We start from the raw sequence: 53,708 nt of genomic DNA, 5'->3' as shown, positions 1-53,708 counted from the left end.
CCCGTTCGTCGTCATGCTCAACAGCCACGACGGCCAGTCCCCGGCCCAGGCCCTGGTCACGCCCTGGAGGGTGGTGTGTGCCAACACCGAGCGGTTCGCCATGCGCGACGCCTCCAGCTCCTGGAAGGTCCGCCACACCGCCAGCGCCCTCGACCGCATCCACGAGGCCCGCCGCACCCTCGGCCTGACCGTCGCCTACTACGAGGAGTGGGCAGCCGAGGAGACCGCCCTCGCCCAGACCGACATCACCATCCGCGCCTTCCGCCTGCTGGTCGACGACCTGTGGAAGCCGGTCGACGAGGACGCCCCGGTCCGCACCCGCAACACCGCCGAGCGGCGCCGCCAGCGCCTCGACGCGATGTTCCGCGACGAGTCCGAGCGGCTCGGCAAGACGGCTTACGCCGCGGAGCGGGTCATCACCGACTACCTCGACCACGTCGCGCCGCGCCGCCCCGGCCGCTCCATGACCGAGGAGATCGCCCGCGCCACCGCCCTGCTAGAGGGTTCGGACGACGAGCTCAAGGCCAAGGCCCACAAGCGGCTCATGCTGATGGTCCGCCGCTGAACCACCACCGGGGGAACCTAATGATCCTCTCAGACGTGACCGTGGCCACCTTCCTCGACGCGTGGAACGGCTACCTGGCCAGCGACATCGGCCCCAGGCTGGCCTGCTCCGAAGTCGAAGCCCTGGCCGACCTCATCGCAGAGATGGGACGGCCCGACCTCGCCGCCGCCTGGATCGAGCACCACGCCGAGAACGACGAGCCCGACGACCAGCACTACCGCCGCTCGACCTGAGCCCACCAAGCCCCTGAGGGCCGGAGACGCGACCGGGACATCGTCCCACCGACTCGCTTCCGGCCCTCAGGCATGTCTGGAGGCTACGCCGTGAACAGGACCACTGGTACGAGAGACGCTGGCCGCAGCCATAATCCTTGTATGGCTGACGTTGACACCGACTACTGGACCATGGCAGATATCGCCGAGCACCTCGGCATCAAGCTCCGCAGCGTGCACACCTACCGAACCCGCGGAGACCTGCCACCCGAAGACCACATGATCGGACGCACGCCCGTCTGGCGGCCCGCCACCATCACCAGCTGGAAACGTCCCGGCCAAGGCGCCGGCGGCGGCCGACCACGCAAGGACGCATCCGAGCCCTGAGCTGGCAGCACCTCAGCAACCAGATCGACGACCGCGACAGCAAGCCCTGCGGCTACTCCTGCATCACGATGACTCTGATCACGAGGAGACTTCCGGTGTGCTCTTCTCATGGATTCGGAGGATCTCGCCGCAGACCAAGTAGGCGTTGAGGGCGCACCATTCCGCTTCCTCCAGCGCCAGTTCGGCGTGGACACCCCTGCTGGAGAGCCTGTCGAGCGCTGCGAACCGGTCGTAGACTCCTGCGATCATGGCGCCGATGGTTGCAGCGAAGCTGTCGCTCTCAACAGCCTGCTTGATGAACTCCCTCAGCCGGTTGCGATACGCGGGATCGTCCAGCTTCGCTCCCTGCTCGTTCAGCGCGCCGGCCTCGGGTGGATAGACGTGGTCAGCGACGGCCTTGAAGATCCTTCGGCAGGAGGTGACGGCCTGAGAGAGCTCCTCGGTGACCACGACGCCGGCCTGTCCATCTGCCGCCTCCGCGAGCCGCCTGAACGCCGCGTTGAACATATCGACGAGGTGAGGAGCGCTCTCGGCCAGCAGTTGATCAACTCTGGCTCGCTGCACCGAGAAGATCCGCTCGTGGACGCCCTGGTAGCTCAGCTGACGCTCCCAGCCGCACAGGGCCATGAAGGCGCGATACCGGATTGTGCCGCGGATCTCGTTGAGCCTGCTCTGCATGTGGAACTGCTCCGACCACTCACGGTTCCCCATGTTGGCGTCGCCGATGTTCTCGAAGACCCGGTCGAGATAGTCCATATGTTCGACTGAGTGGGCGTAGATCTTGTCATCCTCGGTGCCGGGAGCTCGACGTCGATCGGCCATGAACCCATCCAGCGCCATGCTGGCGGGCCCGGAGGGATCAGCCCAGGTGCTGGGATCCGTCATGAGGCGCTGTACGTCCCGCTTGTTGCTCGCCCTGTCGGCTCCGATGTTCCTGAGCTCGTGGGAGAAACGGATCGCCGTCTGCACGTCGCCCATCAGGCTGGCGATGCGGACGACTCGCCTGATGGTCGCTCCCAGGGGACGCTCCTCGAACTCGTCCAGGGCCTTGGCGATGAGAGCGCGAATGTGGTCGGTTGAGGTCACGATGAGGAGCGTAAGCCCACGAAACGCATCACTGCTTCCGCGGTGTGGCCCCGAACCTCTTGATCGGGGGCACATTAGAGACATGAGCGCAGGCACCGGCCCAACCCCATGACCAGCCCAACACGAGACGGCAACGGCCGCTTCGACCGCGACCCTGAGACGGCCAAGCGGGATGCCGAGGCGTGCCGCCTGCGCGCCCAGAACCTGACCTACAGGGAGATCGCGGCCGAGCTCGGCGTGGACGTCCACACCGCGTACGACGCCGTCCAGCGAGGCCTGCGTGACACGCTGCAGGAGCCGGCCGACGATGTGCGCCGGCTGGAGCTGGAGCGCCTCGACGAGCTGGCGCAGAAGGCGCGTGAGGTCATGAACGGCACCCACTACGTCATCGCTCAGGGCAACGTCGTCCGGCTCACTCGGCGCGGTGCTCCGCTGGAGGATGACGGGCCGGTGCTGCAGGCCATCGACCGCCTTCTGAAGATCCAGGAGCGCCGGGCCCGGCTGCTCGGCCTCGACTCCCCGCAGCGCGTCAGCATCGATGCGCAGAACCTGGGGGAGGAGATCCGGGACCTGATCACCGCGCTCGTCACCGGCGACGAGGATGAGGACCTGCACGACGAGGAGGGCCAGGACGACGGGCCCGGCCCGGACGGCCGCGGTGACGAGCCCGCCTGACCTGGCGCGCATCGCCGCCAGCGTCGACGAGCTGGTGCGCGCCGGCGACACCCGCCGGCTGCGCGCCGTGCAGCGTCAGCTCAAGTCCGCGGTGGACCGCAAGCGGCTCGCCGAGCGGGCCCGGAAGTACGCCCGTGACCCGGTCGGGTGGGTGCGGCGGCGGCTCAAGCAGATCGTCTGGTCCAAGCAGCGCGAGGTCCTGGAGTCCGTCCGGGACAACCGGCGCACCGCAGTGCAGTCCGGCCACGGCGTCGGGAAGTCCCACACGGCGTCGCTGGCGGCTTCGTGGTGGCTGGACACGCACCCGCCCGGGCAGGCGTTCGTCGTCACCACGGCGCCGACGTACGCGCAGGTGCGGGCGATCCTGTGGCGCTACATCCGGCGTATCCACAAGTCGGCCGGCCTGCCGGGCCGGGTCAACCAGACCGAGTGGTGGCTGGACGACGAGATCGTGGCGTTCGGCCGCAAGCCGTCCGATCACGACGAGTCCGCATTCCAGGGGATTCACGCCCGCTACGTGCTGGTGATCCTGGACGAGGCGTGCGGGGTGCCGGCGCAGCTGTGGGTGGCGGCCGACGCACTGACGACGAACGAGGACTGCCGGATGCTGGCGATCGGCAACCCGGACAACCCGGCGTCGGAGTTCCGGCGGGTGTGCCGGCCGGGGTCCGGGTGGCACGTCATCAAGATCTCCGCGTACGACTCGCCGAACCTCACCGGCGAGCCGATCCCGCGCGAGGTGGCCAAGGCGCTGGTGGGGCGGGAGTGGGTCGAGGAGAAGCGGCGGGAGTGGGGCGAGGACAACCCCCTGTACAAGGCCAAGGTCGAGGGGGAGTTCAGCGAGGACAGTGAGTGGCAGGTCGTCCGCAGCAGCGACGTGGCCGCGTGCCGCATCGGCCGCGACGAACCGCACCCGGCCGAGCAGCTGCAGCCGGTGGAGCTGGGCGTGGACGTCGGCGGCGGCAGCGACGAGACAGTGGTCCGGGAGCGGCGCGGCATGGTGGCCGGCAGGGAGTGGCGCAAGCACACCGATCGGCCGGAGGAGATCGCCCCGCTGATCAAGCTGGCGATCAAGGAGAGCGGCGCTACCCGCGTCAAGATCGACTCGATCGGCGTCGGGTTCGGCGTGATCGGCGAGCTCAGGAACGACAAGACCCTGCGCGGCGTGCAGATCATCGGCGTCAACGTCGGGGAGAAGGCGAGCAGGCCGGACCGGTTCGCCAACCTCAGGGCCGAAATCTGGTGGGAGGTCGGCCGCATGCTGTCCGAGCGGCGCGGCTGGGACCTCTCCTCGATGGCCAACGCCGACACCACCGTGGCCCAGCTGCTGGAACCGCAGTGGGACACGGACCCGACGGGGCGGATCCGGGTGGAGAAGAAGGAGGAAGTGATCAAAAGGCTCGGCCGGAGCCCGGACAACGCGGACGCCCTCCTCCTCGCGTTCTACGCCGGCGGGCCGAAGGGGCGCGTCCGCTTTACCTGACAGGAAATCTTTCGCTCGATCGGCATGTCTGCCGAAAATATTCCTGCCCGCGCTACCATCCGAAGTATGGCGACCCCGGCCCGCGTCACCACGTTCCGCACGGCGTTCCGAAACGAGCGCCAGGCCGCCGCCGCGCGCCCGCCCCGCACGCCCCTCACTGTCCGCGCCGCCCGTCGCCTCGCGCGCATCCTGCCCCGCTGGTCCACCATCCGCACCGCCGTCCTCAGCGTCTCCGGGTTCGGCCTCATCACCGCCGCAGCATGGCACCTGCACACCGTGGCCGGCCTGGCCACCGCAGGCGTCAGCCTCCTCATCCTGGAGGCCCTGAGCGGCGGTGACCGCCGGTGAGATCCCCGCTGCGTACCCTGACCGGCCGCATCATCGCGCCGGCGAACAAGGCGCCCGTGCCGTACGAGGGCAGGGCCCGCACCTGGGGCGGACGCCTGTTCGGGAGCCGCACCGACGCCGAAGCCCAGATGCGCACCATGGGCTCGATCGGCACGGTGTTCGGCATCGTCCACCGCACCAGCAACGCGTTCTCCCAGGTCGAGTGGGGACTGTGGGAGAAGGCCGAGTCCGGCCTGGACGAGGACCGCAAGCCCGTCACCCGCCACCTCGCACTGGACATCTGGAACCGCCCGAACCCCTTCTACACAGGGCAGTTGTTCAGGGAGTCGTTCCAGCAGCACCTCGACCTGGTCGGCGAGGCCGTGTGGGTCGTCGCCCGCAACCCGCGCATGCGGCAGATCCCTCTCGAACTCTGGCCGGTCAGGCCGGACCGGATCGAGCCCGTCCCGTCGCGGGAGAACTTCCTCGCCGGCTACGTCTACATCGGCCCGGACGGCGAGCAGGTCCCGCTGCGCCTAGACGAGGTCATCCGGCTGATGATGCCCAACCCGTTGGACCCGTACAGGGGGATGGGGCCTATCCAGTCGGTGCTGTCCGACATCGACGCGGCGAAGTACTCGGCGCAGTGGAACCGGTCGTTCTTCATCAACTCCGCGCTGCCCGGCGGCATCATCGAGGTGCCCGGTGAGTGGTCGGACGGCGAGTTCGAGCAGTTCCGCGACCGGTGGGAGGAGCAGCACCGCGGCGTCGCCGCCGCGCACCGTGTGGCCCTGCTGGAGAACGGCGCCAAGTGGGTGGAACGCAAGTTCACGATGAAGGACATGCAGTTCACGGAGATGCGTGGACTGTCCCGGGAGATCATCCGTGAGGCGTACACGATCCCCAAGTTCGCGCTGGGGATCATCGACGACGTCAACCGCGCTACGGCCGAGGCGAGCAAAGCCTGGTTCGCCGAGATGCTCACCGTGCCCCGCCTGGAGCGGGCCAAGGGCGCCCTGAACAGCTTCTTCCTCCCCCTCTTCGGGGACGCGGCCAGGAACCTGGAGTTCGACTACTGCGACCCCGTCCCCGCCGACGCCGAGGCCCGCGACCGGGAGCGGCTGAGCAAGGCCGAGGCCGCCCAACGGCTCGTCATCGCAGGGTGGGCGCCGGACGACGTCGCCGACGCGGTTGGCCTGCCCCGCATGACCTACGTCGGCCCGCCGGCGGGAGCGAAGCCGCCGGCGCTGTCGAACCAGAAGTCCGGCGAGCAGCTGCTGGCCGGACTGCGCGGTGAGCTTCCGGCGGCGCCGGTGGCCCAGGACGAGGACGAGGTGGAGCGTCTCGTCGAGCAGGCCATGGAAGCCATTCGAACACTGTTCGAAAATGCGTTGGATGCGCTCCTCGCCGCCTGGGACACGATCAACGCGGCCTGGCGGCGCGACCTCGTCGACCAGGTCCGCCAGGCCGTCGAAGACGACGACGTCGCCCAGCTCGCCAGCCTGGCCCCCGACACCGACCAGGCGAAGACCGAACTGGCCGACGCGCTGATCGCTCTGGCCCGCGCAGCTGCACAGCAGCTCGCCGACGAGGCCGCAGCCCAAGGCGTCACCGTCGAGCCCGCCGATCCCGACGAGAGCGGTCTGGGTGCCACGGCCGTCGTGGTTGTGGCGCTGCTCGCCGCTGGACTCGCCGCGGCGGCCGCGCGGGAGGCGCTGCGCGTGTGGGGGCCGGACGCCCAGCCCAACGAGGTGGCCCACCAGGTGGACGAGCACCTGCGCGGTCTGTCCGACCGCACGTTGCGCGACGAGCTCGGCGGCGCCCTGCACCACGCCCAGCAGGAAGGCCGCATGGCCACGCTGGAGGACGCCCCCGATCCCGAGGTGTGGATCGCCAGCGAGCGCAACGACGCCAACAGCTGCGCGAACTGCCGCGAGGTGGACGACAAGCGGTTCACCGACTACGCGAGCGCGCGGGCCGCCTACCCGGTCGGGGCGTACCGGGACTGCCTCGGACGAACCCGCTGCCGGGGCACGATCGTGCCCATCTGGGAGGAGCAGTAAATGACGTGGATCCACCTCCCCGCCGAGTACCGCAACCTACGGACACCACCGGCCGCACAGAAGCAGGACACACCCCGCTGGTACGAGTTCCGCAACGCCAGCGAGGACGACGCCGAACTGCTCATCTTCAGCGAGATCGGCGGCTGGTTCGGCGTCTGGGCCGACGAGTTCGTCGAGGAACTCAACCAGGTGAGCGCGACACGGCTCACCCTGCGCCTCAACTCGCCCGGTGGCTCCGTCTGGCACGGGGTGGCGATCGCCAACGCTCTGCGCGCGCACCCCGCGAGCGTGACGGTCCGCGTCGAGGGCCTGGCCGCGTCGATCGCGTCGATCATCGCGCTCGCCGGCGACACGCTGGTGATGGCGCCGAACAGCATGATGATGATCCACGACGCGTCCACGTACACCTGGGGCGACTCGGCCGAGCTGCGCAAGACCGCCGACGTCCTGGACAAGATCTCGGACAACCTGGCCGATGCCTACGCCGCCAAGGCCGGCGGATCCCGCGCCGAGTGGCGCGGCCGGATGCTCGCGGAGACCTGGTACACCGCGGCCGAGGCAGTCGAGGCGGGCCTGGCCGACGAGCTGATGGTCCCGCCGAAGACCGACGACCCGGAGGAGCCCGAAGGCCCGGACGACGCTGTCAAGCTCATGGCCGCCTGCTGGGACCTGTCCGTCTTCCGGTACGCCGGGCGTGCCGCCGCGCCCGCGCCCATCCCTGCACCCGCTGACGCCGCGCCCCAGACCGGCACGCTGGCCGACACGGGGCGGGCAGGTGCGCACGACGGCCGCCTGCCGTACCCGCTGTCCACGACGGCAGCACCCCAGGACCAGGCGCCGGCTGCGACTCCGTCGCGTTCCCCCGACGCGACGCCGCATACCCCTCATGCGGAGCCCGTCCCGCAGCCGGCGTCTGCACGTGCTGAGCCCGCGCTACCGGAAACGCCCGGCACCAGCCCGGCCGCCGAGCCGGTCGCCGGGCCGGTCGTGGACCCGTGGGCGGACCTCGTCGCCCACCTACTGACCCCCGCGGACCCCTCCGCGGAGGACCTGCTAGCCCATCTGAGGGAGGCAATGTGACCACCCCCGTCCTGCCTAAGGACATCCCCATCCCGGCCTCCTCGGAGGAGCTGGCCGAGTTCATGGGCGACCCGGGCAAGTACCGCCCGGTGCTCGCCGACGTCGGCACGCTGACCAAGTTCATCCAGGCGTACGGACAGAAGCTCCAGGGCGAAGGCACCGACCTGCACCGCGCGGTCGCTGCCGAGACGCAGCGCCAGCTCGCCGGCTACCTGCAGGACAAGGATGTCGACCCGGACAACGCGGACCGGATCAAGCGGCTCAACCTCGACCCGCAGGCGGCCCGCGGCGGCAAGCGCGCGAGCATGCTCACCAGCTACGGCCAGGGCGCCGCGCACAACCCCCACGCCCCCGGTGCCGTGCTGGACCACATGTTCAACACGAGCGTGGAGTACCTGGAGGCGATCTGGCACCTGAGCCCTGGGGAGGGCTCGGCGTCGAAGAAGGCCGCGATCCGCAACGCCGCCAGCTCGGTGTCGCCGGCGGACGGCGGTTTCCTCGTCCCGGAGAACCTCCGCTCGCAGCTGCTGGAGATCGCGCTGGAGATGGCGGTCGTCCGCTCCCGCGCCACGGTGGTGCCGATGGACTCGGCGAGGGTCCCGTTCCCGACGATCGACGTCACCAGCAACGCATCATCGCTGTTCGGCGGCATGATCGCGTACTGGGGCGAGGAGTCTGCGGCGCTCACCGAGAGCGACCCGAAGTTCGGCCGCGTCGTCCTGGACGCCAAGAAGCTGACCGGGCTCAGCGTGGTGCCGAACGAGCTGCTGCAGGACAGCATCATCTCGTTCTCCGCGCTGATCGAGCGGCTGTGGCCGATGGTCCTGGCGTTCGAAGAGGACGCCGCGTTCATGACAGGCCCGGGCGTCGGCGAGCCGCTCGGGTTCCTCGGCGCGGGCAACTCCGCTGGCATCGCGGTCGCCGCAGAGGGCGGCCAGCCCGCGGACTCCATCGTGTACGAGAACGTCGTCAAGATGTACGCCCGCATGCTGCCCAGCTCGATCGGCCGGGCGGCGTGGATCATCAGCCCAGATGTGATCCCTGAGCTGTTCACCATGGCGCTCTCGGTGGGCACGGGCGGCAACAGCGTGTTCGTGGTCAACGCGGCCGGGCCCGGTCCGATGACGCTGTTCGGCCGGCCGATCATCGTCAGCGAGAAGGCCGGACGCCTGGGCGACCGCGGCGACATTGCGTTCTGCGACCTGGGCTACTACCTGATCGGCGACAGGCAGTCGATGACCGCCGCGTCGAGCACGGACTACCGGTTCGGGCACGACCAGACGGCGTACCGGATCATCCAGCGGGTCGACGGCAGGCCGTGGATCCAGTCGGCGATCACCCCCCGCAACGGCGGCAACAGCCTCAGCCCGTTCGTCGAGCTCGCGGCCCGCTGAGCCAGGAAGGACCTACTGATCATGGCCGTAGAGGCATACGCGCTCGGCAAGAACTTCAACATCGGCGCCGTCACCGTCCCCACCGACGCCGTGGCCGGCGCCATCACCGGCCTGCGGACACGGATGAAGGACGCCGCCGTCTGCTCGTTCGTGGTGGTCACCACGGGCGGCAGCACCGACATCACCGACATCGACCTGCAGGAGCACAACGCCGCCACCGGCGGCACCTCCCAGGACCTCGACATCATCACCACGTACTACTACCGGTCCGAGGCCAGCCTCGACGGCGACGAGCAATGGACCAAGGGTACGCAGGCCGCAGCCTCCGAGATCACGAACGTGGGCGCCGCCAGCGAGGAACTGCTCCTGGTGGTCGAGGTCCGCGCCGAGCAGCTCAGCGACGGGTTCGAGTGGGTCTCCCTCAACGTGCCCGACCTCGGCACCAACGGCACCCGCTACGTCGCCGTGATCCCCATCCTGTCCGGGCTGAAGGTGCAGCGAGCGCCTGAGAAGCTCGCCGCGCCGCAGTAAGGAGCTGCCGACATGACGACGATGATCCAAGGCGACCAGCTCCGCACGCTGCTGCTCGGCACGAAGGTCGACCGCGCCGCGGCGAACCTGCCGCAGACCGCGACCGGGGCGCTGTTCAACGTGACCGGCGGCCGGGTGCTCGTCACGAGCATCACCGGCCGCGTCACCACGTCGATTCAGGCGCAGGCCAACGCGGTCAAGCTCGTGGCCACGCCGAGCGGGAGCGGCACGGTCAACGACCTGTCGGCCACGGTCGACGTCAACGGCCTGGCCGCGGGCGGGCTACTCGGCGCGACCGGTCTGGCCGGCGACGCCCTGGTGAAGTCGACCGGGGGCGGCGTGTCCAACCTGCGTAACCCGATCGTGGTCGCGCCGGGCGCCATCGGCCTCAACACCGCCGCGAGCAACACCGGCCAGGTCGAGTGGTCGCTGACGTACGTCGCGCTGGACAACGGCGCGACCGTGGCGGCGGCCTGATGGCCATGCTGGTGTGCTCCGGCTGCTCGACGCGGTACGCGCAGGACCTGGAGACCTGCCCGCACTGCGGCGGGCGTGAGCGCGTCGAGGAAGGCAGCACGCAGGGGTCGCGGCTGCCCTTCCTCGACGTCACCTGCCCCACCCCAGGGTGCCGGGCGGAGGGCACCGTACGGCGCGTGCACCTGCGTGCGGCCGCCCTTGGCGTGGTCGAGATGCCGCATCTGCTGCTGTGCGCCTGCTGCGGCGCGGCCATGCCCGCCATCCGGTCATGGATCGACGAAGGGACTGACGTGCCGAAGATCACCCGCCATGGCGGGCCCACCAACGCGGCGGCCGACCGCGAAGAGGAGAACGCCGGCCGGCCGCCGGCCAACGACCCGGCCACCGAGCCGCCCGAGCGCGAGCACCAGCTCGGCGGCCCGAGTGAGGGGATCGAGATGCCGGCCGACGGCACCGAATCGCCCGAGATCACCGGCGACGAGTCCGGCGAGACCCTACCGCCGGCCGAGCAGGAGGGGGACGAGTCATCTCCTTGGAACAGCTCCTCGACATCCTCCGAGACGCCGCCGGCGAGCGAGCCGACGAGCGGTCCCGCCCCCCGCAAGCGTGCCCGCACGACGGCGAGCCGCTCGAAAGCGGCCCCAACGGAGAGCTCCACTGCCGATTCGACGGATGGCAGTGGCCCCGAGACGCCTGATGAGGGCAAGGACGACTGAGGATGGCGATCACCCGGGTCTGCTACTGCACGCGGGAAGACGTCCAGCGGGCGCTGGACGTCAAAGAGACCGCGCGCTCGGCCCGGCAGATCGACCGGGCGATCGAGTCCGCGAGCGACACGCTCGACGGCGGGGCGACCGGCGCCAACCGAGGCGCGGGCCTGCTCAAGCGCCGGTTCTTCCCGGAGGTCGAGACCCGCTACTTCGACTGGCCGAACTCGCAGCGCGCCCGGTCGTGGCGGCTGTGGCTCGATCAGCACGAGCTGGCGGCGGCCACGCAGGTGATGGCCGGCGGGGTCGTCATCGACCCGGGCCACTACTTCCTGCGCCCGGACGACGGCCCGCCGTACACGCACGTGGAGATCAACCTCGCCGGCCCGGCCGCGTTCGGGTCGGGGGACACGCATCAGCGGGCCATCTCCATCGCCGGCACCTGGTGCGGCTGCGACCTCGCCACCGCGGCGGCCGGAGCGCTCGCCGAGGCCCTCGACGCCTCCGAGACGGGCGTCGATGTGACCGACTCGTCGGCGGTCGGGGTCGGTGACCTGATCCAGGTCGGGACGGAGCGCATGCTCGTCACCTCCAAGAGCATGCTCGACACCGGCGTGGACATCCACGCGAGCGACTCGCTGACCGCCGCGGCGTCGGACGTGTCGATCACCCTGTCCACCACCACCGGCGCGCCCACCGTGGACGAGGTGATCCTGATCGACTCGGAGCGGATGCTGGTGGTGGACGTCGCCGGGTCAACGCTCACCGTGCGCCGGGCGTGGGACGGGTCTGTGCTGGCCGCTCACGCCGCCGGGAGCAGCATCTACGCCCCGCGCACCCTCAACGTGGTGAGGGGCGCGTATGGCACTACCGCGGCCACGCACAACACCGCCGCGGCGGTCGCCCGGCATCTCGTGCCCGGCCTCGTCCGCGACTACTCGCTCGGCCTGGCGCTCGTGCAGCTGCTCGGCGAGCAGGCCGGGTACGCGCGCACCGCCGGCACCGGCGACAACCAGCGTGAGGTGACCGGGCGCGGCCTGGCCCAGCTCCGCAAGGACTGCATCACCGCCTACGGGCGCAAGGCCAGGATTCGGGGGGTGTAGATGGAGTTCGTCTTCGACGTCAACACCTCGGGCCCGATCTTCCGGCGCGGGTACGCCGAGCAGGTCATCCGCGCATACCGGGACGAGGCCACGCTGAAGGTCGCCGGCGTCGGCAAGGGCATCCTGCACGGGTACCTGCATCAGTTCCTTCAGCACCCCACGGGCTACTACGAGTCGCAGATCGCCGTCCGGCAGCTCTTCGGGGCCGCCGTGATCTACGACCAGCGCGTGATCTACGGGCGCTGGCTGGCCGGGGTGGGCAGCAGGAACTTCCCCGTCACCCGGTTCAGGGGCTACAAGCACTGGCCGCTGACCCGCGCCGATCTCACGGCCAAGGCCAGCGAGGTCGCCGAACACGTGCTGCACCAGTACGTGAGGAGGCTCAACTGATGGCGCTCAACATCGCCGGCATCCTCGACGCCACGGTGTCGCACGCCCAGGGCCTCGGCCTGTTCGAGCGGGTGAACACGCACGAGCCGGAGAACGCGCCCGGCAACGGCCTGTCCGCGGCCGTCACCGTGGCCGAGGTCACGCCCATCCCGGGGGCGTCCGGGCTCGCAGGGACAACCGGCCGCCTCACCCTCAACGTCATGATCTTCGCGCCGCTCCCGCAGGAGCCGGCCGACGACATCGAGCCGGTGCTCATCGCGGCCGTGGACGCGCTCTTCACCGCCTACAGCGGGGACTTCGAGCTCGGCGACCAGGTGCGCAACGTGGACCTGCTCGGCGCGCACGGCACCCCGCTGTCCACGACCACCGGCTACGTGACGATCGACGCCCAGACCTACCGGGTCGCGATCGTCACCCTCCCCCTCGTCGTCAACGATCTCTGGGGGCAGACGCCATGACCGCGCTGGAGCTGGCCCAGGTGGGCTACGAGGCGTACGGCGACCACGTCGACTGGGTCAACCACGCCGGCAACGTCATACCGCGCTGGCGCGAGCTGCCGAAGCCACAACGCGAGGCGTGGACGGCGGCGGCTGAAGCGATCGAGCGGGCAGCGCTCAAGCAGAGGGGGAACGCGTGATCGTCACCGTCACCAAGGCTGCTCGGGACGGCAGTGTCGTGCGCTGGCACACCTGCCTCGCCGCAGCCGAGACCTTCCGGCCGGTGATGACGGCCGATCGGCACGGCGTTCGGGTGAATGCGTACCTGCACGAGATCCCGGCCGAGGCGCTACGGGCCGCTGAGCAGGCGTACGAGACGCTGCGCCGGGACCGGGAGGCCGACGTCTCCCACCTGGCCACCCACGTCCACCGCGGGCCCTCCAACGGGCCGCTCGTCCCCGTCGAGGAGGCCGACCGTGGCTAAGCAGAGCGGGCTCGGCGACGCGTTCTGGCTGGACGGCTACGACCTCAGCGGCGACGTCGGCTCGCTGGGCCGGATCGGCGGCGGCCTGGCCGGCACCCAGGACACCACCGGGATCAACAAGTACGCCATGGAGCGGACGGGGCTCGCGAGGGACGGCTCGCTGGAGTGGACGGCGTTCTTCAACCCGGCCGTAGGGGCGGCGCACGAGGTGCTGTCCACTCTGCCGCTCACCAACAGGATCGCCACCTACGGGCGCGGCACGGGCCTCGGGTCGCCGGCGGCGTGCTTGGTCGGGCGGCAGATCAACTACGACCCATCCCGCGCGGCCGACGGCTCGCTGACCATCTCGGTCCAGGCCCTGGCCGATGGCCACGGCCTGGAGTGGGGCGTCCAGGCCACCCCGGGGGTGCGGACGGACACGGGCGCGACCAACGGTGCATCGCTGGACGGCGGCGCGTCCAGCGCGTTCGGGCTGCAGGCGTGGCTCCAGGTGATCAGCTTCACTGGCACGGACGCCACCGTGAAGCTGCAGGAGAGCAGCGACAACGGCGGCGCCGACGCCTGGGCGGACGTGACCGGCGGCGGCTTCGCCCAGATCACCAGCGCACCCGGTGCGCAGCGCATCCAGACGGGCCGGTCCCTGACGGTCGAGCGCTACCTGAGGGTGGCCACGGTGACCTCGGGCGGCTTCTCGGCGCTGTCCTTCGTGGTGGTCGTGACCCGCAACCTGACGGCGGTGACCTTCTGATGGCGCTCATCCCGTGCACGACCGGAACCGTCGCGCTCTACAAGGTCGAGGGCGACGACGAGACGGTGATCGCGGTCCCGGTCGAGGCGTGGGGCAGCGAGGACCCGTTCACGGCTTTCGTGGCCACGCGTGATGGGCACCTGGCGGCGGCGCACTCCCGCGCCGGGTTCGTGGGCCTGGAGCAGGCGAGCGCGCCGCTGCCACGGCCGGGTGCTCCGGTGCGTGAGCCGGTCAAGGTCGGGCCTGGAGAGCCGCGCGGGCCGCGTGGCCCTCGGGATCCGGTGGATCCGCGTGGGCCGCGTCCGGAAACGCCGAGAGGGAGGCAGGCATGAGGCCACTGAACAGGATCGTCCCGGCCGCTCCGGTGGGGGCGTTCCAGACATACCGGATCGTGTCGCCGCCGGACCGCGCGGTGCGCAGCGCGTGCGAGGACGTCGGCTGTCCAGCCTGGCAGTACGGCTGGGAGACGCAGGTAGACGAGAGCACCGACCTTGGGCGGGCGCAGGCCGCGTACATCCGGCAGCAGGCAGGCCGGACCTACCGGGAGCGCCGCACAGGCGAGGGGCTGACCGTCTTCCAGTTCATGTCGGGGCAACGCTGTTTCGCCGAGCACCACACGCGGCCGGAGCACTACCTGGTGCGGGGCGGGGACTGGCGGCGGGACCTCGGCCTCATCCGCCAGCACTCCCGAGGCGCGGACTGGGTCGAGGACTTCAGCCTCCATCAGGATCGGCTCGCCGACCAGCAGAGAAAGGGATAAGTCGTGGCAAAAGAGACAGGTCTCGCGTGGTCTGCGCTGTCGATCGACGACAGCGGCGGCACGCTGAGGGACATCCGCAACGACATCACGAACTTCGAGTTCGCCAGCCCCAGGGCGGTTCAGGACGTGACCGGCGTGGACAAATCGGCGATGGAGCGCTTGCTGCTGCTGGCCGACATGTCCATGAGCCTCAACGGGGTGTTCAACGACGCCAGCAACGCCTCACACGACGTGTTCAAGACCGTGCCGTCCACGAGCGTGGCCCGCGAGTTCACGCTCACGGTCAGCGGCCAGACGCTCGGCACCACCCCGCTGTGCACCCTCCTGCCGACGGACTACGCGCTCACCCGCGCGGCCGACGGCAGCCTCACCTGGCAGGTGCCCCTCGTACTCGCCAACGGCGCAGTCCCCACGTGGACGTCGGCGTGACCGGCTACGTGCGGCCGCGCACGCTCCTCCTGCGGTGGGAAGACGGAGAGTTCGCCGGCCTGGAGATCCGTGCCCGCCGGGCCAGCTTGGAGACCTTCTTCAGGTTCGCTCCGATCCTGGACGGCGGCATCGACGTGTCCAACCCGAAGGGCCGCGAGGAGTTCCTGGGCCTGGCCTTGGAGTTCGGCACGTACTTGGTGTCCTGGAACGTGCAGGAGGAGGACGGGCACGGCAACAAGACGCCGGTCCCGTGCACGCCCGAGGAGTTCGTCGCCTCGGACCCGCGGTTCTTCCGCGAGGTGCTGGACCAGTGGGCCGAGGCCATCGCTGGAGTGCCCGTCCCTTTGGACAGCAGATCGCCCGGTGGCGAGCCGTTCCCGGAGGCATCTCTGCCTGTGGAACCCCTGTCACCGAGCCTCGCGAGCTGAGGGACGCGCGCTGGATTCTCGCGCAGTGCACCCGCTTCGGGTGCCTGCCCAGCGCGCTGATGGAGGAAGACGCAGGACTGATCCGCCTGCTGCGCCTGGAGGAGATGGCCGGACCGAACACGGGGGAGGGGGCGAGCTGGATTGAGCAATGAAGTCGAGATCGTCGTCTCCTCGAGGGACCGGACCGGGCCCGGCCTGGCCGCCGCCCGCGGCAAGGCCAGCGCGTTCGCCGCCAGCACCAAGGCCACCTTGGGCAAGGCCGGCGTCGAAGCCGGGCAGGCGCTCGGCGACGGGATCGTACGTGGCGCCGGCGCCCGTCTGCGAGACAGCCGCGGCCGGTTCGTGCGGGGCGGCCAGGACCTGGGCGACGGCATCGCCGAAGGCATCGAGTCCGGCACCCGCCGTGGCGACCAGATCGTGGGCGGCTTCACGTCCTCCGTGCTGTCCAGCTTCCGAAAGCTGGGGCCCGGCATGGGGGCCGCGGTCACAGCCGGCCTGTACGGGGCGGCGGCTAGTGCGGGCACCGCGGCGGGCGCGGTCACGCTGGCGGTCGGCGGCGCGCTCACGGCCATCGGGGCCGTCTCGGCTGCCCAGTCGGTGAAGGTGCGGCAAGAGTGGTCCGCCGTCGGCCAGGAGGTCAAGGCCGATCTCGCGGATGCTGCCCAGCCGATGGAACGCTCCGCCCTGCGGGCGGCCACGGTCACGAGGGCCACCTTCTCGCGGCTCAAGCCGTACTTGAGCAGCTTTTTCTCGGACAGCGCCCCCGCTGTTGATCGTTTCGTCCGGTCGATCGGTGACGGGGTAGCCTCCCTGGGCCCGGCGCTGGTCCCTCTGGAGCGCGGCTACAGCGCGGTCCTGGACCGGCTCTCCGCCCGGAGCCCGGCGATCTTCGGGGCGTTGCAGCGGTCGATCGAAAACGTAGCCGAGACCGCCGAAGAGCACGCCGACGACATCGCGGGCGCGTTCGAATTTGCGGCCAGGGCCGTCGAGTTCACGACCGAGGCCGTCGATGCCCTCGCCGACTCGTGGTCCGACTTCACTGGCGACGTCAGCGATTTCACCTCCGGGAACACCGACTTCGGCAAGGGGTTCGCCGATGGCCTGTACGACCTGTACGAGAGCCTCGGCATCAACACCGAGCACATGCAGAAGATGCGGGAAGAGTGGGCCAAGACCGACGCCGCGGCGGCCAACAACGGCGGGGTGAAGGGCGCCTCGTCCGCCGCCTCCGATCTCGGCGGCGCGGCCGACGACGCCGCGGCGGGGCTTCGGGATCTCAAGGCCGAGTTCGAGCGGCTGACCGGGCCGGCTCTCGACGCGGCGGAGGCTCAACTCCGGGTGGAGGAGGCGATCGACCGGGCCGCGGAAGCCGTCCGGGAGAACGGTCGCACCCTCGACATCCATTCGGAGAAGGGCCGGGCCAACAAGGACGCCCTGATCGACCTGGCGCGTGCGTCTCAGGAACACCTCGTGGCCATGCAGAACGAGGAGGCGTCTGCAGGCGCTATCGCCGAGAAGTACAGCCAGTACCGTGGCCAGCTAGTGCAGGCGGCGCGGCAGGCCGGGGCGACGAAGGCGGAGGCTGAGTCGCTCGCTGCGGCGTGGCTGGCTGTGCCGGAGTCGGTGACGACTGCTGTGCGAGGCAATATCGGCGACCTGGAATCGAAGATCGCAGCAGCGAAGGCACGGTTGCGTGACCCGAAGCTGACCCGGCCGGAACGGGCGCAGATCCGTGCTGAGATTTCCGACCTGCAGCGGAAGGTGGCGGCGGCGAAGGCGGCGCTGGCGTCGGTCAACGGCAGTCGTGCGACGACGTTCATCGACACCATCTACCGGTACAGCGGTAAGCCGCGGGTCGGCAGCGGCACCGTGTTGGCGCCCGGTTTGGCTCGCGGCGGCATCGTCGGCGGGCTGGGCGGTGTGAAGCGGTTCGCGCAGGGCGGTGTGTCCGGCAGTGGTTCCAGCCTCGCCATGGTGGGCGAGCAGGGGCCGGAGCTGGTGCGGCTGCCCGTCGGGTCGTCAGTGACCGGGGCCGGCCAGACGCGCGCCGTGCTCGGCGGCGGGGGCGGCTTCGGGTCCATCAGCATGGCGTTCCGCTCGGGGGGCGGCGGAAGCGAGTCTGGCGGCCTGGCCAGCAGCATGCGGGACCTGACGAAGGCGTTGCGCGAGGTCGTCTCGCTGAGGGACGGCATGTCGCGCTTCACCGACAGCGTGTTCGGCCAGGGCCGCGCGCTGATGGCGTACGAAGAGGCGTGGGACGCCGTGCGCCGGTCGATGAAGGAGAACGGCAAGTCCCTCAACATCACGAAGGAAAAGGGGCGGGAGAACCGGACCGCGTTGATGGGTCTGGCCGACGCGGCGCACCAGGTGGCGTTCGCGATGCGGGACATGGGCAAGCCGACGTCCGAAATCGTGGCGAAGATGCGTGAGCAGCGCGCCGAGTTCATCAAGATGGCCCGCGCCTTCGGCCTCACGAAGAAGGAAGCCACAGCGCTGGCGGACAAGTGGGGGCTCATCCCGTCCAAGGTCAAGAGCGTCCTCACCAAGGAGTCCGCGGACCTCGCCTACAACAAGCAGGCGGAGGCATTCAACGCCCGCCTCGACGGCAAGGCGACGGGCGGGCCAGCCGGCGGGTGGACGATGGTCGGCGAGCGCGGCGCCGAGCTCGTGAAACTCCCCTTCGGTAGTCAGGTCACCTCGGCGAATCAGACCGCGGCCATGCTCGCAAGCGGCGCGGCGCCGGCCCCGACCGTCATCGAGCTGCGGTCCTCCGGCAGTGCGATCGACGACATGCTCCTGCAGATCCTCCGCAAGGCCATCCGCGTCCGTGGTGGCAATGTCCAGCTCGTGCTCGGGAGGACCTGATGTTCCCTCAGGCCGTCCTGCCGCTGGCCGTCGAGCTGTATCTCGACGGCGCGTGGGTGGACGTCACCTCGCACGTGTACCGCCGAGACATGGTGAGCATCCGGCGCGGCCGGGCGGACGAGGCCGGGCAGGTCGATCGGTCCTCCTGCTCGCTGACCATGAACAACCGGGACGGCCGCTACAGCCCCAGGAACCCCGTCGGTCCGTACTACGGGCAGCTCACCCGCAACACTCCCGTCCGGATCGCCATCGAGGACGGCGACACCTACCTCGCGCTCGACGGCGCGACCGGCGACCGGGCCACCACTCTCGACCACGCGAGCCTGGACATCACCGGCGACATCGACATCCGCATCGACATCACCGCCGCGTCGTGGCGGACCGTGATGGACATGGCAGCCAAGTACGAGACCACCGGCAACCAACGCTCGTGGGCGTTCTACCTGCACGGTAACGGCTCCGGGGTGCCGTGTTTCACCTGGTCCGCCAACGGCACTGCGACCACCGACGTGGTCGCCACCGAGCCGTGCCCCGCCCCCGCCGACGGCCGCCAGGCGCTCAGGGTGACGTTCGACGTCAACAACGGCGCGGGCGGCAACACGGCCACGTTCTACTATGCGGAGACGATCGCGGGCCCGTGGACGCAGCTCGGGGACCCGGTGGTAACCGCTGGCACAACCTCGATCTTCTCCAGCTCGGCCGAGCTGGAGGTCGGCGACGTCACCGACTTCACCGGGTTCCCGGTGGTCGGGGCGGTGCACGCGTTCGAGCTGCGCAACGGCATCGCCGGGTCGATCGTGGCTAACCCCGACTTCACCGCGCAGACACCCGGCGCGGCCAGCTTCGCCGACTCCTCTGGCCGGACGTGGACGGTGCAGGGGGGCGCCGCCATCAGCAACCGGTGCTGGCGCTTCCACGGTGAGGTGAGCAGCTGGCCGCCGCGGTGGGACATCACCGGCGAGGACGCCTACGTCCCGATCGAGGCGTCCGGCGTGCTCCAGCGGCTGAGCCGGGGTGGCGATTCCCGGGACCCCAGCGGTGCTCAGGGAGGCGTTCTCGGCTCAGCTATGTACCGGGGCCGCATCTTCGACACGGCGGGCCTGGTGGCGTACTGGCCGCTCCAAGATGCCGAAGGCAGCACGTCGCTGGCGCCGGCGCTCGACCATGGACCGCTGACGATCATCGGCACGCCGACGCTCGCGGGGTTCGAGGGGTTCACCGCCTCGAACCCGATCCTGGTGCTGGCCAACGCCGAGCTGCGCGGCGGCGCGCCCACCTACACCGACACCGGGCAGACACAGATCCGCTTCCTGATGGCGGTCCCGTCCGGCGGCGACGCTGACAACCAGGCCATCTTGACGTTCTACACGACCGGCTCCGTGCGCAGGTGGGAGTTGCACTACGGCACCGGCGGCACCTTGGGCCTGCGCAGCTTCGACGCCGGCGGCACGCAGCTGTTCGACACCGGCGACATGGCCTATGCCGTGAACGGCGAACTCCTGCTCGTATCGGTGGAGCTGACCCAGAACGGCGCGAACATCGACTACACGGTGAGCACGCTCGAACCGGGCGCCTCCTCGGGGCTGGCCACCTCAGCCACGCTGAACGCGAACACCGTGGGCCGCGTCGGCTCGGTGATCCTCAACCCGGCCGGTGGGCTCATCACCACAGCAATCGGCCACCTCAGCATCCAGAACGCCGTCACGACCCTCTTCGACCTCGGCTCCCAGCTCGACGCCTGGCGGGGCGAGCGGGCCGGCCGCCGCATCGAGCGGCTCTGCGCGGAGGAGGGCGTCGCGTTCCGGGCGCTCGGTGACCTCGACGACAGCGCCCGGCTCGGCGCGCAGCGCCCCGACACCCTGATGAACCTGATCCGGGCAGCGGCCGACGCCGACGCGGGGATGCTGTTCGAGCCGCGCGATGTGCTCGGGCTCGGCTACCGGACCCGCACGTCGCTGTACAACCAGGACGCCCGGCTCGCCCTCGACTACGAGCAGCACGAGCTCGCCGACGCCGTGTCCCCGGTGGACGACGACCAGGCGATCACGAACGACGTGACCGTCACCCGCACCGGAGGATCCAGCGCGCGGGCGGTCCAGGAGACCGGCACTCTGTCGGTACTGCCGCCCCCAGCCGGGGTGGGCCGCTACCCGGGCGAGGTGACTCTCGCGGTGGAGTACGACCTCGACCTGTTCGAACAGGCCGGGTGGCGGCTCCATCTGGGCACGGTGGACGAGGCGAGGTATCCGCAGCTCTCCCTCAACCTCGCGCATGCCTCCTTCGCCGGCGACGCCGCGCAGATGGCCGACGCTCGGGGGCTGGAGGTGGGGGACCGGGTCACGGTGGCCAACCCGCCTGACGAGATGCCGCCCGAGACGATCAGCCAGCTCGTGCAGGGCCACAGCGAGGAGCTCGGCAACTACGAGCACACGATCACGCTCAACTGCTCGCCGGAGTCGCCCTACCAGGTGGCCACCTACGACGGCGCCGCCCGCTACATGCCGGTCGACACCGTGCTGAACGAGGCGCTCGACACGACGGAGACCGGCGTCGACATCACCACACCGACCGGGCCGCTCTGGTCGACGTCCGCCAGCGGGTTCGACGTGATGATCGGCGGCGAGCGGATGACCGTGTCGGCGGTCGGCGCTGCGGCGGGCACCGTGCAGACCCTGACCGTCACCCGCTCCGTCAACGGCGTCGTCAAGTCCCACGCCAGCGGCGCGACCGTATCCATGTTCCAGCCCGCCATCTACGCGCTCTAAGGAGGTGCGATGCCGAACATCCTGGTCGGAGCGCCCATCTCAGCTACCGACCGCCCTGCGTCAGCGTGGGCGTCGGACACGACGGCCAACACCGACATCAGCTCCACGAGCTTTATCGCGGGCACGCCGCAGGTGTCGCTCACCTTCGTCGCGCCGACCAGCGGTGCCGTGCTCCTCTCGGTCGGCGTCGCCGGCGCGGACAACGGCGGCACCAACCGCATCCACCTCGCGCCCGAAGTGCGCGTCGGCAGTGTGGCAGGCGCCGTGGTGCTGGCCGCCGACGTGACCAGCCGCGGCGTGGGTCTGCCTGGCGAGTCGTCGGCCAACGTGCACAGGTCGAGGACGACTCTGCTGACCGGGTTGACCGCGGGGACGACCTACTTCGCGCGCACCATGCATAAGGTGTCCGGCGGGCTGACGGCTGACATCGCGGTGCGGGAAATCACCGTCATCCCCACGCCGCTTGGGTCCAGCTTCGCGGGGCGGCCGGTGCGGGCGCTCGACTACCCGCCGGCGGTGTGGGCGCAGGACGTCACGCAGATCAACAACCCGACCAACAGCGGCTACATCGCCGGCACGCCCGCAGTCGAGGTGACGTTCACGGCGCCGACGTCGGGGCGGGTGCTGCTCATCGTCGGCGGCGGGCTCGGCAACGGCGCGGCGGGCGACAGGATCTTCCTGTCGCCGGAGGTACGGGAGACCAACAGCAGCGGCGCCGTGGTGCTGACCCCGAGCGTGACGAACAGGGGTTTCGGCAGCGACATCGCCGCCGCGGCGTTCGCCTACGGCTCCAGGGAGAGCGTCCTCGACGGGCTCACCCCCGGCCAGCTCTACTACGCCCGCGTCATGTACGCCGTCCAGACGGGCGACCCGGGCGGCTCGACGCAGGACATTGCGGCCCGCGACATCGCGGTGGTGCCGATCTCATGACGATCAAAGCCGGTGATCTCGTCCGCACGCTGTCGCCGACGGCGTTCTTCCACGACGACACGATCCTGACGGAGATCTCCAACACCAGCTACGCGACGGGCAGCCCCGAGATCGGTGTCTACTTCGTAGCCCCGCCTTCGGGCAAGGTGCGGTTGACGGTCGGCGGCGGGTTCAGGGACAACGGCGCGGCCCCCTTGGACCGCATCTTCTTGAGCCCGCAGTTGTTCCGGGACTCCGCCGACGGTACCGAGGTCCTCGCCCCCAGCGTCACCCTGCGCGGCTACCTCAGCCTGTCGAACAACACCGCGTTCCAGTACGGGTGCCGCGTCTCCCTCATCGAGAACTTGACGCCGGGCCAGCTCTACTACATCCGCACCATGCACCTGGTCACGCCCGGAACCGATCCCGACAACGCCGACATCGCCGCCCGCGACCTGATCGTGATCCCGCTGCCATGAGGAGCAGCCCATGACCTTGAACAGGAAGGACCGCCTGCGGCTCAACCCGTTCGGTTCGGCGGCCGCCGCGGCGGCCGTGGCCTTGGGCCTGCTCGGCCTGGTCGTCGGCCAGGACATTTCTCAGGGCATGACCAACAGCTTGCGCGGGGTCGCCGGCCCTGTCGCCCACCTCTGGGGTGCCGAGCTCGCCGCCGGCGGGCTGCTCAAACTCGTGGGGTTGTACTGGCAGCACAGCGAGCTGGAGACGCCGGGCCTGTGGATGCTCGCCGGCGGCTACGCCTTCTACTCCATCACCGTCATGGTCGGCCTGGGCGTGCACGGCCTGGCTGCTGGCATCATCTCCGGCGCCCTGGCCGTCGGCTGCCTCGTCAAGGTTCGCGTGATCATGCGCAGCGCCCGCACCGCGGCGCGAGAGAGCCGGGAGAGGGGGGAGGCGTGACGTGGACCGAGGTTCTGGTCTCCATCGCTCAGGTCGCCGCGGGCGGCGGCATCGTCCAGGCGATCATGGCCATCACCCGTCGCCGCCGGGACCTACGCCAGCTGGACCGGCAGACCGACTCTGTCGCTGTGGAGACGGCGGACAAGGTCGTCAACATGCTGCGCACCGAGTTGGACACGGCCAAGGCCGAGATCGCCGAGCTGCGGCAGGAGCGCGCCGACCAGCAACGGCAGATCCAGCAGCTCGCCGAGCAGGTGTCGGTCCTGAGAGCCGAACTCGCGGTGGCCAAGGCAGAGATCTTCCGTCTCAGCGGAGCGTAAGCAAGGAGGTAGGAACGTGCCCGAGATGAGCGAGGCCGAACTGGTGGCCGAGCAGGTTAACCAGCACCCCACGGGGCCGACCGAACCGGACGAGGAGGAGCTTCTCCGTCGGCTGTACGGGGAGGCCGACTCCGGCGGGATCTACCGCGGCGAGCCGCAGTCGTGAGCGGCGCCAAGGCGATGCTCGCCGAAGCCCGCCAGGACCTCGGCCTGAGCGGCCGCCCCAACCGGATCACGCGCTGGTACGCCGAGCGCAACGGCAGCGAGTTCCTGGAGGCGCCATGGTGCGATCAGGCGATCTCGCACTGGGCCCACCTGTCCGGCACCGCGGACGCCGTGCTGCCGGCCGGGGACAGGGCCTACACCGTGTGGCACGCCGAGGACGGGCAGCGGCTCGGCCGGTGGTTTGCCGGCACCGCCGCCAACGTCCGGGCACACGCCGTGCCCGGATCGGTGATCTTCTTCGACTGGGGCGGCACTAACGAGACAGGCGCGATCGACCACGTGGGCCTGGTCGAGGTCAATTTGCAGGACGGTCGCGTGCAGACGATCGAGGCGAACACGGGCGACGCGGTGAAGCGCCGCGTCAGAGGGCCCGAGGTCATCGCGGGGTTCTGGAATCCCGACTACAACAAGGAGGACAACGTGACCGGAGACACCATCTACAAGGCGACCTGGGAGACGGACGCCATGCCGGTCCCGTACGGCTCGGAGACGAACAAGGAGTGGAAGCCCCGCAGCGTGCTGGTCGACCACGGGGTGCAGCTCCGGAAGATCCTGGCGGAGCTCGCCGCGCAGGGGGCGACGATCACCGCGATGGCCGAAGCGCTCGCCAAGCAGGACGGCGAGATCGACGTGGAGGCGCTGGTCGCCCGGATCCGGTCGGAGATCGAGAGGGTCACGGTACGGCTCGACGTCGACGACCAGCCGCAGGCCCCGCAGCCTTAACGATCTTCCTGTTCTCCGCCCTCATCCGAGGGCGGTCCATCCCCTGTGAGGTGATCATGAAAAGACGACTCATGACCGGCCAGTTCTGGGGTGACACCATCGAGCGTATGGTGCGCGCCGGCGCCAGCTCGGCGCTGGCCACGATCGGCACCGACAGGATCGGCATCCTCGACATCGCCTGGCCTGGGGTGGGCTCGATCGCCGCCGGCGCGGCTGCCGTGAGCCTGCTCATGTCCATCGTGGCGGGCACGAGCGGCGATCCCACGACGGCCGGGTTCACCACGAGCAGCCGCGGATAGCCTGGCCATTTGAGAGCTTCGGCCCGTGGGGAAGCGGGACCTACAGCCAGGAGCTCGGCGAGCAGAACCGCGGTCCCTTTCCGTTCGGGGGATACATCACGTTCGAGCCGGTCGTATCGGCCGAGCGGACCGTGACCGTCTACGTCAGCCCGGCGGAAGCCGGCTGACCACCGACACGACGACGCCCCACCACCCGGCGAGGGAGGTGGGGCGTCCTGCTGTGCTGCCGCTCTCTACGTGCTCACGCCTCCTGGCGGCGCAGAACGTTATCCGGCGTATCCAGCCAGATCGACTGCCCGTCCGGCGCGACGGTGACGCCGTAGCGCTCCCAGCTCGGCTCGCCCCAGCTCACCCACCGCGCGTACGCGTGCAGGACCTCGTCCCACACCGGCCGGTCGCCGACCTGCTGCACGGCATGCCGAGTGCGGCCTGGCCGCCAGGTGGCGACCGCGTACGATCCCGGATCACCCGCAGGCGCGACGACCATCCGCCAGTACTCGCCGTCGTCGTCAACGCCGGAGCTGACCGACGACTCCAGACCGGTCAGCGCGGAGATCGCCAGATCCGCACCGTTGCACAGGTCGCCGAGCGCTCTCGGATCGAGCGCGGTCCAGTACCAGCGGGTCGTCTCAGCCGTCTCCTGGGAGCCCGGCCTCTGGGCCCGCATCCACATGTAGGAGGCGAAGCCGACCACCCGGCCTGCAGCGGTGCCGTCGTCCTGGACTTCTAGTCGCAGGACAACGCCGTCGCCGTAACCCGGGTGCCAGGGCAGCACGATGACCGCGCCCGGCCGGCACTGCTCGACCCATGCGTACGGGACCTCGCGGATGCCGCACGTTACGTGCACCCGGTCGTACGGCTCCCCGTCCATGCAGCCGAGCGCGCCGTCGCCGACGAGCAGCCGCGGATGGAACCCGGCGTAGCTCAGGTTCTTCGCCGCCTGCTCGGCCACCTGCGGGTCCACCTCGATCGAGGTCACCTCCCCGTGACCTCCGACGAGGTGGGACAGCAGCGCGGCCGTCCACCCGGTCCCGGTCCCGATCTCCAGCACCCGGTGCCCCGGCTCGGGGCCGAGCTGGTTGAGCAGGTCGGCGACGGTGGCAGGCTCGGACGCCGATGACGTGAAGTCGCCCTTCAACGCGGTCAGCGGCGTGGCGCCGTCGTCGAGTTGCGTGACGATGCCGTTGGGGCCGTAAACGGCTCGATACCAGGCGTCGGGGTCGGCTTGCCGGTCGATCAGGTACCGTTCGCCGTCGTCATCGCGGACCAGGCCCACGTCGGGAATGAAGTGGTGGCGGGGTACCGCGCGGACGGCGTCCACGATGGACTCGCTGATGTGGCCTCGCTCTTCGGGATCGAGGGAGGCGATCAGCCGGTCCATGTAGGGGACTATGTCCACTACCTGCTTCCGCCCTTCTTGCCGTCGCCGCTGTGGCCGCCGCCCCTGGCCTGTCCGTGATTGTCCTCGGTGCTTTGGCTCCCCTTGTCCTTGTCCTTGTCGAACGGCCGATCGGTCGGCTCGCCACCGTGCTTGTTGCCCATGCTGTCTTCCTTCCGTGGTTGTGTGCTGTTGAGGTGAGCCACGGTCTAGATGGGATCCTGTCTGCGGACTGTTGAGGCGGGGCCGGTGCCGCCGAGCCTGCTCAGGGGCCGAACGTCTCGGCGGCGGTGCGGAGCGCCGCGACCAGCTCGCGTCGGCGCCCAGGCAGCGCGTCGAGGACATCGGCAAGGTCGGCGGCCGTCCCGGGGTCAAGGTCCCGTGCCCGCCGGACGCCATCGGTGACGCGAGTGATCCGGATGATCGGCGGGCAGTCAGCGATTTGGCCGATGAACAGCTCGACCTCGACGCCGTTGACGCGCCAGAGGGCGAGCTGGGCGGCGTGGCCGGGCAGGTCTTCGGGCCGGTGCCAGGCGCGGCACCACGGGATATGGCATTGGGATGCCGGGGCGAAGTTCGCCACGCTCCTCCCTTCGGGTTGGTGTCGGCGGCCGCCCCCGGAGGGGCCGGGCCGGGCGGCGCGGCGTGGCCCTCCGGGGGCGGGGCCGGTCATGGCTGGGCCACCAGGAAATGCATGGAGCGCTCCAGGAGCTGGCGCATCGTGTCCGGGGGCAGCTCGCCCGTGGCCAGGATCTGGGCATGGGCATGGCGCAGGTCGTGGTCGAGCGCATCGGGACGCTCCCGCTTGACGAGCAAGCGCGGGATGTGGCCCAGCGTGTCGCGTTCCCGGTCGCTCTCGGCCTCCCACCGCAGAGACACAGCGCCATCAGCATGCGCCGTCACGATTTCGATCACCTGGCCTCCTCGCCGGTGCTGGTGAGTTCAGCGTGCAGGGCCTTGACCTCGCCCAGGAGCGATCGGACCTCGGAGGCGCAATGGGGAACGCCGGCGCGCACGGCCCTGGCGTAGTTCGCGGCCTGGGTCGCGATGCGCTCGGCGAGGTCGTCGGCGGTGAAACTCCCGGTGCCGACCTCCGGGATGCCGAGCCTTCCGAAGCCGGTCATTGCACGACCACCCGCAACACGTGCATGATCGCGTCGGCGACCTGGTCGATGCTGTCGGCGGAGCCGAGCTCCGAGCCCCAGTTCCAGCAGAAGGTGCCGTTTTTGAAGGCGACCGAGTCGTGGAATGCGTGATCGGCCGGGTTGCGGACGTGGAGGAGGGGATGGGCGTCGGAGCCGCGCATGTCGGCGAGCCATCCCCGGGCCTCCAGTTTGAGACGCAGCAGGTCGAGCTGCTCTCTGGCGTTAAGAGCCGTGTGAATGTCCATGGCCACGGACCGTAAGTCGTACGTGGCTACACGTTTTCACAGCTGTGAAATGCGTCACACGAGTTAGTGGGGCATTCCCATGCGGGCAGCTATCCCGCGCAGCTCCCGGGTGAGCGCAGCCGCGCGGGCCTGCTCCATCATGACAGCCACGGTCTCTCGGACCGCCGCATTGTTCCTGATGCGCTGCGGCGCCACGTTCTCGGCCTGGAGCAGCCACGGGAGCGCGTTCGCTGTGGTCTTGGGATCTCGCGCGAGGCCCCGACCCACGTCAACGAGATACGAGGCGTACCGCGACCGTATCGGCTTGAGGGCGGTCTGGTTGACGGCCTGAGCCTTCTCCAGGACGGCGCCGCCGAGCTCGCCGGATTCGACCGCGATGGCGACGCGCCAGACGTTGACATTGGTGGTCGAGAAGCTCGACCAGTTGCCGGTGGGGTCGTCAGGGATCCGTGCCGCCAGGGCACGCGCCTCCTCCATCCACGCCCGCGAGGTGTCGAACCGGTGCTCGACCGCCGCGCTGAGGCTGGCCGTCAGCGTGAGCATGCCGAGCACCATGATGCCCGCCGGGTCGGCTGCGTCCGGCTGGAGGGTGTTGGCCGCGCGCTCGGCGGCCAGCAAAGTACGGCTCCAACTGCCCTCGCGGGGCATGGTCTGGATGCGGTAGTAGGCCGCCTTGCCGATCGCGACAGGGTCGCCCAAGAGCCGAGCCGCTTCCTCGGCGCGGGCGGCGGCCTGGTAGGCGAGATCGGTGTACCCGAGGTCCTTCATCCGGAACGTAGCGAAATTGCAGGCTTCGATCAGCGTGGCCAAGGCCACCTTCTGTGCCTGCTCATCCGAAGGCGTGGCCGCGTGGACGTGCAGCTCGTCGAGGACCGCGGGCAGCCGCTGGCCGAGCTCGACGTAGTCACAGCGGTCGAATACCTCTTGCAACTCGAGGGTGGCCGCAACAAGCTCATCGAGTGGACGAGCTTCGTCATGCGCGGCCTGGGCGAGGGTGTTGGTCTGGAGGGCGACACGCATCGCGGGGATGGCCGCGTGTGGGCCTGCCTGCACGGGGTCGGCCGACAGGTGCGGGCCGCCGACGATGTCCGTCTCGGAGATCCGCAGCGCGGAGGCCAGTGCGGTGATGTAGGAGCGGCGGTCCAGTGCGCGCTGTCCGCGTTCGGCCATCGACAGGAAGGACGTGCTCACTCCGGCCAGGCCGGCCAGCTCGGCGAGCGTCATGCCGCGCCAGCGCCTGAGGGTCCTCAGGCGGGCCCCGATGGTAATCTCGTCGTACATCAGCCCTGCACCTCCTGAAAGGGTCGCACCTTCAGGCTACGGTGCGGGGCTTTTGCTGTCTCTGAACATCCGCAGATGTTCAGCTGATCAGGCCTTGGGTCTGCGCAGATACCAGGCCAGCACGTCGTTAATCAACGCCTGGCGGTCGGCCGGCGTCTTGGCGTCCGGCGCGAGGGCCAACCAGATCTCCTGGGCGACGCGGACGAGCTGACCGGCTTCCGGCTCGGGGTGGCTGCCCGGCCGTTCGGGGAGCCGGGCTCCCGGGCGTCCTAGATACCAGGCGATGAACTCGTTGATCAGCTTGGTGCGGTCAGTGCCCTGGGCCGACGCGGACGTGCCGAAGTCCGTCCAGTCGGTGGTGGCGACGCGCACGTGTCGACCTGTTGTTTCGGGCACGCGATCACCGTACGTGGTCTTCCTCGTGGCCACAATTCCACCCCTTCGCGTTGCGACTGTAGACACAGCGAACGTATGGTGTAGACACAGTGATCGCAAGCGATGGAGGGGACATGCCAGAGGTGGCACACGGCGAGCCAGACGTGGCTCGCCCCGAACCACACCGACCCGAGGCCGTGCCACCGGTGGCACGGCCCGGCCTCCTCAGCCGGATCGGACACCGCATCACGGCTGCGGCCAGGCTCGTGCACCACGTCGACGGGCCCGCCCGGCCCCGCCGGCACCAGCCGCCCGCGCCACCCGTGGCACACGCTGTGCCAGCCGTGGCACAGAGCGCGCCACCCGTGGCACACTCCGCGCCGGCCGTGGCACAACCGGCCCCGCAGGTGGCACAGGCCGCGCCAGCGCCGCCGCGCGCCGCGCGCCGCCTGGCCGTCACGCTCGCCGTCCTCCTCGCCGCCGTCATCGGCGTGGCCTTCCGCGGCTCGTGGACCGCCCATTCCGACGGCGCCCGGGCGGCACACTTCGACAACTGGGGAGCGTTCCTCTACCCCTTCGCCCCAGACGGTCTGATCGTCCTCGCGCTCGTCGGCGCGGTCGTCCTGCGGCACAAGTTCTGGCCCCGCGCGTACTGCCTCTTCGTGGTCGTGCTGTTCACCGGCACGTCCTATGTGGTGAACCACCTGCACGGCTCCGGAACCTTCCTCATGACCGGCGACGGTGACAACGCCCGCCTCATCAAGCCCCTGGACGGGCAGGTCGTCGGCCTGATCGCGGGCCAGCTCGTGGGCGCCATCGCCTTCGGCAGCCACATCCTGATGCACGTCTTCCGGCACCTGTTCCCCGCGGCGCTCGACGCCCACGCCGAGCCGGCCGCACCCGCCACCCTGCCGGACACCCCGCCGACGGTGACGGTCGAGCCCACCGCCGCCCCCGCCCTGGCGCAACCTCCCGCGCAGGTCGCCGTCGCTGCCGTCCCGGCCGCGCTGGCACAGGCCGTGCCACCGCCCGCGGAGCCTGTGCCACCGCTGGCACAGGACGAGCCACCGGCGGCACACGACGAGCCACGGCCGGAGCTCTCCCCCGAGGAGCGTGCCGCCCGCGAGTACGCCGCGAGCCTCGACCGGCGTGAGCCGACCAGCGAGCGCGCCCTGGCGGACGTGTTCGGCGTCGGCCGCCGCCGCGCCGCAGAGATCGTCGTCGAGGTCGTCTCCGACCGATACCAGAACTACCTCGCCGCCGGCGGGCAGCCGCTGACCGACGAGGACCTCGCGAGCCAGTTCCGGCTCAGCGTGGCACGCGCCAGCGAGGTCCTGGCACGCACGCGCCAGGACGAGCCGGAGGCTGAGCCACCGCGCGCCACCGTGGACATCCCGGAGGAGCCTGACGCGCCCCGGCGAGTGGTGCAGCTCCGACCCCAGTACGCGGCCAACGCCCACGCGGCAGGTGGCACATGACTGCGCCGGCACCCGACGAGCCACCACTGGCTCACGACGAGCCGTTCCTGGCACACGACGAGCCAGACACGCAGCCGGTCACGCTGCGTGACAGCCTCGGAGAGGCGGACGAGCCGCCGGACCGGACCCCGCAGTCGCCCGCACCGGCTCCCAAGGAATCGCCGGGTGACGACGATGCGGCGCCGGTCGACCTTGGCACGCCTGTTGGGCAGCTGGCCGCGGGCGCCGTCCTGGTCCTGGTGCTCGGCGGCTGGTTGCTGTACCGGCTGGGCGGCTGGACGCTGGTGTTGATCGTGCTGGGCGCGCTCGTCGCGCTCGCCGTGCTGGTCGTGGCTGCGCCGTTCATCTGGCGGGCGCTGCGCCGGCGCGGCTCCGGCTCCGGCTCCCGCCGCTCCTGGCCGGCGTCCGGCCCGCGCGGGACGTCGGCGGCGGCGCGAGCTCCTCGCGGTGGCGGCGCCGGCGGGGGTCGGGGCGGGCTCCGGTCCGCTCTCGGCCGCCTGATGCCGGGAGGCCGGCCGCGCGCCCCCGGCGCGGCCGGCGGCCGCGCAGGCGGTCACACCGCAAGCAAGGACAAGCGTGGCTGGGCCGGGCGGGCCGGTCGCGCCATCGCCGCCGCCGCTCGCCGGCTGACTCACCGCTCAGGACGCGAGCACGCCGGAGGACGCGACAGACGGGATCGGGCTGCTCACCGTGGCCCTGTGCGCCGGTCCGCGGCTGCGGTGGCCCGTGGTGCCAGGGCCGCCGGACGGCGCGTCGGCTCGCTGTTGAGCCCCGTCGGCCGGGCGGCCAGGCGCGCGGGCTCGGTGATCGGCCGCGGCCTGAGACGGGCCGGGCGGCAGGCCGACAGGGTCACCGGCGGGCGGCTCAGCCGCGTCTGGGCCCGCATCGCGTCCGCAGGCTGGCCGCGTGCCCTGCTGACGCGCCTGGCCCGCTGGGACGAGCGGCTGACCGGCGGGTTAGTCGCCGCGGTCTGGTCCTGGTGGCGACGCCGGAAGGCCAGCGACGAGGACGCCGAGCACGCCAGCGACGGTCGCAGCGAGGACGACGAGGCCACCGTCGAGCTGCCCAACGCAGGTACCACATCCAGCACGGCCGCCACCGCGGCGGCCACGACCACGACAGGACGAAGCATGAGTGAGTTTGCCCTGGTCACACACGCTACCGAGCTGCCCACCATCGCAGCCGAGTATGAGAGCGACCACATGATGGACGTCCGCGGCCACATGCAGATGCTCCGCGAGCTCCCACTGGCCGCCGGCACGGCGGTGCGCATCTGGACCGAGCGCCTGGCTGCTGACTACCCGCTCAACGCCGATGCCGCCGAGGCGCTGCAGCGGGTGTACGACGCGTTCGGCGCCGCCGTCGAGGCCGCCGACGAGGCCCTCGTCATCTTCGAGGGCTCCCACGAGCACGACATCGAGCTGCAGTTGCAGCCGCGGGTCAACGAGTACAAGTGGAACAACCGCTGACCCACGTGGTCTAGGGGGATACGGACGTGAAATCCAGAAAGCCACAGGTCAGAAAGCCACAGGACACCCAGCCGAGAGCCGACTGGAGACTGCAGCCGCGAGGGCCGTGGAGCGCCGCCGGGCTCAGCGGCCTGGCCCTCGCCGTGGCCGCGACGATCGGGCACGAGATCGGCGTCGACCCACTGTGGGCGGTCGGCGCCGGCACCATCGCCACGGTGGGCACCCTGGCCGTCCACCGCGACCTCGGCCCGGCGCCGCTGTGGTACCGGATGGGCTGCGCCATCGGCGCCGGATCCTGGCTGACCTGGGGGCTCGCGTCCGGGATCTGGAACGGTGCCACGATGGGCGCACTCGGCTTGGGCCTGCTGGGCGCGGCCGTGTTCGCCCCGATCGCCAATCGGCCGCCCAAGCCGCGGCCGAGCGTCACTGGCTCACTCGACCGTGACCGGCCCATCGGTAAGAGCGTCGTCGTCCGCCGGCACGTCGCCCAGGCCGAGGAATGGGTGGCACGTATCCGCCGGGTCGCGAAGATCCGCGTCCAGATCCTCGAGTTCCGGGAGTGGTCGAACCGCTACGGGTTCAGCATGCTGTTGCAGCAGCCGCTCGGCGCGTCGACCACGACGCGGCTGGTTCAGGCCGCGGTGGGTCTGGCCGAGGACAACGGCCTGGACCACGGGTGCGGGGTGGAGTTCATGCCCGGCCCGCGCCGGGGCACGCTGTGGATGCACGTGGCCACCGTCAACGGCCTGGCCGAGACCATCCCCCATCCCGGCATTCGGCTCGGCGGCAGCATCTCCGACCCGGACGCGATCCGGCTGGGCCAGCACCGCGACGGCAAGACCACCACCGTGGCGCTGCGTGAGAGCACGATGGTCGTGGCCGGGCAGAAGCGCAGCGGGAAGACCGGCACGCTGCACGACATCACCGCCGACGCCGGCGCGCTGGACGACACGATCGTCTTTCACATGGACCTCAACGGCGGCGGCGTCAGCAGGGCGTGGCTGCGCCCCTGGTTGCAGGGCCGCACTCGTAGGCCGACGATCGACTGGGCCGCGTCCTGCCCCGAGGAGGCCCTGCTGATGGCGCACGCCCTGGTCGCCATCGCCAAGGACCGCAAGTCCACCACGACCGACCTGAAGGCAGAGGCGGACGTGCAGCTGCTGCCCGTCTCCAGGGACCTGCCGGCGATCCTGCTGATCCTGGATGAGGGCAAGGAAGTCCTCGGCCAGAAGGTCACCGACCCGGTCGTCCGGCAGATCCGCCGGCTGCTGGAGACGCTCGTGGACATCGGCGGCAACGAGGCGTGCAACGCCGTGCTCAGCGTGCTGCGTTCGACGTCGAACACGCTGTCCACGGAGATCCTCAAGCAGTGCAGCACGCGGGCCACGATGCGGGTGTTCGACCAGTCGGAGCTGGACTACCTGTTCGGCTACCGCAAAGGCATCACCCCCCAGGACGCCCCTGAGCAGGGCTCAGGCTTCCTGGCGGCCGGGCCCGGCGGGCCGAGACCCTTCAAGGCCTTCTTCATGAAACCGTCCGACATCGACGCCGCGGCGGTGGCGATCGCCGAGCACCGGCCCGACCTCGACGCCGCGGCGGTCGAGGCCGCCGGCGAGGCGTACGCCAGCCGGTACGAGCGGATGCGCTACCTGTACGCCACCCCGGCGCAGCAGGCCACCATGACGCCGCCGGAGCCGGTCGTGCTGCCGGGCTTCGAGGGCGCCTCGCCCTGGTACCCGGCGGGCAACGACCCCGAGGACGGCCAGGAGGAGACTGCCGCGCGGCTGCCGATCCGGCGCGCGCCCGGCACGGTCGCGCGCCGCTCGCACCTGCGGCTGCTGCCGTCGGAAGGGATCACCTCGGGGTGGGGCGACCTCGACCGCCGCCGCCCGGCCACCCGTCCCACCCCGGCCGCTCCGGCCGCGCGGGCCGAGGCGCGGCCCGCCATGGTGCGTGCGGAGCATGTGACCGAGATCAGCGACGGCGGCCACCCTGTCCCCGAACTCCTGGAGCGCGCGCTGCAGCTGCGCTGGGACGGCGGCCGGATGCACAGCGTCCGCTTGGCCGAGCAGCTTGGCATGAGCGAGCACGAGCTGGCCGCGCTCCTGGGCGCGCTCGGCGTCGCCACGCTGCCCAACGCGTTCGAGCGAGGCGGTGTCCGGCGCCGGGGCTACGAGCGCCAGGCCCTCGTCGACGCCGCGTCGGCGGTCCGCGCCGGCGAGCTGGAGGTCCCCCCGGAAGTGGCCGCCTGGACGGCCGCCTGACCCTCCCCACGACCCCCACGGAAGCCCTGTGGCACCCCCACAGACGGCCCTGTGGGGGGCGTGGGAGTACCACGGCCCCTCACCAGGAGAAACGAACCCGTGTGGGGGTTGTGGGGGGTCGCGCGAACCCCCTCTGAGGGGCCTCTGAGGGGGTCCGAACCCCCACACGACGAAGACCCCCACAGGCAGCAGAGAACGCCTCGCACAGGATCGCCGGCGGGTGTACGAGTGAGGACAGCGACGGGGTAGCACAGACGGGAGAACACCCAGTGATCAACAATGCCAACGAGCTGATCGGAACGGCCAGCGAAGCAGACTACGGTCGCTTGCCCGACGACCTCACCACCCGCAGGATCATCAAGGCCATGCGGGACCGCGCCGCCGAGCATCTGGAGAAGTACGGCACTCCGAACGATGTGAGCGCCCTGCTATTCGCCGTCGATCAACTCCACTGGTACGCCCGCCATCTGGCTGCCACTGTCGACCTGCCCGAGGTCCCCACCCTGGAGGAGCAGGAGGAGATGACCGGGCGCGAGAAGTTCCAGCGCGCGGTCCGGTCGACGATGCTCGCCATGCGCGCGGGCAACACGGTGGACACCGCGATCGTGATGGACGCGTACGACGCCTCGGAGAAGTGGGCCTTCGACGTGGTGCGGACTGCCGGCAAAGAAATCGACCGGCAGCCCGGCGGGTAACCAGGCGCGGCGGTCCGGGCCGCCACATCGGGAGCGATGCAGAAGACCCCCCGGGCTGCCCGTGGGGGTCTTCGACGTGTGAGGGGCTGGGCGCCCGCCGCTTAGGCGCCGGGGCGGAGCGCGCCGGTGAACGTGCGCCGCCACCATGAGGCGAGCTGGTCGACGCGGACCCGGCCGCCGGTGCGGGGCGCATGGACCATCCGGCCCCGGCCGATGTAGATACCGACGTGGCCCCGGCCGTAGAAGTAGATCAGGTCCCCGGGGCGGAGCCCGTGCCAGGAGACCCTGCGGCGGATGAGCGCGTACTGCTGGAAGGTGGTGCGGGGGATGCGTACGCCGGCGCGGCGCCAGGCGTACTGGGCGAGACCGCTGCAGTCGAACGAGCCGGGGCCGGTGGCTCCGAACCGGTACGGGTCGCCGACCTGTGCGGTGGCCACCCGGACGGCAACGATGGCCCGCATCTGCTGGGCGGTGGCTGCGCGGTTGTGGGCTTGGGCCGGGTGGGCGAGGCAGAGTCCGCTGAGGGTGGTCACGGTAGCCGCGACCAGGCGCGCGGTGCGGCCGCTCACCCGGCCCTCCGTCTGCTGGCGATGTCCATGATCGGCTCCTCCGTCTACTCGTAGTCGGCCTGCTCGGCCTGATAACCGTCCTCGGCCGCCGGGTCGAGCCGAGGGCCGCCGCGCCACGAGACGACGCGGCCGGCGTGGTGGTCGAGCAGCCGCTGACGGACGGTCCGCAGCAGCCGACCGACCCTGGTGCCGGCCGGGTAGCGGTCGATGTGGCGGTCGAGCCACTGCACCGGCGACTCCCACGCCTCGCCGAACACGAAGTTCGCGGTGGTGAGGTGGCCGCCGATGTAGCTGCACTCGGGGGCGGTGACGGCCCATCGGCCGCCGTCGGCGAACACCCGCTCCCCGGCCTCGGCCGCGGCAGTTACCAGGGCCGCGGTGTGGGCGCGTGTCAGGTGGGTGAGGCGGACGGTTGGGTGTAGTGGGAGGGGGCCGATGTTGGGTCGGGTCATCGAAGGCTCCTTGAAGTGGGTGGGCTGGGCCAGGGCGCGGCGGGCCCGGACGAGGGGGGACCGCCGCGCCGATGCTCGGCTAGAAGTCGTCGTAGACCGATAGGCAGTTCGGCAGTTTGGAGCCCTTGGCCTTGCACGCGTCGTAGATGGCCTTGGTGACCGTGACCTTGGTCGTCTTGCCGTCGTGCTTCACGGTGAGCTCGTAGTGGCGGGTCGTCCTGCCCTCGGGGCCGGTCTGCCAGGTGCGGGAGGTGTCCACGGTGCCCGTGACGTTCGGGTGAGCGGGTGTCTGCGCGGTGGGCTTGCACGCGGTGAGGGCGGCGAGGCCGAGGACGAGCGCGGCCAGCGCGGTGATGCGGGCGAGCGCGGTCCAGTTGGTTCCCATGTGGGTTCCCCGTTCTGATCGTGATGTGGGTGTCGGTCGGTCCAGGGGCACCGGGGCCGGGTTGGTGGCTCAGGCGGCCTGGGCGGACACGGTGGCGGTGAGGATGGCGACGGCGGCCCGGTGGTAGCAGGCGTACTTGCCGCGCAGTCCGGCCGGGCAGGTGCAGCCGGAGGCGTGCACCAGGTAGGTGGTGGAGCCGTCCGAGCTGACGGCGCTGAACATGCCGGGCCGCGACCTGCGGACGATGCCGCCGTCCTCGATGAGGGCGCGGGCCTTGTCGATCGCAGCGGGCTTGAAGCCGCCCAGGGAGGGAGCGGCGAGGGTGATGATCCACCGGCCGCTGACCTTGGCGGCGTTGAGCTTGCCCTGCTGGGCCCGCCGCTGGACGGTCCGGACGGAGACGCTGAGTGCGCTGGCGGCCTCGCGGGTGCTGACCTGGATCTCCATCGTTCCCCCTGGGGTGGTGCGCTCTTGCTATGCCCATCACGTTAGGCCCAACAAGTTAGGCATGTCAAGCGTGTTGGGCCAACTGGACTCGGCCCAACATGCCTGGCAGCATTGAGGGATGCCTGAGCCCATGAGCGACAGCGAGATCCGCCAGATCATCGCCGACTACGACGACGACCTCGACAAGGCCATGCAGCGCCGCGACGAACGCCTACGCGCCGCCATCGCCTCCGGCCGGCGCCAGGCCGACCTGGTGCGCATCACCGGGATGAGCCGCGAGGCGATCCGCCAGGCGCTCAACCCCGAGATTCGCGAGGCCGTACGCGTCGCCCGCGCGGCGAAGAGAGCAGGGCAGAACCGGTCAGTGGCGGACGAGTGACATCTCCACCGACCGGCGCAGCTGCTCTGCCGCGTACCGTACGACGCCGAAGACGACGAGGCGGACGGGCGTGCTAAGGCTTGCTGACCAGGGTGCCGCCGAGGACGGACCGGGCCGTGTTCAGGGTGACGCGGTCGTCGTGGTTGATGGTCCAGTTGCGGCCGGTCAGCAGCAAGACGCCGATCCCGAGAGACTCCTCGAACTCAACTTGAGCCTGGACGTCACCCTCACGCTCGTAGATCGACACCACGAGATCGCCCTGCTGGCAGGATCCCCGGTCCTTAGCGCCGATGGCGCGTGCAATCGGCTTGTAGTCGTCGCAGGCGATGCCGGCAGCCCTGAGTTTTGTGACGACGTCGCGGGGTGAGGTGTAGCTGCCGCCGTCGGCGGGCGGCGCGGCGGACCTGCTGGTGCCTGTATTCGTGGGCGTGTTCGCCGTGGTGATGCCGCATCCGGCGGCGAGGAGCATGGCGGCCAGGGCGAAGGCGGCGGGACGCATGGGTTACTCCTGGGGTGGGGGCGGCCACGTCTGGATAGCTCAGCGTATTGCGGTCGTCACGGAAAGGTCCGGTTGTCGTCACATTCGCCTTGGTTCAGGCGGGCTGGCCTTACAGGTGGGAGTTCCCGCTGGACGGCCAATCGGCCGTCTTGACAAAATCGCGAATCTTTCTCGAACTGCCGGTGGCAGGTCTTACAAAGCGAGATTCTCGTTATGTGGACGCCCAACGCATCAGCCCCCCACTGCGCCTGCGGCGCCTGGGCCGCATCCTGCGCGACTTGCGCACTCGCGAGCAGATCACGCTCGCCCAGACCGGCCGGTGCCTCGGCTGGAGCACGGCCAAGGTCGGCCGTATCGAGGCCGGCCAGACCCGGCCCTCGCCGGCGGACGTGGCCGCCAGCCTTGATCTGTTCGGCGCGTCGGACGAGGTGCGGCGCACGTGCATGGCGCTGGCGGCTCAGGCGGCGGCCCGGCCGTGGTGGGCTCCCTATCGCAGAGTGCTGGGTGAGTACGTCGCCTTGGAGACCGAGGCCGAACTGGTGCGGTCCTGGCAGCCGCAGCTCGTCGAGGGTCTTTTGCAGACGGAGGCGTACGCCAGGGCGTTGATGGTGGCCTCGCTGCCCGAGGCCACCGGTTCGGAGGTGGATCTGCGGGTTCGGGCGCGGATGGCGCGGCAGCGGCTGCTGGCCGGTGGTGATCCACTGGTGCTGTCTGTGGTCCTGGCCGAGGACGCGCTGCGCGTGCCGGTGGGCGGTGCCCGGGTGATGGCGGCTCAGATGACTCACCTGGTGGAGGTCGCACAGTGGCCGAACGTCACGCTCCGGGTTCTGCCGCGCCGGGTAGGTGCTCACCCCGGCATGAGCGGAGCGTTCGTTCTGTTGTCCCTGGCGCAGGACCCTGTGAGCGTATTCGTGGAAGGAGCACCACAAGAGATCGTGACCGATGAGGTCGCTCTCGTCCGGGGCTACGAACGGCGTTTCCACTGCTTGTCGGCATCCGCCCTGACCGCCGAAGATTCTCTGGAGATTCTCGGCCAGATCGCAAGGGAGCTTGAACGGGATGCTGACTGATCGATGGAGGAAGAGCAGCTTGTCCGGTAGTACCGGAGGAGGCTGCGTGGAGGCGAGATTGGCCGGGGGCTCCATCGAGGTGCGCGACAGCAAGGCACGTGGGGCCGGCCCGGTGCTGACCTTCACGGTGCGCGAGTGGAGAGCGTTCCTCGGAGGGGTCCCGCTGGGGGACTTCGATCTTCCGAGGGATATCGGAGCGTAACGGAGTCGACAGCATGAAAGCGGCGGCGGGCGATCAAGATCTGCGCCCGCCGCCGCTTTCATGCATGCTCTGTGCTGTCAATTTGTGCTGTCACCCGGTAGATCCAAAAGCCCTACCGGGGCGTGTTTTCCCAGGTCAAACTATGGTGCCCCCGGCAGGATTCGAACCTGCGGCACCCGCTTTAGGAGAGCGGTGCTCTATCCCCTGAGCTACGGAGGCGGACTCCCGTAAGCCTAGCGAAAGTTTGGCACTGTGTGCGACGTGGGCCCGCCGTCAGTTTCCCGGGCTTGGTTATGGCTGCTCTGAGCTGCGGTAAAGGCATGACAAGTGATCAGATTCTTGCTCATCGTGCCCGGATACCGTCTGGGGCTGTGACCAGGAGGCGATGCGCGCAGGCCCGTCGGCGGCCCGTTGTGCTGTTTGGGGCGTTGCTGGCGCCGGCGATTCTTGCGGGAGGGTTGCTGGCGGGGGAGATGCGCGGGCTGGAGGAGGGCGTCGCGAGCGCCGGTACCGGTACTGGTCCCAGCACTGGTAACGGTGGGGATGGGGCGGTGGGGCTGGCGTTCGAGCCGGTGTTGGTGCCGGCGCCTGCTCGGCCTGAGCGGCGGTATGCGGCTGCGATGCCTTCGCCTGTGCGTGAGGTGCCTGAGCGGGTGCCGAGGGCGGGGGTTGAGGAGAGGGTTCCGAAGGCTGTCGAGGAGGAGCCTGTTACGCCGGCGCCGGTGCGGACGCAGGGTGGGTGTCCAGGGGAGTGGGTCGATACCTGGCTGTGGGAGTTGTGCCGGGATCGGGAGCAGGAGGCGGCTGTTGACAGCTGGTTGCCTGGGATTTGAACCGATGGTGAGCGGTGGGGCGTACTGACCTGTGTGGGTTGTTTGTGTGGGTGCGCTGCCGGTCGTGGGGATGGTGGTCGGCGCGGGGTCAGGGGCTTGCGCTGTGCTGCTGCTCTGGAGGGTGAGCTCGGCGGGGGTGCTGGGTGAGGGCGTTTTGGTGGGTACGGGGCGTGGCTCGCTGCGCAAAGTGGGTTATTTGTCTCATAACAGCTCTTCGGAGTTCGGTCCGGGCACTCGGGGGGCTGTAGTAACGTGCGTGCCTGACCAGGGTAACGAGATTGCAAACGGAGGAGTCGAACGTGCCAGCCCCTCGATCAGCGGGTCTGATCGCGGTCGTCATGGCGGTGGCTTCTCTGCTCGTGCCCTTGGAAGGCGTGCCGGCGCAGGCTCAGGTACGGGTTCAGCAGGCCCAGCAGGGAGCCGTGCAGCGGGATCCGTCCAACCTGACTGAGCTGCGCAAAGAGGCCGAGCGGTCGGCCAAGGAGCTCGAGGACGCCACCAAGGCGCTGGAGAAGCGGCGGGCCGAGATCGCGGCGTCCGAGAAGGAGCTCAAGAGCAAGCTCACCTCCCTGCAGGAGCTAGAACGGCGGCTGGCCGTGATGCGGCAGCCTGTCTCCCAGATGGCCGAGCTGCTGTATCAACAGCCGTTCATGGCCGGGGGCATCCTGCCGTATCTGTCCGGGAGCGCGGATGAGAAGACGCTGCGCGCGCTGATGGATGCTAACCAAATTGTGGCCGTGCGGCAGCAGGCTGTCGAGCAGACGAGCGCCTTGTACAAGGAGACCGAGCGGCTGGCCGGTGAGGCGCAGGAGCTGCGGGCCGGGAACTTGCTGGCCGAGGCGCAGCTGGCCGTCGAGGTCGAGACCCTGCGGCAGCGGTCGGACAAGATTGTTAAGTCGCTGACTGCGGCGCTGGTGAAGCTGGGGATCAAGATTGACAAGGTGGGGCGGGCGGCGCTCGGGTGCAATCCGCTTCGGGCGGCTACGGCCGATCAGTATCCCAACGGGCTGATTCCCAAGGGCATGCTCTGTCCGTTGCAGCAGAAGGGGTTCAGTCTCAGGGCCGATGCCACGATCGCCTTCGTCAGCCTCAACGAGGCTTATCGGCAGCGGTTCGGGAAGCCCATGTGCGTGACCGACGCGTACCGGAGCCTGGCCGAGCAGCAGTCGATCTACTATCGGCGGCCGGGGTTCGCGGCGGTGCCGGGGCGGAGCAACCACGGGCTCGGGCTGGCTGTGGACCTGTGTGGTGGAGTGGAGAGGGCCGGGTCCGCGGAGTTCGTGTGGATGGAGAAGAACTCCAAGAGGTACGGGTGGTTCCACCCCTCCTGGGCCTACAGCAGCCCGTTCGAGCCGTGGCACTGGGAGTACGACCCTAAGATCGACAAGCTTCTCTGAGGCATTCCCCTTTAGATCAGCGGCTCCACGTCCGCGCTGCAGAAGGCGCAGCGGGAGGCGGGCTTGGGGATCTCCGACAGGCATTCGGGGCAGTCGCGGGTCTTCGCCTCGATCTTGGCGGCGGTGCGCTCCTGGTAGTGCGTGTACGGCTTCACCACCAGGAAATAGATCACCGCGGCGACCATCAGGAACGAGACGATCGCGTTGATGAGGTTGCCGTACATGAAGTTGGACTGGCCGATCGTCACCTTGAGCGAGGAGAAATCGGGCAGGCCGCCGAACGCGGAGATCAGCGGAGTGAGCAGGTCGGCCACGAACGACTGCACGATCGCGTTGAAGGCCGCCCCGATGACCACTGCCACGGCCAGGTCGATGACGTTCCCCTGCATGAGGAACTTCTTGAATCCACTCATGACAAGGAATCGTAGCCGAATGATTACTGTAAGTTAGTTCTGATGGTCAGCGAGAGGCGGGCGTGGGCTTGGGCGGTGGCCAGGTCTGCTGCTTGCGTGGGGGTCGTGGCCAGGACGATCAAGGTGCCGTCGTCTGTGTCGTGGGTCGTCTGTGATGGTGGTTTCGGGATCGACAGGACCGTGGTGTCCTGGGCGAGCTGGCGGGCCGGGGCGCCCTGGTCGTAGGCGGCCAGGAGGGTGATCGTGGAGCCGGGGGAGATCAGGGCCGCCGCGGCGGCGTCGGCGATGCGCACGGGGGTGGCGACCAGGCCGGGTGGGAGGCGGTAGGAAGCGAGGAGGCGGACGTCGGTGAGGGGCTCGCCCCTGCGCATGGGGGTGGCCAGGGTCTGGCCTGCCGGGATCGTGCGTACTGCTCCCGCGGGTGGAGGGGTGAGGGCCGCCGGGCGGAAGTCGGCCGGGTTGAGCGGGCCGGGGGACAGGTCGCGGGAGGCCACCAGAACCGTGGGGGCGGAGCCGGCGGGGCGGGTGGCGATGAAGGCCGCGATGACGGAGACGGCGGCGAGCGCCGCCGCTAGGAGGCGGCGGCGACGGCCGTGGCGTGAGAGCCAGGTCCGGATCATGGCAACTCGAAGGGGAGCTTGATGCCGTCCAGGGCCGAGCCGCAGGGGCAGGTGCGATCTTCCGGGAGGGACTGGACGGCCTCTGACACCAGGGTGCGCATGCGGGTGACGTTCTGGGCGAAGAACTCCAGCACCTCGTCGTGGGTCACGCCCTGACCGGCTTCCACGCCGGCGTCATGGTCGGTCACGAGGGAGACGGACGTGTAGCAGAGCGCCAGCTCGCGGGCCAGGAGCGCCTCGGGGAAGCCGGTCATGCCCACGATGGACCAGCCGTTGCCCGCGAACCACTGCGATTCCGCCCGTGTCGAGAAGCGCGGGCCCTCGATGACCACCAAGGTGCCGCCGTCCACCGTTTCCCAGCCGCCGGCGCGGGCTGTCGCCACGGCCGTGGAGCGGCCCGTCGGGCAGTACGGGTCGGCGAAGGAGACATGGACCGCGCCGTCGATGTCGTAGTAGGTCTGGGCGCGTCCGGAGGTGCGGTCCACGAGTTGGTCGGGGATGACGATGGCGCCGGGGCCGTACTCGGCTCTCAGCGAACCTACGGCGCTGGGTGCGAGCACCTGGCGCACGCCGAGCGAGCGCAGGGCCCAAAGGTTGGCGCGATAGGGGATGCGGTGCGGCGGGAAGCGGTGATCTCGCCCGTGTCTGGGGATGAACGCCACGGAACGCGAGCCGATGCGTCCGACCGTGACGACATCGCTCGGGGGGCCGTAGGGAGTGGCGAGCTCGATCTCCTCTGCGTCGTCGAGCAGGGAGTAAAAGCCTGAACCGCCGATGACGCCGATATCTGCGCGAGTGACCATGGCGCAGAGAGTAGCCGGAGCGGTGGTGGGTGAGGCGAACGCGAACGGCGTTCTGTGGATAACCCGGCCGGGCGGTGGTGGGCTGTGGACAACCTGATTGCAGAGAGTGGGTACACCAGTACGAAGAGTAGGATCGCCGCATGCGGCAACAGGGGCTCGGGCTCATCATCCTCGCGCTCATGCTCGGCATGCTGCTGGCGGCGCTCGATCAGACGATCGTGTCCACGGCCCTGCCGACGATCGTGAGCGACCTCGGCGGGCTGGAGCGCCTGTCGTGGGTCGTGACGGGTTACCTGCTGGCCTCGACCGTCTCCACGCCGCTCTGGGGGAAGCTCGGCGATCAGTACGGGCGCAAGAGGCTGTTCATCGGAGCCATCTGCATCTTCCTGGCGGGGTCGGCGCTTTGCGGGCTGAGTCGGAACATGGGGGAGCTCATCGCCTTCCGCGCCGTTCAGGGGCTTGGCGGGGGCGGGCTGATGGTGCTGGCCCAGGCGATCGTGGGGGATGTCGTCTCCGCGCGGGAGAGGGGGAGGTACCAAGGCTTCTTCGGGGCGGTCTTCGCCGTCTCCAGCATCGTGGGGCCGCTGCTCGGCGGGGTGTTCGTCGACCATTTGTCGTGGCACTGGGTGTTCTACGTCAACCTGCCGCTGGGGGCGGTGGCGTTGTGCGTGATCGTCGCGGTGCTGCCGGGGGACGACACGCGTACCAAGCACACGATCGACTACGCGGGTGTGGTGCTGCTCGGCGCGGCGACCTCGTGCCTGGTGCTGATGACGACCTGGGGCGGCACGACGTACGCGTGGAGCGATCCGCTCATCCTGGGGCTGGCGGGGGCGGCGGTGGCCCTGCTGGCCGGATGGGTGCTCGTCGAACGTCGGGTGGCCGAGCCGGTGCTGCCGCTCGGGTTGTTCCGGGTGAGGGCGTTCGCGATGTCGTCGGTGGTCGGGTTCGTGGTGGGTTTCGGGATGTTCGGGGCGCTCACGTACCTGCCGCTGTTCCTGCAGGTGGTGCATGGGGTCGGCCCGACCTTGTCGGGGGTGTACCTGCTGCCGATGATGGCCGGCATGCTCACCATGTCGATCGTGAGCGGGCAGATCATCTCGAAGACCGGGAAATATCGCTTCCTGCCCATCACGGGGACGGCTGTGGCGACCGTGGGGATGTTCCTGCTCGCGACGCTGACGGAGGGGAGCAGCCTGCTCGCGATGGGGGTCTATCTGCTGGTCCTCGGGGTGGGGCTGGGGATGACCATGCAGGTGCTGGTGATCGTGGTGCAGAACGCGGTCGACTTCAAGGATCTCGGCGTGGCCACGTCCGGGGCCACGTTCTTCCGGTCGATCGGAGGGTCGTTCGGGGTGGCGACCTTGGGGTCGGTGTTCTCGGCCACCTTGAACGACGACCTGCGGGAGGCGCTGCGTGGCGTGCGGCTGCCGCCTGGGTTCGATCCCGGGAGGATCCAGGAGGATCCGACCGTCATTCAGCGGCTGCCGCGGGGGCTGGCGCAGGGATTTCTGCATGTGTACGCGGATGCGATCGCGGCGGTCTTCCGGGTGGCGGCACCCGTGATGTGCGGGGCGTTCCTGCTCAGCTGGTTCATACCGCAGGCGCGGCTCAGGGAGACGACGAAGGCGGCGGACCTGGGCGAGGGGCTGGGAGCCACGTCCGCGGAGCGGTCGTCGCTGGCCGAGGTCGAGCGAGGGCTGGTACGGCTGGCCGATGCGGATCTACGGCGCGGCTATTACGACCGGCTCGGGGCGTCGGCCGGGTTGGACGGGATCTCGCCGCAGGGGGTGTGGGTGCTCGCCAGGCTGGGCGGCGAGGGGTGGGTGAGGGCTGACGAACTGGCCGAGCGGGCCCGAGTGAGCAGGGAGTACGGGCGGCCGTACGTTGATCAGCTCGTGGCGGTGGGGCTGGTACGGCGGTCGGACGATGGGGACGCGTTGCGGCTCACGAAGGAGGGGGAGGAGGCTGCCGTACGGCTCCTGCGGTGTGCATGCGAGGGGCTCAGGCGGCTGGTGGCCGATTGGGGGCCGGATCCGCAGCTCGAACGGCTCGTCGACCGGATCGCGCCGGAGTTGCTCGGTGCGCCGGCCGATCGGCCTCCCTAGGGGTGCAGGTCCTCTGATGGGGATGAGCAGGGACCCGCAGGTGCCGTGGGGTGCGGGCCTGGAGGGGCGCGTGGTCGGGTGGGTGTTGGACCGCGCGAGCGCCTCAGGTGGGTGCGCGCCATCGCATGTCGCGGTGTGGCGTCGTAGGTGGTGTGGGGTGCGTGCGCTTGTGTTGCGGGGCCGGCGGCGGTGTGGGTGTGTGTGCTTGTACGGCGGGGCCGGCGGTGGCGTGGGTGCGTGTGCTTGCGCTGCCGGGCCGGCGGCGGTGTGGGCTGAGCGCTGTGTGCCGCGACCTGCTTCCGCCGGGGGCCGGGACGTTCCTGGGCGGGTGCCGCGAACGACAGCACGCCCACGTGCTGCTCGGGCGTCGAAAGCCGAGCACACATCACCGCACGTTCTTGTGGGTGAGCAGCGTGAACCGCAGCACGCCGCATGTGCTGGATGGGTGCCGCACACCAGGGGGCAGCGGCACGCCGTACGTGCTGGTTGGGTGCCGCATGCCCAGGAGGGCAGCGGCACGCCGTATGAGGCACGGCTCCGCGTCTCGCGGAAGCCGCGCGCTTCAGCTGGACGCGGCGGCCGGAGCGGGCGTCGTGGTCGAGCTGGACGACGAGCTCGAGTCCGACGACTTGCTCTCCCCCGACTTCGACGAAGACGAAGACGAAGACGCGGTCGAGGACGACGAGGTCGAGGACGACGAACGGTTGTCGGTCTTGTAGAAGCCAGAGCCCTTGAACACGATGCCGACCGCGGAGAACACCTTCCGCAGGTTGCCCTGGCAGTTCGGGCAGACCGTCAACGCATCGTCGGTGAACTTCTGGACGACTTCGAGCTGGTCACCGCAGTCGTTGCAGGCGTACTGATACGTCGGCACGCGCTCCTCCTTAAACAAGCTCTAGCACTCGAGCGATGCGACTGCTAATGGTAACCGATAGGGTCAAACACCTATTCCAACCCCCGCTCTCCGTACCATCCGGCCAGCTTCCCGCTGCGGCTGACCGCGCGCAGGCGGCGTTCGACCTGCTCACGGCAGGAGGCGGTGGTGACCACGAGAAGCTGGTCGTCCGCCCGGATGCGGGTGGTGGAGGCGGGCACGAAGGATTTGCCGTCGCGTACGACGAGGGTGACCTGGGCGCCGGCGGGCAGGCGGAGCTCGAAGATCTCCACGCCGTGCAGCAGGGAGCCCTGCGGCACCTTGACCTGCAGCAGATCGGCCTTGAGCTCCTCCAGCGGAGCCGATTCCACGGAGAGGTCGTGGGCCTCGCCGGGCGCGGACACCCCGAGCACGCGCGCCATGAACGGCAGCGTCGGCCCCTGGAGCAGGGTGAACACGATGACGATCACGAAGACCTGGTTGAAGAGGTGTTTGGAGCCCTCGACGCCGGCCGCCCAGGGGATGGTCGCGAGCACGATCGGGATCGCGCCGCGCAGCCCCGCCCACGACAGGAACGCCTGGTCGCGCCAGTTCACCCAGCCCAGGCGCAGGGCCCAGGCCAGCGCCGAGCTGACCACGACCGAGAGCGGGCGGGCGAGGAGGACCAGGATCGTGCCGGTGATCAGACCCGGGATGATGGCCGACGGCATCTCGTCCACGTCGGCCAGCATGCCGAGCATGACGAACAGGCCGATCTGCGCCAGCCACGCGGCGCCCTCCGCGAAACCCCTGGTCGCGGCCCTGTGGGGGAGGCGGGAGTTGCCCAGGACGAGCGCCGTCAGGTAGACGGCCAGGAAGCCGGAGCCGTGCAGCAGCACCGCGCCGCCGTACGAGACGAAGGTGAGCGCCAGCACGGCGATCGGGTACAGGCCGGAGGCGGGCAGGGCGACGCGGCGCAGGGCGTACGCACCCGTGGGGCCGATGGCGAGGCCGACGGCCGCGCCGATGATCAGCTCGACGGACGTCTCCAGGAGGAACGTTCCCAGCGTCGCCTGGGAGTGGGACGCGCCGCTGAGCAGCACCACGGCGATGACCGTCGGGGCGTCGTTGAAGCCGGACTCCGCTTCCAGCACCCCCGCCAGGCGCGGCGGCAGCGGCAGCCTGCGCAGCACGGAGAAGACTGCCGCGGCGTCGGTGGAGGCCAGCACCGCGCCGAAGATCAGCGCGGTGGTGCCGTCGATGCCGAGGATTCCCTGGACGAGCAGCGCCACCACGACGATGCTGACCGTCACGCCGACGGTCGCCATCACCAGGGCCAAGGGGACGGAACGCCGCACATGGGACCAGTTCGTGGTCAGACCGCCCTCGGCGAGGATCACCGCGAGCGCCGACAGGCCGATCTGCTGGGCGAGCTGCGGGCTCTCGAACGGGATCCCGAACCCCGAAGGCCCCAGCGCCAGCCCGAAGCCGAGAAAGATCAGCAGGCTGGGCAGGCCGGTGCGATGCGCGAGCCGTACGGACGCGATGGCCGCGATGACGATCGCGGCACCGACGAGGAGCCAGAGATCAAGCGTCATCTGGCTCCTCTCTCGTACCTGCGTTCACATCAGCCTAGTGAGTCCGGCAGGCGTCATGGCATAGCGGACCGCGCGGTCATGGGGTTCCGACGGGACGTCGTCGATCAGTTCGCCGTCGTGCAGCAACGCCACGGTGGGGACGTTCGGGCCGACGCGGGCAAGGGCGCGGTCGTAGGAGCCGCCGCCGCGCCCCAGGCGGATCCCCGTCCGCCGGTCCACCGCCAGGGCGGGCACGATCACGAGCGCGGCCGTGCGCACGGCGTCCACGCCGCGGCGCGTGTCCACCGGTTCCATGATCCCGAAACGGCCGGGGGCGAGCGTGTCCGGGCCGTCGTACACCGCCCAATCCAGGTCGTTGTCGTCACGCAGGACCGGGAGGATAACGGTGGCTCCATGTTTCCAGAGAGCGAACACGAGCCCGTGCGTCTCCGGCTCCGACCCCGTTGACCAGTAGCAGGCCACCAGCCCGGCCATCTGGACCCAGGGTTGTTCGAGCAGGGTTTCGCGGACCTTGATGGCGTTTGCACGCAGTTGCTCGGGGGAGAGGGAGGTACGCGCCGCGCTCAGCTCGCGGCGCAGGTTCAGCTTGTCCACAGGTCCCTCCACTAGGGTCTACTCATGGCTGACTTCGACCCTGTGACGAAAGCCGTCGTGCCCGCCGCGGGTCTGGGCACCCGGTTCCTCCCGGCGACCAAGGCGACACCCAAGGAGATGTTGCCCATCGTCGACAAGCCCGCGATCCAGTATGTCGTCGAGGAGGCCGCCTCCGCTGGGCTCCTCGACGTCCTCATGGTCACCGGCAAGAACAAACGCTCGATCGAGGACCATTTCGACCGGGCGTTCGAGCTGGAAGAGGCCCTCGAGGCCAAGGGCGACGAGCACCGGCTGTCCCAGGTTCGCGAGCCCGCCTCGCTGGCGACCCTGCATTACGTACGGCAGGGCGAGCCGAAGGGGCTCGGCCACGCGGTGCTCTGTGCCAAGCATCACGTCGGTGATCACCCGTTCGCCTGCCTGCTCGGTGACGACCTGATCGACCACCGCGACCACCTGCTGCGGCGCATGATCGAGGTGCGTGACACGTTCGGGGGGAGCGTGATCGCGCTGATGGAGGTGCCCAAGGAGCAGGTCTCGCTGTACGGCGTGGCGACCATCGAGGCGACCTCCGAGGAGGACGTCGTCCGCGTGACGGACCTCGTGGAGAAGCCGCCGGCCGACGAGGCGCCGTCCAACTGGGCGATCATCGGGCGTTACGTGATCGATCCGGCGGTCTTCGAGGTGCTGGAGAAGACCCCGCCGGGGCGTGGCGGGGAGATCCAGCTCACCGACGCGCTGCGGACGCTCGCCTCGCGCGGCTCCGAGGAGGGCGGGCCGGTGCACGGCGTGCTGTTCAGGGGACGGCGCTACGACACGGGCGACAAGCTGGACTATCTGCGGACCGTGGTGAAGTTCGCGGCGGACCGCCAGGATCTGGCGCCGGAGTTCGTGCCGTGGCTGCGGGAGTTCCTTGATGAAATCAGTTGACGCGCATCTGGCCGAGATCCTGGCCACTGTACGTCCGCTGGCCCCCCTTGAGCTGGAGCTGGAGCAGACTCTGGGGACGACGCTGGCCGAGGACGTGTCCTCACCGGTGCCGTTGCCGCCGTTCGACAACTCGGCCATGGACGGGTACGCGGTCCGGGTCGAGGACTTGTCGGAGATCCCGGCCACCTTGCCGGTGATCGACGACGTGGCGGCAGGGTCGCTGGAGCTGCGGGCCGTGGGGCCGGGGCACGCCGTACGCATCATGACCGGCGCTCCCCTGCCCGCCGGGGCCGATGCCGTGGTACCGGTCGAGTGGACCGACGGCGGCACCGTCTCCGTACGCATCGATCGCCGCGCCGAGGCCGGCAACGCGATCAGGCGGGCCGGGGAGGACGTGCAGACCGGCGAGGTCGTGCTGAAGGCGGGCACCGTGATCGGGCCCGCGCAGCTCGGGATCATCGCCGGGGTGGGGCGGCGGCGCGTCTGGGCGCGGCCGCGGCCCAGGGTCGTCGTGATCTCCACCGGCGCCGAGCTGGTCGAGCCGGGCGGCACCCTCCAGCCCGGCCAGATTTGGGATTCCAACAGCTACACCCTGACGGCGGCCGTGCGGGAGGTGGGAGCCGAGGGCTTCCGCGCCGGGTCCGTCGGGGACGATCCGGGCATGTTGCTCGACCGGCTGGACACGCACCTGGTGCGCGCCGACGCGATCATCACCAGCGGCGGGGTGTCGATGGGCGCGTACGAGCCGGTCAAGGAGGCGCTGTCGCCGCTGGGCACGGTCCGGTTCGAGAAGGTGGCGATGCAGCCGGGGATGCCGCAGGGGTTCGGCGTCCTGGGGGACGACCAGGTGCCGATCTTCGCGCTTCCTGGCAATCCGGTGTCGTCCTTCGTCTCGTTCATGCTGTTCGTCCGGCCTGCGCTCGCCAAGATGCGCGGGCTGCCCAGTGGGATGCCCGAGACGGTCACCGCGCGGACCACCGGGCCGTTGCGGTCGCCGTTCGGGCGGCGGTCGTACCTGCGCGGGGTGCTGGCGGCCGACGGCACGGTATCGCCGGCGCACGGTCAGGGATCACACCAGCTCGCCGCGCTGGCCTCGGCGAACGCGCTCATCGTGGTGCCGGAGGATGTGACCGAGGTGGAGGCGGGGGCTTCTGTGGAGGTGGTCCGGCTTTGAGCGAGCTGACGCATATCGACGAGACCGGGGCGGCGCGCATGGTCGACGTGTCGGCCAAGGACGTCTCGGCCCGCAGCGCCACGGCCACCGGGCGGGTGCTGCTGTCGGCCGAGACCGTGGCGTTGCTGCGGTCGGGGGAGGTGCCCAAGGGCGACGCGCTGGGGGTGGCGCGGATCGCGGGGATCATGGGGGCGAAACGCACGCCCGATCTGATCCCGCTCTGCCATCCCATCGCGTTGCACGGGGTGAAGGTGACCCTCGACGTCGAGGACTGGGGTGTGGGGATCACCTGCCGGGTCAAGACGGCCGACCGCACCGGGGTGGAGATGGAGGCCCTGACCGCGGTGTCGGTGGCGGCGCTGGCTCTGATCGACATGGTCAAGGCGGTGGATCCGGGTGCGGTGATCACTGAGGTGCGGGTCGAGGAGAAGCTGGGCGGGAAGACCGGCCGGTGGACGCGCGATCAGGCCTGAGAGGTTGACGGCGGGCAAGGGGTCACGGCGGGCGGGAGCCCGGTGCGTGGTGCGGTGGTGCGCTGATGGCCTGGAAGGGCGTGACCTGTCCTTGTGACGGGCTTGATAGGCGCGACCGACCACGGCTGGGGGCCGCTGACGGCTGGAGTGCCGCTGCCGGCGCCTGTACGGGCGCCGGCGGGCAGTCGGGCATGATGGGACGGAGATCGAGCCGGCGGGCGGAGGTCAGGGCCTGACCGGGGCGGTTGGAGCGGCAGACGGGAGCCGGGCGTGATGCGGGCGTTGGTGATTACGGTGTCCAACCGGGCATCGGCGGGGATTTATGAGGATAAATCCGGGCCGTTGCTCGCCGATCTGCTGCGGCGGGAGGCCGGGTGCGAGGTCGTCGACGGCCCCGTGGTGGTGGCCGACGGAGAACCGGTCGAGGGCGCGCTCCGTGACGGGGTGGCGGAGGGTTACGACGTCATCGTCACCACCGGCGGGACAGGGCTGACGCCGATGGATTTGACGCCGGAGGTGACGTCCCGGGTAATTTCTCGGGAAATTCCCGGCATTGCGGAGGCCATCCGGTTGGCAAATCGCGAAAAAGTGCCGACCTCCGTGCTGTCTCGCGGGCTGGCCGGACAGGCGGGCAAAACCTTGATCGTTAATTTGCCCGGTTCGTCCGGAGGTGTGCGTGATGGCGTGGCCGTGCTCGCTCCGATTCTGCGGCACGCTGTTGATCAAATGCGGGGAGGCGATCACCCGCGTTGACGGCGAATCCGATCGCCCTCCTTGAGCCGTGGCGACATCGTGCCCGATCGGGGGATGATAAGAGGTGTGGATCGACTTCGTGGCTGGCCGGTGATCTTGAACGAAGGTCAGGTGGGCCTCCGGCCGCTGCGGCTGAGCGACGTACGCGTGTGGCGCGAGACCCGGCTGCGCAACGCCGACTGGCTACGTCCGTGGGAGCCCAGCAACCCTGAGACGCCGCTGTTCAGGACCGGGCTGGGGCCGTATGTCTCGATGGTCGGCACGCTGCGCCGCGAGGCACGGCAGGGGCTGGCGCTGCCGTGGGTGGTGACGTACGACGGCCGGTTCGCGGGGCAACTGACCGTGGGCGCCATCGTGTGGGGCTCTGCCCGTTCTGCCCAGGTCGGCTACTGGGTCGACGGGGCGCTGGCCGGCAAGGGGATCATCCCCACCGCGCTCGCCATGGCCGTCGACCACTGCTTTTTCACCACCGGTTTGCATCGGCTGGAAGCGAACATCCGCCCCGAGAACCAAGCCAGCCGTAGAGTGGTTGAGAAGCTGGGATTCAGGGAAGAAGGCATTCGGCGTCGCCAACTTCACATCGACGGAGCCTGGCGCGACCACATTTGCTACGCGCTGACCGTTGAGGATGTTCCCGGCGGGCTGCTCGTGCAGTGGCGTCGCGCGCGTGAGTCAGCCGCTCACGGTGGGTCTCCCGTCGAAGAGGTTTGACGATCTCGCGACACACCGCACCGAATGCTCGTCAATCAGTGACACGCGGTCTTACGGTGCGTGACGTGAGCATATTGAAGGCGCGACGAACACATCCGCGTCTTCATGCTGCCTGGAGGTGGTCGTGAGCAGCGTCCTCCTCTATCTGGCCATCGTCGTGATGTGGCTATGCGTCCTCATCCCGATGTGGCTGCGCAAGGACAAGGCGAACCTCGCCGAGCTGGCCGAGCTCGAAGAGTATTACACCGGCGAGCACCAGCTCCCCGACCTCGACAACCTGGCCCCGCCCGATTCCGACGAGGACGACGAGACGCCGCCGGTGGAGGCCGAGAAGGTCGACGTCCGCCAGTTCCGCTTCCGGCGCCGCGCCATCATCGTGGCCCGCCGCCGGCGCCTGCTCTTCTTCACCGCCCTGCTGGTGCTGGCCTCCGTCGTGACCGCCGCGGTGAAGGTGATCCCATGGTGGGGCGTGGCGCCGTCCGTGGTCATCATGCTGGCGTACATGGCGTTCCTGCGCATCGCCGTACAGGTGGACAGGGAGCGCCGCGATCGCGCCCTTCTGGCGCGTGCTGAGCGGCTCCGGCGGCTGCGTGAGCAGCGGCGGGCCGCCGCGGAGGCGGAGGCGGAGATCATCGACCTCACGGCGATGCACTCGGACATTCTGTTCGACCAGTACGCCGAACCGCCCAAGCGAGCGGTGGGGGACTGAACGGGTGGCGCGAGGACTCTCGGAAGTTTGCTAATCTGGTCGAGTCCTAGGGGATGTAGCGCAGTCCGGTAGCGCACTTCGTTCGCATCGAAGGGGTCAGGGGTTCGAATCCCCTCATCTCCACCCAGGTCAAAGGCCACTTCCAGTGATCGGAAGTGGCCTTTTTGATCTTCTGAGTGACAAACTGAGTGACATGTTGGCGGGCTACGCGTCGTCGATGTTGTCGAAGATGCGGTCCATGGCCAGCGCGCCGGTTTGGATCACCGGCCGGATCTGGTGTCGATAGACAGTCTCGGTCACGGTTGTACTGGCGTGTCCGCACAGTTTTGCGATCTCGTCTATGGATAGGCCGCCGTCGTCGGAGAGCAGCGACACGAAGCTGTGTCGTAGCTCGCGTGGTGTCCACGCGTCGGCGTAGATGCCCTTGATGCCTCTGATGGCGTTGCGGAACTCTCGCCGTACGTTGTGTGCGTCAAGCGGTGTGCCAATGCGACTAGGGCGTGTATTTGGTTGTGATCAATCTGCGGGATCCGCCCTCGTTTCGGGGTCCGATCCGGTAGATCGTTTTGCGTGACGCGAGTGCAATTGACGGATGTGGAGTGGGAGTTCATCGAGCCCT

The 53,708-nt window shown here is 69.8% G+C and carries 67 protein-coding genes, 2 tRNA genes and 1 pseudogene (1 of these 70 running past the window's edge); 48 read left to right on the top strand and 22 right to left on the bottom strand.

Annotated features, from left to right (window positions below; translation table 11 throughout):
• The 3 genes from ACBJ32_RS56300 to ACBJ32_RS56290 form a co-directional block, all read left to right on the top strand.
• Positions 1-565 carry the 3' portion of a DUF932 domain-containing protein gene (locus ACBJ32_RS56300; RefSeq protein WP_375133840.1) on the top strand. 569 nt of this gene lie to the left of the window's left edge, so the window shows 565 of its 1,134 coding nt (coding positions 570-1,134); the start codon falls outside the window, past its left edge; it ends in the stop codon at positions 563-565.
• Between the two features lie 35 nt (positions 566-600).
• On the top strand, positions 601-798 hold the full coding sequence (locus tag ACBJ32_RS56295; RefSeq protein WP_375133839.1) for a hypothetical protein: 198 nt from the start codon (positions 601-603) through the stop codon (positions 796-798).
• A 141-nt stretch (positions 799-939) separates the two neighbouring features.
• Positions 940-1,164, top strand: a complete 225-nt coding sequence (locus ACBJ32_RS56290; RefSeq protein WP_375133838.1) for a helix-turn-helix transcriptional regulator — start codon at positions 940-942, stop codon at positions 1,162-1,164.
• A 78-nt stretch (positions 1,165-1,242) separates the two neighbouring features.
• Here ACBJ32_RS56290 and ACBJ32_RS56285 read toward each other — a convergent pair whose 3' ends face one another.
• On the bottom strand, positions 1,243-2,250 hold the full coding sequence (locus ACBJ32_RS56285) for a hypothetical protein (protein ID WP_375133837.1): 1,008 nt from the start codon (positions 2,248-2,250) through the stop codon (positions 1,243-1,245).
• Positions 2,251-2,358: 108 nt separating this feature from the next.
• Here ACBJ32_RS56285 and ACBJ32_RS56280 point away from each other — a divergent pair, with 108 nt between their 5' ends.
• From ACBJ32_RS56280 to ACBJ32_RS56145, 28 genes are all read left to right on the top strand, one after another.
• The gene (locus ACBJ32_RS56280; protein ID WP_375133836.1) at positions 2,359-2,925 is read left to right on the top strand and encodes a hypothetical protein; all 567 of its coding nucleotides are present in this window, start codon (positions 2,359-2,361) and stop codon (positions 2,923-2,925) included.
• The gene (locus ACBJ32_RS56275; protein WP_375133835.1) at positions 2,909-4,408 is read left to right on the top strand and encodes a hypothetical protein; all 1,500 of its coding nucleotides are present in this window, start codon (positions 2,909-2,911) and stop codon (positions 4,406-4,408) included. The genes ACBJ32_RS56280 and ACBJ32_RS56275 overlap by 17 nt, the downstream gene beginning before the upstream one ends.
• Before the next feature lie 66 nt (positions 4,409-4,474).
• The gene (locus tag ACBJ32_RS56270) at positions 4,475-4,756 is read left to right on the top strand and encodes a hypothetical protein (protein ID WP_375133834.1); all 282 of its coding nucleotides are present in this window, start codon (positions 4,475-4,477) and stop codon (positions 4,754-4,756) included.
• Positions 4,753-6,798: a phage portal protein gene (locus tag ACBJ32_RS56265; RefSeq protein ID WP_375133833.1), complete on the top strand. Its 2,046-nt coding sequence runs from the start codon at positions 4,753-4,755 to the stop codon at positions 6,796-6,798. The genes ACBJ32_RS56270 and ACBJ32_RS56265 overlap by 4 nt, the downstream gene beginning before the upstream one ends.
• The gene (locus ACBJ32_RS56260) at positions 6,799-7,878 is read left to right on the top strand and encodes a head maturation protease, ClpP-related (protein ID WP_375133832.1); all 1,080 of its coding nucleotides are present in this window, start codon (positions 6,799-6,801) and stop codon (positions 7,876-7,878) included.
• Complete coding sequence (locus tag ACBJ32_RS56255) at positions 7,875-9,272, top strand: phage major capsid protein (protein ID WP_375133831.1); 1,398 nt, start codon at positions 7,875-7,877, stop codon at positions 9,270-9,272. The genes ACBJ32_RS56260 and ACBJ32_RS56255 overlap by 4 nt, the downstream gene beginning before the upstream one ends.
• A gap of 21 nt (positions 9,273-9,293) precedes the next feature.
• Positions 9,294-9,803 (top strand): hypothetical protein, encoded by a 510-nt coding sequence (locus tag ACBJ32_RS56250; protein ID WP_375133830.1) that lies wholly within the window; start codon positions 9,294-9,296, stop codon positions 9,801-9,803.
• 12 nt (positions 9,804-9,815) lie between these two features.
• Positions 9,816-10,280, top strand: coding sequence for a hypothetical protein (locus ACBJ32_RS56245; protein ID WP_375133829.1), 465 nt, complete (start codon positions 9,816-9,818; stop codon positions 10,278-10,280).
• Positions 10,280-10,996, top strand: coding sequence for a hypothetical protein (locus ACBJ32_RS56240; RefSeq protein ID WP_375133828.1), 717 nt, complete (start codon positions 10,280-10,282; stop codon positions 10,994-10,996). The genes ACBJ32_RS56245 and ACBJ32_RS56240 overlap by 1 nt, the downstream gene beginning before the upstream one ends.
• A 2-nt stretch (positions 10,997-10,998) precedes the next feature.
• Positions 10,999-12,090 carry a hypothetical protein gene (locus tag ACBJ32_RS56235; protein ID WP_375133827.1) on the top strand — a complete coding sequence of 364 codons (1,092 nt, stop codon included), beginning with the start codon at positions 10,999-11,001 and terminating at the stop codon, positions 12,088-12,090.
• Positions 12,091-12,480 carry a hypothetical protein gene (locus ACBJ32_RS56230; RefSeq protein WP_375133826.1) on the top strand — a complete coding sequence of 130 codons (390 nt, stop codon included), beginning with the start codon at positions 12,091-12,093 and terminating at the stop codon, positions 12,478-12,480.
• Positions 12,480-12,938 carry a hypothetical protein gene (locus ACBJ32_RS56225; protein ID WP_375133825.1) on the top strand — a complete coding sequence of 153 codons (459 nt, stop codon included), beginning with the start codon at positions 12,480-12,482 and terminating at the stop codon, positions 12,936-12,938. Before ACBJ32_RS56230 ends, ACBJ32_RS56225 begins: the two co-directional genes overlap by 1 nt.
• Positions 12,935-13,117, top strand: a complete 183-nt coding sequence (locus ACBJ32_RS56220) for a hypothetical protein (RefSeq protein ID WP_375133824.1) — start codon at positions 12,935-12,937, stop codon at positions 13,115-13,117. Before ACBJ32_RS56225 ends, ACBJ32_RS56220 begins: the two co-directional genes overlap by 4 nt.
• Positions 13,114-13,401, top strand: coding sequence for a hypothetical protein (locus ACBJ32_RS56215; RefSeq protein WP_375133823.1), 288 nt, complete (start codon positions 13,114-13,116; stop codon positions 13,399-13,401). The genes ACBJ32_RS56220 and ACBJ32_RS56215 overlap by 4 nt, the downstream gene beginning before the upstream one ends.
• Positions 13,394-14,149 carry a hypothetical protein gene (locus tag ACBJ32_RS56210; protein ID WP_375133822.1) on the top strand — a complete coding sequence of 252 codons (756 nt, stop codon included), beginning with the start codon at positions 13,394-13,396 and terminating at the stop codon, positions 14,147-14,149. Before ACBJ32_RS56215 ends, ACBJ32_RS56210 begins: the two co-directional genes overlap by 8 nt.
• Entirely contained in the window at positions 14,149-14,481 is a 333-nt protein-coding gene (locus tag ACBJ32_RS56205; protein WP_375133821.1) for a hypothetical protein, read from the top strand. The genes ACBJ32_RS56210 and ACBJ32_RS56205 overlap by 1 nt, the downstream gene beginning before the upstream one ends.
• Complete coding sequence (locus ACBJ32_RS56200; RefSeq protein WP_375133820.1) at positions 14,478-14,909, top strand: hypothetical protein; 432 nt, start codon at positions 14,478-14,480, stop codon at positions 14,907-14,909. The genes ACBJ32_RS56205 and ACBJ32_RS56200 overlap by 4 nt, the downstream gene beginning before the upstream one ends.
• A 3-nt stretch (positions 14,910-14,912) precedes the next feature.
• The gene (locus tag ACBJ32_RS56195) at positions 14,913-15,338 is read left to right on the top strand and encodes a hypothetical protein (RefSeq protein ID WP_375133819.1); all 426 of its coding nucleotides are present in this window, start codon (positions 14,913-14,915) and stop codon (positions 15,336-15,338) included.
• Positions 15,323-15,766: a hypothetical protein gene (locus ACBJ32_RS56190; protein ID WP_375133818.1), complete on the top strand. Its 444-nt coding sequence runs from the start codon at positions 15,323-15,325 to the stop codon at positions 15,764-15,766. Before ACBJ32_RS56195 ends, ACBJ32_RS56190 begins: the two co-directional genes overlap by 16 nt.
• A 141-nt stretch (positions 15,767-15,907) precedes the next feature.
• On the top strand, positions 15,908-18,631 hold the full coding sequence (locus tag ACBJ32_RS56185; RefSeq protein ID WP_375133817.1) for a hypothetical protein: 2,724 nt from the start codon (positions 15,908-15,910) through the stop codon (positions 18,629-18,631).
• Positions 18,631-21,396 carry a hypothetical protein gene (locus ACBJ32_RS56180; RefSeq protein ID WP_375133816.1) on the top strand — a complete coding sequence of 922 codons (2,766 nt, stop codon included), beginning with the start codon at positions 18,631-18,633 and terminating at the stop codon, positions 21,394-21,396. The genes ACBJ32_RS56185 and ACBJ32_RS56180 overlap by 1 nt, the downstream gene beginning before the upstream one ends.
• A gap of 9 nt (positions 21,397-21,405) precedes the next feature.
• Positions 21,406-22,326, top strand: a complete 921-nt coding sequence (locus ACBJ32_RS56175; protein WP_375133815.1) for a hypothetical protein — start codon at positions 21,406-21,408, stop codon at positions 22,324-22,326.
• Complete coding sequence (locus ACBJ32_RS56170) at positions 22,323-22,784, top strand: hypothetical protein (protein WP_375133814.1); 462 nt, start codon at positions 22,323-22,325, stop codon at positions 22,782-22,784. Before ACBJ32_RS56175 ends, ACBJ32_RS56170 begins: the two co-directional genes overlap by 4 nt.
• Before the next feature lie 10 nt (positions 22,785-22,794).
• Positions 22,795-23,223 (top strand): hypothetical protein, encoded by a 429-nt coding sequence (locus ACBJ32_RS56165; RefSeq protein WP_375133813.1) that lies wholly within the window; start codon positions 22,795-22,797, stop codon positions 23,221-23,223.
• The gene (locus ACBJ32_RS56160; RefSeq protein WP_375133812.1) at positions 23,220-23,543 is read left to right on the top strand and encodes a hypothetical protein; all 324 of its coding nucleotides are present in this window, start codon (positions 23,220-23,222) and stop codon (positions 23,541-23,543) included. Before ACBJ32_RS56165 ends, ACBJ32_RS56160 begins: the two co-directional genes overlap by 4 nt.
• A gap of 16 nt (positions 23,544-23,559) precedes the next feature.
• Positions 23,560-23,709 carry a hypothetical protein gene (locus tag ACBJ32_RS56155; protein ID WP_375133811.1) on the top strand — a complete coding sequence of 50 codons (150 nt, stop codon included), beginning with the start codon at positions 23,560-23,562 and terminating at the stop codon, positions 23,707-23,709.
• Positions 23,706-24,491, top strand: coding sequence for a CHAP domain-containing protein (locus ACBJ32_RS56150; RefSeq protein WP_375133810.1), 786 nt, complete (start codon positions 23,706-23,708; stop codon positions 24,489-24,491). Before ACBJ32_RS56155 ends, ACBJ32_RS56150 begins: the two co-directional genes overlap by 4 nt.
• A 56-nt stretch (positions 24,492-24,547) precedes the next feature.
• Entirely contained in the window at positions 24,548-24,790 is a 243-nt protein-coding gene (locus ACBJ32_RS56145; RefSeq protein WP_375133809.1) for a holin, read from the top strand.
• Positions 24,791-25,031: 241 nt separating this feature from the next.
• Here ACBJ32_RS56145 and ACBJ32_RS56140 read toward each other — a convergent pair whose 3' ends face one another.
• From ACBJ32_RS56140 to ACBJ32_RS56105, 8 genes are all read right to left on the bottom strand, one after another.
• Entirely contained in the window at positions 25,032-26,171 is a 1,140-nt protein-coding gene (locus ACBJ32_RS56140; protein WP_375133808.1) for a methyltransferase domain-containing protein, read from the bottom strand.
• A gap of 17 nt (positions 26,172-26,188) precedes the next feature.
• Entirely contained in the window at positions 26,189-26,332 is a 144-nt protein-coding gene (locus ACBJ32_RS56135) for a hypothetical protein (protein ID WP_375133807.1), read from the bottom strand.
• 101 nt (positions 26,333-26,433) lie between these two features.
• A complete protein-coding gene (locus tag ACBJ32_RS56130) occupies positions 26,434-26,751 on the bottom strand; it encodes a hypothetical protein (RefSeq protein WP_375133806.1) in 318 nt (105 codons plus the stop codon).
• An 86-nt stretch (positions 26,752-26,837) separates the two neighbouring features.
• Positions 26,838-27,083: a hypothetical protein gene (locus ACBJ32_RS56125; RefSeq protein WP_375133805.1), complete on the bottom strand. Its 246-nt coding sequence runs from the start codon at positions 27,081-27,083 to the stop codon at positions 26,838-26,840.
• Positions 27,080-27,292 (bottom strand): hypothetical protein, encoded by a 213-nt coding sequence (locus ACBJ32_RS56120; protein ID WP_375133804.1) that lies wholly within the window; start codon positions 27,290-27,292, stop codon positions 27,080-27,082. The genes ACBJ32_RS56125 and ACBJ32_RS56120 overlap by 4 nt, the downstream gene beginning before the upstream one ends.
• Positions 27,289-27,558, bottom strand: a complete 270-nt coding sequence (locus tag ACBJ32_RS56115) for a hypothetical protein (RefSeq protein WP_375133803.1) — start codon at positions 27,556-27,558, stop codon at positions 27,289-27,291. The genes ACBJ32_RS56120 and ACBJ32_RS56115 overlap by 4 nt, the downstream gene beginning before the upstream one ends.
• Positions 27,559-27,621: 63 nt before the next feature.
• The gene (locus tag ACBJ32_RS56110) at positions 27,622-28,839 is read right to left on the bottom strand and encodes a helix-turn-helix domain-containing protein (protein WP_375133802.1); all 1,218 of its coding nucleotides are present in this window, start codon (positions 28,837-28,839) and stop codon (positions 27,622-27,624) included.
• An 87-nt stretch (positions 28,840-28,926) separates the two neighbouring features.
• A complete protein-coding gene (locus tag ACBJ32_RS56105; RefSeq protein ID WP_375133801.1) occupies positions 28,927-29,235 on the bottom strand; it encodes a hypothetical protein in 309 nt (102 codons plus the stop codon).
• Positions 29,236-29,600: 365 nt separating this feature from the next.
• Here ACBJ32_RS56105 and ACBJ32_RS56100 point away from each other — a divergent pair, with 365 nt between their 5' ends.
• The 4 genes from ACBJ32_RS56100 to ACBJ32_RS56085 all read left to right on the top strand — a co-directional run bounded on the left by ACBJ32_RS56100 (position 29,601) and on the right by ACBJ32_RS56085 (position 35,120).
• Entirely contained in the window at positions 29,601-30,692 is a 1,092-nt protein-coding gene (locus tag ACBJ32_RS56100; RefSeq protein WP_375133800.1) for a hypothetical protein, read from the top strand.
• Positions 30,689-32,161, top strand: coding sequence for a hypothetical protein (locus ACBJ32_RS56095; protein WP_375133799.1), 1,473 nt, complete (start codon positions 30,689-30,691; stop codon positions 32,159-32,161). Before ACBJ32_RS56100 ends, ACBJ32_RS56095 begins: the two co-directional genes overlap by 4 nt.
• A 26-nt stretch (positions 32,162-32,187) precedes the next feature.
• Positions 32,188-34,425 carry a hypothetical protein gene (locus tag ACBJ32_RS56090; protein WP_375133798.1) on the top strand — a complete coding sequence of 746 codons (2,238 nt, stop codon included), beginning with the start codon at positions 32,188-32,190 and terminating at the stop codon, positions 34,423-34,425.
• A gap of 269 nt (positions 34,426-34,694) precedes the next feature.
• Positions 34,695-35,120: a hypothetical protein gene (locus tag ACBJ32_RS56085; RefSeq protein WP_375133797.1), complete on the top strand. Its 426-nt coding sequence runs from the start codon at positions 34,695-34,697 to the stop codon at positions 35,118-35,120.
• A gap of 101 nt (positions 35,121-35,221) precedes the next feature.
• Here ACBJ32_RS56085 and ACBJ32_RS56080 read toward each other — a convergent pair whose 3' ends face one another.
• From ACBJ32_RS56080 to ACBJ32_RS56065, 4 genes are all read right to left on the bottom strand, one after another.
• Positions 35,222-35,689 carry a C40 family peptidase gene (locus ACBJ32_RS56080; protein ID WP_375133796.1) on the bottom strand — a complete coding sequence of 156 codons (468 nt, stop codon included), beginning with the start codon at positions 35,687-35,689 and terminating at the stop codon, positions 35,222-35,224.
• A gap of 44 nt (positions 35,690-35,733) precedes the next feature.
• Complete coding sequence (locus tag ACBJ32_RS56075; protein WP_375133795.1) at positions 35,734-36,141, bottom strand: hypothetical protein; 408 nt, start codon at positions 36,139-36,141, stop codon at positions 35,734-35,736.
• A 79-nt stretch (positions 36,142-36,220) separates the two neighbouring features.
• A complete protein-coding gene (locus tag ACBJ32_RS56070; RefSeq protein ID WP_375133794.1) occupies positions 36,221-36,526 on the bottom strand; it encodes a hypothetical protein in 306 nt (101 codons plus the stop codon).
• Between the two features lie 69 nt (positions 36,527-36,595).
• Positions 36,596-36,973 carry a helix-turn-helix domain-containing protein gene (locus ACBJ32_RS56065; RefSeq protein ID WP_375133793.1) on the bottom strand — a complete coding sequence of 126 codons (378 nt, stop codon included), beginning with the start codon at positions 36,971-36,973 and terminating at the stop codon, positions 36,596-36,598.
• A 118-nt stretch (positions 36,974-37,091) separates the two neighbouring features.
• Between ACBJ32_RS56065 and ACBJ32_RS56060 the strand changes: the two genes are divergently transcribed.
• Complete coding sequence (locus tag ACBJ32_RS56060; protein ID WP_375133792.1) at positions 37,092-37,352, top strand: hypothetical protein; 261 nt, start codon at positions 37,092-37,094, stop codon at positions 37,350-37,352.
• A gap of 73 nt (positions 37,353-37,425) precedes the next feature.
• On the opposite strand, the gene ACBJ32_RS56055 is transcribed toward ACBJ32_RS56060, so the two are convergent.
• Positions 37,426-37,851: a hypothetical protein gene (locus ACBJ32_RS56055; RefSeq protein WP_375133791.1), complete on the bottom strand. Its 426-nt coding sequence runs from the start codon at positions 37,849-37,851 to the stop codon at positions 37,426-37,428.
• A gap of 215 nt (positions 37,852-38,066) precedes the next feature.
• On the opposite strand from ACBJ32_RS56055, the gene ACBJ32_RS56050 reads away from it, so the two are divergent.
• Together ACBJ32_RS56050 and ACBJ32_RS56045 are read left to right on the top strand one after the other, a co-directional pair.
• The gene (locus ACBJ32_RS56050; protein WP_375133790.1) at positions 38,067-38,921 is read left to right on the top strand and encodes a helix-turn-helix domain-containing protein; all 855 of its coding nucleotides are present in this window, start codon (positions 38,067-38,069) and stop codon (positions 38,919-38,921) included.
• Positions 38,911-39,123 (top strand): DUF397 domain-containing protein, encoded by a 213-nt coding sequence (locus ACBJ32_RS56045; protein ID WP_375133789.1) that lies wholly within the window; start codon positions 38,911-38,913, stop codon positions 39,121-39,123. The genes ACBJ32_RS56050 and ACBJ32_RS56045 overlap by 11 nt, the downstream gene beginning before the upstream one ends.
• A gap of 143 nt (positions 39,124-39,266) precedes the next feature.
• Here ACBJ32_RS56045 and ACBJ32_RS56040 read toward each other — a convergent pair.
• Positions 39,267-39,342: transfer RNA gene (locus tag ACBJ32_RS56040), tRNA-Arg, on the bottom strand.
• Positions 39,343-40,255: 913 nt separating this feature from the next.
• Here ACBJ32_RS56040 and ACBJ32_RS56035 point away from each other — a divergent pair.
• Positions 40,256-41,353, top strand: a complete 1,098-nt coding sequence (locus ACBJ32_RS56035) for a D-alanyl-D-alanine carboxypeptidase family protein (protein ID WP_357886030.1) — start codon at positions 40,256-40,258, stop codon at positions 41,351-41,353.
• 11 nt (positions 41,354-41,364) lie between these two features.
• On the opposite strand, the gene mscL is transcribed toward ACBJ32_RS56035, so the two are convergent.
• Genes mscL through ACBJ32_RS56020 form a run of 3 tightly spaced genes read right to left on the bottom strand, consistent with a single transcriptional unit; the run spans position 41,365 to position 43,189 of the window.
• Complete coding sequence (mscL, locus tag ACBJ32_RS56030; protein ID WP_357886028.1) at positions 41,365-41,766, bottom strand: large conductance mechanosensitive channel protein MscL; 402 nt, start codon at positions 41,764-41,766, stop codon at positions 41,365-41,367.
• 23 nt (positions 41,767-41,789) lie between these two features.
• Entirely contained in the window at positions 41,790-42,386 is a 597-nt protein-coding gene (locus ACBJ32_RS56025; protein WP_375133788.1) for an RcpC/CpaB family pilus assembly protein, read from the bottom strand.
• Complete coding sequence (locus ACBJ32_RS56020; protein ID WP_375133787.1) at positions 42,383-43,189, bottom strand: S-methyl-5'-thioadenosine phosphorylase; 807 nt, start codon at positions 43,187-43,189, stop codon at positions 42,383-42,385. The genes ACBJ32_RS56025 and ACBJ32_RS56020 overlap by 4 nt, the downstream gene beginning before the upstream one ends.
• 140 nt (positions 43,190-43,329) lie before the next feature.
• Here ACBJ32_RS56020 and ACBJ32_RS56015 point away from each other — a divergent pair, with 140 nt between their 5' ends.
• Positions 43,330-45,297 carry an MFS transporter gene (locus ACBJ32_RS56015; RefSeq protein ID WP_375133786.1) on the top strand — a complete coding sequence of 656 codons (1,968 nt, stop codon included), beginning with the start codon at positions 43,330-43,332 and terminating at the stop codon, positions 45,295-45,297.
• A 593-nt stretch (positions 45,298-45,890) separates the two neighbouring features.
• A complete protein-coding gene (locus tag ACBJ32_RS56010) occupies positions 45,891-46,016 on the top strand; it encodes a hypothetical protein (RefSeq protein ID WP_375133882.1) in 126 nt (41 codons plus the stop codon).
• 62 nt (positions 46,017-46,078) lie between these two features.
• On the opposite strand, the pseudogene ACBJ32_RS56005 reads toward ACBJ32_RS56010, so the two are convergent.
• The 3 genes and pseudogenes from ACBJ32_RS56005 to ACBJ32_RS55995 form a co-directional block, all read right to left on the bottom strand.
• Positions 46,079-46,171: pseudogene (locus ACBJ32_RS56005) on the bottom strand (FmdB family zinc ribbon protein); the annotation flags it as partial.
• Positions 46,172-46,242: 71 nt separating this feature from the next.
• Positions 46,243-47,748 (bottom strand): potassium/proton antiporter, encoded by a 1,506-nt coding sequence (locus ACBJ32_RS56000; RefSeq protein ID WP_375133785.1) that lies wholly within the window; start codon positions 47,746-47,748, stop codon positions 46,243-46,245.
• A 24-nt stretch (positions 47,749-47,772) separates the two neighbouring features.
• Entirely contained in the window at positions 47,773-48,342 is a 570-nt protein-coding gene (locus ACBJ32_RS55995; protein WP_357886017.1) for a 5-formyltetrahydrofolate cyclo-ligase, read from the bottom strand.
• 24 nt (positions 48,343-48,366) lie between these two features.
• Between ACBJ32_RS55995 and galU the strand changes: the two genes are divergently transcribed.
• From galU to ACBJ32_RS55960, 7 genes are all read left to right on the top strand, one after another.
• Positions 48,367-49,269 (top strand): UTP--glucose-1-phosphate uridylyltransferase GalU, encoded by a 903-nt coding sequence (gene galU, locus ACBJ32_RS55990; protein ID WP_357886015.1) that lies wholly within the window; start codon positions 48,367-48,369, stop codon positions 49,267-49,269.
• A complete protein-coding gene (gene glp, locus ACBJ32_RS55985) occupies positions 49,256-50,443 on the top strand; it encodes a gephyrin-like molybdotransferase Glp (RefSeq protein ID WP_375133784.1) in 1,188 nt (395 codons plus the stop codon). The genes galU and glp overlap by 14 nt, the downstream gene beginning before the upstream one ends.
• Positions 50,440-50,916, top strand: coding sequence for a cyclic pyranopterin monophosphate synthase MoaC (gene moaC / locus ACBJ32_RS55980; RefSeq protein WP_375133783.1), 477 nt, complete (start codon positions 50,440-50,442; stop codon positions 50,914-50,916). Before glp ends, moaC begins: the two co-directional genes overlap by 4 nt.
• Positions 50,917-51,189: 273 nt before the next feature.
• Positions 51,190-51,669 (top strand): MogA/MoaB family molybdenum cofactor biosynthesis protein, encoded by a 480-nt coding sequence (locus ACBJ32_RS55975; protein ID WP_357886212.1) that lies wholly within the window; start codon positions 51,190-51,192, stop codon positions 51,667-51,669.
• 66 nt (positions 51,670-51,735) lie between these two features.
• The gene (locus ACBJ32_RS55970; protein WP_375133782.1) at positions 51,736-52,380 is read left to right on the top strand and encodes a GNAT family N-acetyltransferase; all 645 of its coding nucleotides are present in this window, start codon (positions 51,736-51,738) and stop codon (positions 52,378-52,380) included.
• A 124-nt stretch (positions 52,381-52,504) separates the two neighbouring features.
• Positions 52,505-53,089, top strand: a complete 585-nt coding sequence (locus ACBJ32_RS55965; protein ID WP_375133781.1) for a hypothetical protein — start codon at positions 52,505-52,507, stop codon at positions 53,087-53,089.
• 49 nt (positions 53,090-53,138) lie between these two features.
• Positions 53,139-53,212 (top strand) — tRNA-Ala (locus ACBJ32_RS55960).
• Between the two features lie 81 nt (positions 53,213-53,293).
• On the opposite strand, the gene ACBJ32_RS55955 is transcribed toward ACBJ32_RS55960, so the two are convergent.
• Complete coding sequence (locus ACBJ32_RS55955) at positions 53,294-53,578, bottom strand: tyrosine-type recombinase/integrase (protein WP_375133880.1); 285 nt, start codon at positions 53,576-53,578, stop codon at positions 53,294-53,296.
• Positions 53,579-53,708 lie beyond the last annotated feature (130 nt).

The organism is Nonomuraea sp. GTA35, from assembly GCF_041950525.1.
In the GTDB taxonomy this organism is placed as follows: Bacteria; Actinomycetota; Actinomycetes; order Streptosporangiales; family Streptosporangiaceae; genus Nonomuraea.
This window is presented reverse-complemented; position numbering and strand designations above follow the sequence as displayed.

What these genes read in the sequence shown, in the direction of transcription:
- ACBJ32_RS56065 (WP_375133793.1), bottom strand. Translation starts at nt 36,973, where the DNA reads ATGGAGATCCAGGTCAGCACCCGCGAGGCCGCCAGCGCACTCAGCGTC.
- ACBJ32_RS56290 (WP_375133838.1), top strand. Translation starts at nt 940, where the DNA reads ATGGCTGACGTTGACACCGACTACTGGACCATGGCAGATATCGCCGAG.
- ACBJ32_RS56070 (WP_375133794.1), bottom strand. Translation starts at nt 36,526, where the DNA reads ATGGGAACCAACTGGACCGCGCTCGCCCGCATCACCGCGCTGGCCGCG.
- ACBJ32_RS56205 (WP_375133821.1), top strand. Translation starts at nt 14,149, where the DNA reads ATGGCGCTCATCCCGTGCACGACCGGAACCGTCGCGCTCTACAAGGTC.
- ACBJ32_RS56140 (WP_375133808.1), bottom strand. Translation starts at nt 26,171, where the DNA reads ATGGACCGGCTGATCGCCTCCCTCGATCCCGAAGAGCGAGGCCACATC.
- ACBJ32_RS56245 (WP_375133829.1), top strand. Translation starts at nt 9,816, where the DNA reads ATGACGACGATGATCCAAGGCGACCAGCTCCGCACGCTGCTGCTCGGC.
- ACBJ32_RS56115 (WP_375133803.1), bottom strand. Translation starts at nt 27,558, where the DNA reads ATGGACATTCACACGGCTCTTAACGCCAGAGAGCAGCTCGACCTGCTG.
- ACBJ32_RS56225 (WP_375133825.1), top strand. Translation starts at nt 12,480, where the DNA reads ATGGCGCTCAACATCGCCGGCATCCTCGACGCCACGGTGTCGCACGCC.
- ACBJ32_RS56170 (WP_375133814.1), top strand. Translation starts at nt 22,323, where the DNA reads ATGACGATCAAAGCCGGTGATCTCGTCCGCACGCTGTCGCCGACGGCG.
- ACBJ32_RS56020 (WP_375133787.1), bottom strand. Translation starts at nt 43,189, where the DNA reads ATGGTCACTCGCGCAGATATCGGCGTCATCGGCGGTTCAGGCTTTTAC.
- mscL (WP_357886028.1), bottom strand. Translation starts at nt 41,766, where the DNA reads ATGAGTGGATTCAAGAAGTTCCTCATGCAGGGGAACGTCATCGACCTG.
- ACBJ32_RS56000 (WP_375133785.1), bottom strand. Translation starts at nt 47,748, where the DNA reads ATGACGCTTGATCTCTGGCTCCTCGTCGGTGCCGCGATCGTCATCGCG.
- ACBJ32_RS56175 (WP_375133815.1), top strand. Translation starts at nt 21,406, where the DNA reads ATGCCGAACATCCTGGTCGGAGCGCCCATCTCAGCTACCGACCGCCCT.
- ACBJ32_RS56200 (WP_375133820.1), top strand. Translation starts at nt 14,478, where the DNA reads ATGAGGCCACTGAACAGGATCGTCCCGGCCGCTCCGGTGGGGGCGTTC.
- ACBJ32_RS56220 (WP_375133824.1), top strand. Translation starts at nt 12,935, where the DNA reads ATGACCGCGCTGGAGCTGGCCCAGGTGGGCTACGAGGCGTACGGCGAC.
- ACBJ32_RS56075 (WP_375133795.1), bottom strand. Translation starts at nt 36,141, where the DNA reads ATGACCCGACCCAACATCGGCCCCCTCCCACTACACCCAACCGTCCGC.
- ACBJ32_RS56120 (WP_375133804.1), bottom strand. Translation starts at nt 27,292, where the DNA reads ATGACCGGCTTCGGAAGGCTCGGCATCCCGGAGGTCGGCACCGGGAGT.
- ACBJ32_RS56235 (WP_375133827.1), top strand. Translation starts at nt 10,999, where the DNA reads ATGGCGATCACCCGGGTCTGCTACTGCACGCGGGAAGACGTCCAGCGG.
- ACBJ32_RS56045 (WP_375133789.1), top strand. Translation starts at nt 38,911, where the DNA reads ATGCTGACTGATCGATGGAGGAAGAGCAGCTTGTCCGGTAGTACCGGA.
- ACBJ32_RS56095 (WP_375133799.1), top strand. Translation starts at nt 30,689, where the DNA reads ATGACTGCGCCGGCACCCGACGAGCCACCACTGGCTCACGACGAGCCG.
- ACBJ32_RS56110 (WP_375133802.1), bottom strand. Translation starts at nt 28,839, where the DNA reads ATGTACGACGAGATTACCATCGGGGCCCGCCTGAGGACCCTCAGGCGC.
- ACBJ32_RS56260 (WP_375133832.1), top strand. Translation starts at nt 6,799, where the DNA reads ATGACGTGGATCCACCTCCCCGCCGAGTACCGCAACCTACGGACACCA.
- ACBJ32_RS56060 (WP_375133792.1), top strand. Translation starts at nt 37,092, where the DNA reads ATGCCTGAGCCCATGAGCGACAGCGAGATCCGCCAGATCATCGCCGAC.
- ACBJ32_RS56180 (WP_375133816.1), top strand. Translation starts at nt 18,631, where the DNA reads ATGTTCCCTCAGGCCGTCCTGCCGCTGGCCGTCGAGCTGTATCTCGAC.
- glp (WP_375133784.1), top strand. Translation starts at nt 49,256, where the DNA reads ATGAAATCAGTTGACGCGCATCTGGCCGAGATCCTGGCCACTGTACGT.
- ACBJ32_RS56240 (WP_375133828.1), top strand. Translation starts at nt 10,280, where the DNA reads ATGGCCATGCTGGTGTGCTCCGGCTGCTCGACGCGGTACGCGCAGGAC.
- ACBJ32_RS56135 (WP_375133807.1), bottom strand. Translation starts at nt 26,332, where the DNA reads ATGGGCAACAAGCACGGTGGCGAGCCGACCGATCGGCCGTTCGACAAG.
- galU (WP_357886015.1), top strand. Translation starts at nt 48,367, where the DNA reads ATGGCTGACTTCGACCCTGTGACGAAAGCCGTCGTGCCCGCCGCGGGT.
- ACBJ32_RS56165 (WP_375133813.1), top strand. Translation starts at nt 22,795, where the DNA reads ATGACCTTGAACAGGAAGGACCGCCTGCGGCTCAACCCGTTCGGTTCG.
- ACBJ32_RS56230 (WP_375133826.1), top strand. Translation starts at nt 12,091, where the DNA reads ATGGAGTTCGTCTTCGACGTCAACACCTCGGGCCCGATCTTCCGGCGC.
- ACBJ32_RS56145 (WP_375133809.1), top strand. Translation starts at nt 24,548, where the DNA reads ATGAAAAGACGACTCATGACCGGCCAGTTCTGGGGTGACACCATCGAG.
- ACBJ32_RS56015 (WP_375133786.1), top strand. Translation starts at nt 43,330, where the DNA reads ATGCGGCAACAGGGGCTCGGGCTCATCATCCTCGCGCTCATGCTCGGC.
- ACBJ32_RS56250 (WP_375133830.1), top strand. Translation starts at nt 9,294, where the DNA reads ATGGCCGTAGAGGCATACGCGCTCGGCAAGAACTTCAACATCGGCGCC.
- ACBJ32_RS56025 (WP_375133788.1), bottom strand. Translation starts at nt 42,386, where the DNA reads ATGATCCGGACCTGGCTCTCACGCCACGGCCGTCGCCGCCGCCTCCTA.
- ACBJ32_RS55975 (WP_357886212.1), top strand. Translation starts at nt 51,190, where the DNA reads ATGCGGGCGTTGGTGATTACGGTGTCCAACCGGGCATCGGCGGGGATT.
- ACBJ32_RS56270 (WP_375133834.1), top strand. Translation starts at nt 4,475, where the DNA reads ATGGCGACCCCGGCCCGCGTCACCACGTTCCGCACGGCGTTCCGAAAC.
- ACBJ32_RS56280 (WP_375133836.1), top strand. Translation starts at nt 2,359, where the DNA reads ATGACCAGCCCAACACGAGACGGCAACGGCCGCTTCGACCGCGACCCT.
- ACBJ32_RS56055 (WP_375133791.1), bottom strand. Translation starts at nt 37,851, where the DNA reads ATGCGTCCCGCCGCCTTCGCCCTGGCCGCCATGCTCCTCGCCGCCGGA.